The sequence below is a fragment of the Paenibacillus cookii genome (genome assembly GCF_018333375.1).
GTDB lineage: Bacteria > Bacillota > Bacilli > Paenibacillales > Paenibacillaceae > Paenibacillus_AQ > Paenibacillus_AQ cookii.
In genome coordinates this window covers 1-57,671 of the sequence record NZ_BORW01000031.1, presented here as the reverse complement: position 1 = coordinate 57,671, position 57,671 = coordinate 1, and the positions used below count along the sequence as shown (strand labels likewise).

Annotated in this window: 47 protein-coding genes, 13 tRNA genes, 1 rRNA gene and 1 riboswitch (1 of these 62 running past the window's edge); of the genes, 16 read left to right on the top strand and 45 right to left on the bottom strand. The window is 55.5% G+C overall.

The window, feature by feature from the left end; genetic code table 11:
- The 5 genes from KI367_RS21245 to KI367_RS21225 form a co-directional block, all read right to left on the bottom strand.
- Positions 1-970, bottom strand: partial view of an ABC transporter substrate-binding protein gene (locus KI367_RS21245; protein ID WP_212952103.1) — the 5' portion only. The gene continues 869 nt to the left of window position 1, outside the view; 970 of the gene's 1,839 nt are visible here — the first part of the coding sequence; its start codon is at positions 968-970; its stop codon lies beyond the left edge, outside the window.
- Between the two features lie 668 nt (positions 971-1,638).
- Positions 1,639-2,595 carry a DMT family transporter gene (locus tag KI367_RS21240; protein WP_212952102.1) on the bottom strand — a complete coding sequence of 319 codons (957 nt, stop codon included), beginning with the start codon at positions 2,593-2,595 and terminating at the stop codon, positions 1,639-1,641.
- Between the two features lie 135 nt (positions 2,596-2,730).
- A riboswitch (FMN riboswitch) is annotated at positions 2,731-2,894 on the bottom strand.
- A gap of 168 nt (positions 2,895-3,062) precedes the next feature.
- Positions 3,063-4,091, bottom strand: coding sequence for an S-layer homology domain-containing protein (locus tag KI367_RS21235; RefSeq protein ID WP_212952101.1), 1,029 nt, complete (start codon positions 4,089-4,091; stop codon positions 3,063-3,065).
- An 87-nt stretch (positions 4,092-4,178) separates the two neighbouring features.
- Entirely contained in the window at positions 4,179-7,562 is a 3,384-nt protein-coding gene (locus tag KI367_RS21230) for a DUF6359 domain-containing protein (protein WP_212952100.1), read from the bottom strand.
- A 254-nt stretch (positions 7,563-7,816) separates the two neighbouring features.
- Complete coding sequence (locus KI367_RS21225; RefSeq protein WP_246537158.1) at positions 7,817-9,895, bottom strand: bifunctional 2',3'-cyclic-nucleotide 2'-phosphodiesterase/3'-nucleotidase; 2,079 nt, start codon at positions 9,893-9,895, stop codon at positions 7,817-7,819.
- A 279-nt stretch (positions 9,896-10,174) separates the two neighbouring features.
- Here KI367_RS21225 and KI367_RS21220 point away from each other — a divergent pair, with 279 nt between their 5' ends.
- From KI367_RS21220 to phnE (KI367_RS21205), 4 genes are all read left to right on the top strand, one after another.
- Positions 10,175-11,140 (top strand): phosphate/phosphite/phosphonate ABC transporter substrate-binding protein, encoded by a 966-nt coding sequence (locus KI367_RS21220; RefSeq protein ID WP_212952098.1) that lies wholly within the window; start codon positions 10,175-10,177, stop codon positions 11,138-11,140.
- A 132-nt stretch (positions 11,141-11,272) separates the two neighbouring features.
- Positions 11,273-12,040 carry a phosphonate ABC transporter ATP-binding protein gene (gene phnC / locus KI367_RS21215; protein WP_212952097.1) on the top strand — a complete coding sequence of 256 codons (768 nt, stop codon included), beginning with the start codon at positions 11,273-11,275 and terminating at the stop codon, positions 12,038-12,040.
- A complete protein-coding gene (gene phnE / locus KI367_RS21210) occupies positions 12,037-12,852 on the top strand; it encodes a phosphonate ABC transporter, permease protein PhnE (RefSeq protein WP_373316250.1) in 816 nt (271 codons plus the stop codon). The genes phnC and phnE (KI367_RS21210) overlap by 4 nt, the downstream gene beginning before the upstream one ends.
- Positions 12,849-13,667, top strand: coding sequence for a phosphonate ABC transporter, permease protein PhnE (gene phnE / locus KI367_RS21205; protein WP_052147120.1), 819 nt, complete (start codon positions 12,849-12,851; stop codon positions 13,665-13,667). The genes phnE (KI367_RS21210) and phnE (KI367_RS21205) overlap by 4 nt, the downstream gene beginning before the upstream one ends.
- A gap of 280 nt (positions 13,668-13,947) precedes the next feature.
- Here the strand turns inward: phnE (KI367_RS21205) and KI367_RS21200 are convergent, their stop codons facing one another.
- The 5 genes from KI367_RS21200 to KI367_RS21180 all read right to left on the bottom strand — a co-directional run bounded on the left by KI367_RS21200 (position 13,948) and on the right by KI367_RS21180 (position 18,918).
- The gene (locus KI367_RS21200) at positions 13,948-14,217 is read right to left on the bottom strand and encodes a hypothetical protein (RefSeq protein ID WP_212952095.1); all 270 of its coding nucleotides are present in this window, start codon (positions 14,215-14,217) and stop codon (positions 13,948-13,950) included.
- A gap of 22 nt (positions 14,218-14,239) precedes the next feature.
- Entirely contained in the window at positions 14,240-15,505 is a 1,266-nt protein-coding gene (locus tag KI367_RS21195; RefSeq protein ID WP_212952114.1) for a Tle-like phospholipase domain-containing protein, read from the bottom strand.
- 72 nt (positions 15,506-15,577) lie between these two features.
- A complete protein-coding gene (locus KI367_RS21190) occupies positions 15,578-15,874 on the bottom strand; it encodes a hypothetical protein (RefSeq protein WP_156124631.1) in 297 nt (98 codons plus the stop codon).
- A gap of 357 nt (positions 15,875-16,231) precedes the next feature.
- Positions 16,232-17,035 carry an adenosylmethionine decarboxylase gene (speD, locus tag KI367_RS21185; RefSeq protein WP_036712195.1) on the bottom strand — a complete coding sequence of 268 codons (804 nt, stop codon included), beginning with the start codon at positions 17,033-17,035 and terminating at the stop codon, positions 16,232-16,234.
- Between the two features lie 260 nt (positions 17,036-17,295).
- Positions 17,296-18,918 (bottom strand): amidase family protein, encoded by a 1,623-nt coding sequence (locus KI367_RS21180; protein ID WP_212952094.1) that lies wholly within the window; start codon positions 18,916-18,918, stop codon positions 17,296-17,298.
- A gap of 266 nt (positions 18,919-19,184) precedes the next feature.
- On the opposite strand from KI367_RS21180, the gene KI367_RS21175 reads away from it, so the two are divergent.
- Complete coding sequence (locus KI367_RS21175) at positions 19,185-21,266, top strand: methyl-accepting chemotaxis protein (protein WP_212952093.1); 2,082 nt, start codon at positions 19,185-19,187, stop codon at positions 21,264-21,266.
- A 69-nt stretch (positions 21,267-21,335) separates the two neighbouring features.
- Here the strand turns inward: KI367_RS21175 and hflX are convergent, their stop codons facing one another.
- The 3 genes from hflX to KI367_RS21160 form a co-directional block, all read right to left on the bottom strand.
- Entirely contained in the window at positions 21,336-22,625 is a 1,290-nt protein-coding gene (hflX, locus tag KI367_RS21170; protein WP_212952092.1) for a GTPase HflX, read from the bottom strand.
- 503 nt (positions 22,626-23,128) lie between these two features.
- On the bottom strand, positions 23,129-24,700 hold the full coding sequence (locus KI367_RS21165; RefSeq protein WP_212952091.1) for a sensor domain-containing diguanylate cyclase: 1,572 nt from the start codon (positions 24,698-24,700) through the stop codon (positions 23,129-23,131).
- A 109-nt stretch (positions 24,701-24,809) separates the two neighbouring features.
- Positions 24,810-25,604, bottom strand: a complete 795-nt coding sequence (locus KI367_RS21160; protein WP_212952090.1) for a TatD family hydrolase — start codon at positions 25,602-25,604, stop codon at positions 24,810-24,812.
- 262 nt (positions 25,605-25,866) lie between these two features.
- Between KI367_RS21160 and KI367_RS21155 the strand changes: the two genes are divergently transcribed.
- Positions 25,867-26,856, top strand: coding sequence for an SPL family radical SAM protein (locus KI367_RS21155; protein WP_212952089.1), 990 nt, complete (start codon positions 25,867-25,869; stop codon positions 26,854-26,856).
- A gap of 48 nt (positions 26,857-26,904) precedes the next feature.
- Here KI367_RS21155 and KI367_RS21150 read toward each other — a convergent pair whose 3' ends face one another.
- From KI367_RS21150 to KI367_RS21115, 8 genes are all read right to left on the bottom strand, one after another.
- Positions 26,905-29,199 carry an outer membrane protein assembly factor BamB family protein gene (locus KI367_RS21150; protein ID WP_212952088.1) on the bottom strand — a complete coding sequence of 765 codons (2,295 nt, stop codon included), beginning with the start codon at positions 29,197-29,199 and terminating at the stop codon, positions 26,905-26,907.
- 90 nt (positions 29,200-29,289) lie between these two features.
- Positions 29,290-29,808, bottom strand: coding sequence for a hypothetical protein (locus tag KI367_RS21145; protein ID WP_212952113.1), 519 nt, complete (start codon positions 29,806-29,808; stop codon positions 29,290-29,292).
- Entirely contained in the window at positions 29,808-30,803 is a 996-nt protein-coding gene (locus KI367_RS21140) for a Gfo/Idh/MocA family protein (protein ID WP_281422522.1), read from the bottom strand. Before KI367_RS21140 ends, KI367_RS21145 begins: the two co-directional genes overlap by 1 nt.
- Before the next feature lie 53 nt (positions 30,804-30,856).
- A complete protein-coding gene (locus KI367_RS21135) occupies positions 30,857-31,450 on the bottom strand; it encodes an SLOG family protein (RefSeq protein WP_212952087.1) in 594 nt (197 codons plus the stop codon).
- Positions 31,451-31,627: 177 nt separating this feature from the next.
- A complete protein-coding gene (locus tag KI367_RS21130) occupies positions 31,628-32,263 on the bottom strand; it encodes an HlyD family secretion protein (RefSeq protein WP_212952111.1) in 636 nt (211 codons plus the stop codon).
- Positions 32,264-32,287: 24 nt separating this feature from the next.
- A complete protein-coding gene (locus KI367_RS21125; RefSeq protein ID WP_212952086.1) occupies positions 32,288-33,940 on the bottom strand; it encodes an MFS transporter in 1,653 nt (550 codons plus the stop codon).
- A gap of 189 nt (positions 33,941-34,129) precedes the next feature.
- Positions 34,130-35,164 (bottom strand): nitronate monooxygenase, encoded by a 1,035-nt coding sequence (locus KI367_RS21120; protein ID WP_036712214.1) that lies wholly within the window; start codon positions 35,162-35,164, stop codon positions 34,130-34,132.
- Positions 35,165-35,209: 45 nt separating this feature from the next.
- Positions 35,210-35,635, bottom strand: a complete 426-nt coding sequence (locus KI367_RS21115; RefSeq protein ID WP_212952085.1) for a MarR family winged helix-turn-helix transcriptional regulator — start codon at positions 35,633-35,635, stop codon at positions 35,210-35,212.
- A gap of 358 nt (positions 35,636-35,993) precedes the next feature.
- Between KI367_RS21115 and greA the strand changes: the two genes are divergently transcribed.
- On the top strand, positions 35,994-36,476 hold the full coding sequence (greA, locus tag KI367_RS21110) for a transcription elongation factor GreA (RefSeq protein WP_036712221.1): 483 nt from the start codon (positions 35,994-35,996) through the stop codon (positions 36,474-36,476).
- A 111-nt stretch (positions 36,477-36,587) separates the two neighbouring features.
- On the opposite strand, the gene KI367_RS21105 is transcribed toward greA, so the two are convergent.
- Both KI367_RS21105 and KI367_RS21100 read right to left on the bottom strand, forming a co-directional pair.
- Positions 36,588-37,391 carry an aminoglycoside 6-adenylyltransferase gene (locus KI367_RS21105; RefSeq protein ID WP_212952084.1) on the bottom strand — a complete coding sequence of 268 codons (804 nt, stop codon included), beginning with the start codon at positions 37,389-37,391 and terminating at the stop codon, positions 36,588-36,590.
- Positions 37,392-37,441: 50 nt separating this feature from the next.
- Positions 37,442-38,917, bottom strand: a complete 1,476-nt coding sequence (locus KI367_RS21100; RefSeq protein WP_281422521.1) for an arylsulfatase — start codon at positions 38,915-38,917, stop codon at positions 37,442-37,444.
- Between the two features lie 232 nt (positions 38,918-39,149).
- Between KI367_RS21100 and KI367_RS21095 the strand changes: the two genes are divergently transcribed.
- The 4 genes from KI367_RS21095 to KI367_RS21080 all read left to right on the top strand — a co-directional run bounded on the left by KI367_RS21095 (position 39,150) and on the right by KI367_RS21080 (position 42,780).
- A complete protein-coding gene (locus tag KI367_RS21095) occupies positions 39,150-39,761 on the top strand; it encodes a chromate transporter (protein WP_212952083.1) in 612 nt (203 codons plus the stop codon).
- A gap of 137 nt (positions 39,762-39,898) precedes the next feature.
- Positions 39,899-40,435, top strand: coding sequence for a chromate transporter (locus KI367_RS21090; RefSeq protein ID WP_212952082.1), 537 nt, complete (start codon positions 39,899-39,901; stop codon positions 40,433-40,435).
- Positions 40,428-41,663, top strand: a complete 1,236-nt coding sequence (locus KI367_RS21085; RefSeq protein WP_373316249.1) for an ROK family protein — start codon at positions 40,428-40,430, stop codon at positions 41,661-41,663. Before KI367_RS21090 ends, KI367_RS21085 begins: the two co-directional genes overlap by 8 nt.
- A gap of 61 nt (positions 41,664-41,724) precedes the next feature.
- A complete protein-coding gene (locus KI367_RS21080; RefSeq protein WP_444544271.1) occupies positions 41,725-42,780 on the top strand; it encodes a formylglycine-generating enzyme family protein in 1,056 nt (351 codons plus the stop codon).
- A gap of 124 nt (positions 42,781-42,904) precedes the next feature.
- Here KI367_RS21080 and KI367_RS21075 read toward each other — a convergent pair whose 3' ends face one another.
- Together KI367_RS21075 and KI367_RS21070 are read right to left on the bottom strand one after the other, a co-directional pair.
- The gene (locus tag KI367_RS21075; RefSeq protein ID WP_212952081.1) at positions 42,905-43,831 is read right to left on the bottom strand and encodes an alpha/beta hydrolase; all 927 of its coding nucleotides are present in this window, start codon (positions 43,829-43,831) and stop codon (positions 42,905-42,907) included.
- Positions 43,832-44,136: 305 nt separating this feature from the next.
- Positions 44,137-45,006 carry a helix-turn-helix domain-containing protein gene (locus KI367_RS21070; RefSeq protein WP_212952080.1) on the bottom strand — a complete coding sequence of 290 codons (870 nt, stop codon included), beginning with the start codon at positions 45,004-45,006 and terminating at the stop codon, positions 44,137-44,139.
- A gap of 227 nt (positions 45,007-45,233) precedes the next feature.
- Here KI367_RS21070 and KI367_RS21065 point away from each other — a divergent pair, with 227 nt between their 5' ends.
- A complete protein-coding gene (locus KI367_RS21065) occupies positions 45,234-47,213 on the top strand; it encodes a beta-galactosidase trimerization domain-containing protein (RefSeq protein ID WP_212952079.1) in 1,980 nt (659 codons plus the stop codon).
- 205 nt (positions 47,214-47,418) lie between these two features.
- Here KI367_RS21065 and rnhA read toward each other — a convergent pair whose 3' ends face one another.
- From rnhA to KI367_RS21050, 3 genes are all read right to left on the bottom strand, one after another.
- Positions 47,419-48,078: a ribonuclease H gene (gene rnhA / locus KI367_RS21060; RefSeq protein WP_212952078.1), complete on the bottom strand. Its 660-nt coding sequence runs from the start codon at positions 48,076-48,078 to the stop codon at positions 47,419-47,421.
- 45 nt (positions 48,079-48,123) lie between these two features.
- Positions 48,124-48,591 (bottom strand): acyl-CoA thioesterase, encoded by a 468-nt coding sequence (locus tag KI367_RS21055; RefSeq protein WP_036712238.1) that lies wholly within the window; start codon positions 48,589-48,591, stop codon positions 48,124-48,126.
- A 101-nt stretch (positions 48,592-48,692) separates the two neighbouring features.
- Complete coding sequence (locus tag KI367_RS21050) at positions 48,693-49,475, bottom strand: AraC family transcriptional regulator (RefSeq protein ID WP_212952077.1); 783 nt, start codon at positions 49,473-49,475, stop codon at positions 48,693-48,695.
- A 227-nt stretch (positions 49,476-49,702) separates the two neighbouring features.
- Between KI367_RS21050 and KI367_RS21045 the strand changes: the two genes are divergently transcribed.
- Together KI367_RS21045 and KI367_RS21040 are read left to right on the top strand one after the other, a co-directional pair.
- Positions 49,703-50,479 carry an ABC transporter ATP-binding protein gene (locus KI367_RS21045; protein WP_036712242.1) on the top strand — a complete coding sequence of 259 codons (777 nt, stop codon included), beginning with the start codon at positions 49,703-49,705 and terminating at the stop codon, positions 50,477-50,479.
- A 106-nt stretch (positions 50,480-50,585) separates the two neighbouring features.
- Positions 50,586-51,725, top strand: coding sequence for a phosphodiester glycosidase family protein (locus KI367_RS21040; RefSeq protein ID WP_036712244.1), 1,140 nt, complete (start codon positions 50,586-50,588; stop codon positions 51,723-51,725).
- A gap of 122 nt (positions 51,726-51,847) precedes the next feature.
- On the opposite strand, the gene wrbA is transcribed toward KI367_RS21040, so the two are convergent.
- Complete coding sequence (gene wrbA, locus KI367_RS21035) at positions 51,848-52,465, bottom strand: NAD(P)H:quinone oxidoreductase (protein WP_036712246.1); 618 nt, start codon at positions 52,463-52,465, stop codon at positions 51,848-51,850.
- Between the two features lie 101 nt (positions 52,466-52,566).
- A complete protein-coding gene (locus tag KI367_RS21030) occupies positions 52,567-53,763 on the bottom strand; it encodes a Gfo/Idh/MocA family protein (RefSeq protein ID WP_036712248.1) in 1,197 nt (398 codons plus the stop codon).
- Positions 53,764-53,979: 216 nt separating this feature from the next.
- On the opposite strand from KI367_RS21030, the gene KI367_RS21025 reads away from it, so the two are divergent.
- Entirely contained in the window at positions 53,980-54,567 is a 588-nt protein-coding gene (locus tag KI367_RS21025; protein ID WP_212952076.1) for a hypothetical protein, read from the top strand.
- 112 nt (positions 54,568-54,679) lie between these two features.
- Here KI367_RS21025 and KI367_RS21020 read toward each other — a convergent pair whose 3' ends face one another.
- Positions 54,680-55,405 carry an N-acetylmuramoyl-L-alanine amidase gene (locus KI367_RS21020; protein WP_212952075.1) on the bottom strand — a complete coding sequence of 242 codons (726 nt, stop codon included), beginning with the start codon at positions 55,403-55,405 and terminating at the stop codon, positions 54,680-54,682.
- 18 nt (positions 55,406-55,423) lie between these two features.
- Between KI367_RS21020 and KI367_RS21015 the strand changes: the two genes are divergently transcribed.
- Positions 55,424-55,690, top strand: a complete 267-nt coding sequence (locus KI367_RS21015) for a hypothetical protein (RefSeq protein ID WP_212952074.1) — start codon at positions 55,424-55,426, stop codon at positions 55,688-55,690.
- 145 nt (positions 55,691-55,835) lie between these two features.
- Here KI367_RS21015 and KI367_RS21010 read toward each other — a convergent pair.
- The 14 genes from KI367_RS21010 to rrf form a co-directional block, all read right to left on the bottom strand.
- Positions 55,836-55,909 (bottom strand) — tRNA-Gly (locus KI367_RS21010).
- 18 nt (positions 55,910-55,927) lie between these two features.
- A tRNA-Pro gene (locus KI367_RS21005) sits at positions 55,928-56,001 on the bottom strand.
- A gap of 21 nt (positions 56,002-56,022) precedes the next feature.
- A tRNA-Gly gene (locus KI367_RS21000) sits at positions 56,023-56,097 on the bottom strand.
- Positions 56,098-56,104: 7 nt separating this feature from the next.
- A tRNA-Leu gene (locus tag KI367_RS20995) sits at positions 56,105-56,188 on the bottom strand.
- A gap of 11 nt (positions 56,189-56,199) precedes the next feature.
- Positions 56,200-56,275: transfer RNA gene (locus KI367_RS20990), tRNA-Lys, on the bottom strand.
- A 19-nt stretch (positions 56,276-56,294) separates the two neighbouring features.
- Positions 56,295-56,369, bottom strand: a tRNA-Gln gene (locus tag KI367_RS20985).
- A 14-nt stretch (positions 56,370-56,383) separates the two neighbouring features.
- A tRNA-His gene (locus tag KI367_RS20980) sits at positions 56,384-56,459 on the bottom strand.
- 12 nt (positions 56,460-56,471) lie between these two features.
- A tRNA-Thr gene (locus KI367_RS20975) sits at positions 56,472-56,547 on the bottom strand.
- Positions 56,548-56,583: 36 nt separating this feature from the next.
- Positions 56,584-56,660: transfer RNA gene (locus KI367_RS20970), tRNA-Asp, on the bottom strand.
- Between the two features lie 42 nt (positions 56,661-56,702).
- Positions 56,703-56,778 (bottom strand) — tRNA-Val (locus KI367_RS20965).
- 52 nt (positions 56,779-56,830) lie between these two features.
- Positions 56,831-56,905 (bottom strand) — tRNA-Glu (locus KI367_RS20960).
- Between the two features lie 23 nt (positions 56,906-56,928).
- Positions 56,929-57,020 (bottom strand) — tRNA-Ser (locus KI367_RS20955).
- Positions 57,021-57,078: 58 nt separating this feature from the next.
- Positions 57,079-57,151: transfer RNA gene (locus KI367_RS20950), tRNA-Asn, on the bottom strand.
- Positions 57,152-57,190: 39 nt separating this feature from the next.
- A 5S ribosomal RNA gene (rrf, locus tag KI367_RS20945) occupies positions 57,191-57,307 on the bottom strand.
- Positions 57,308-57,671: the final 364 nt, after the last annotated feature.

Here is a 57,671-nt window from a genome sequence, read left to right as displayed (position 1 = left end):
CCTCCAGGAACGTCTTGATCGGCGCTCCCTTTTCCCACATGTTCCAGACCTGCGGAATGAACTGCTGCGATACGTCCACTTGGCCGCTCTTGAACGCCAGGTCGCCGGCCGCGTTATCCTTGTAAATGACGTGCGTGATGTATTTCGGGGCCGGCAGTTTGCCGAACAGCGATTTGCCCCAATAATTGTCGTCGCGTTCGATCGTGATTTTCTGGTCGTTGTAGAAATACAGCTTGTATGGGCCCGTGCCGACCGGGTTATCGTTGACTTCTTTCCGGATGGCGGACAGGTCGTTGCCCGCTTTCTTTTCGATTTCCTCCCAAATATGCTTCGGAAGCATCGGGATCAGTTCAATGCTGTCCAGCACCCTCAGCCGGTTGGGATTATCCTTGTTCAGCTTGATGTTGACGGCATTCGCCCCGTCGGCCGTTACTTCGGAAATATTCGTCCAATAGCTGCTCCAGTTGATGTCGTATTTTTTGCCGAGCTCGTAAGTATAAACGACGTCCTCCGAAGTGAACGGCTTGCCGTCGTTCCATTTCGCGTCCTTGTTCAGCTCGACATGCAGCGTATCGTCCTTCCATTCGTATTTGGTTCCGAGCAGCGGCTCAAGCGCCCCGTCCAGCTGGTTGATCATGAACAACGTTTCGTACACCAGCTCCCGGGAATTGCCGTAATTGATCGGAAAAGCCGGATTGCCGCTCAGCAGGTTGAAGTTCGTCGGTGCTCCCCACTGCAGGCCGTTGACGTACAACGTTTCGTTTCGCGGCGTTTCCTTGGCGTCGCCTTTGGAGGTTCCGGTCGCGGGTTCTTTGGAAGGCTCCGTCTGATTGCCCGAAGGCGGTTTGTTTCCTTCCTGCGTTTTCGGCGTTTCCGAAGCGGACGGCGGCTGCACGGTTTGGCAGCCTGCGATGAGAACTCCCGCCATCAAAAGCGCCATCAGCGGTTTCGAAGCGAATTTCAGCCTCATGAACATTCCCCCATTCATCACATTGACACGTTGGATCTTGAATCTTAAATTGCACCGACCGTTTCTAAAACGTATTCTGCAAGCGCTTTCTAAAGCCTATGATCGAAGGGATCAGGTTCATTCCATCTTATTATCAAAATTCTCAGGAAGTTTTGACCTTCGAGAATGTACGATTGTTTTTTAGATGAGGATTTTGCAAAAATCCAATACATCCCCTGGAACTTATACCGACTGGTATAGGATAAATACGGTTATTTATGTAACAATTGACAGTTAATGAAGTTTTATTTATGGTTGTAATACGGGTGGTGGAATATGGGGAAAAAGATAGGAAGCAAATTGTACATTCCTTGCTTTATCTTATTTTTATCAATGATGTCACTGTTTATAGGAATAATGAATAAATTCGATCTAGCAAACAAAATAATTACACCCAGTATAGTGTTTTTAGCCGTCTTAATCAGTCTAGTCATATTGAGAGTTACGCTTCCTTACTTATAAAATTGTTAAACAATCATAAAAAGGAACGGGGAATCGGTAGATTATTCAAACGTTTTCCAAACATCCTTTATTGCCGAAGATGGATCGCAAAAAGGCTGCTTTGCAGTAAAGAATCTCTTTACCGCAGAGCAGCCTGTATTTATCTTCAGGAGAACATTGTAAATAGATTACGCCTCGCTTCGGCGCGATATGATGAACAGGACGGCCCAGATCAGGACAAACCCGCAAATTTGGTGGAATTTCACGACCTCCTGGAACGCGATCCAGTTGATGAGTACACCCACCATCGGGAAGCTCAGCTCCGCGAGGGTCGCCACCGACGCTTTGGTCGTTGTCAGGCCCTTATAATACACCATGAGGCTGAACAAGCCGGGCAGCAGCGCTTGGCCAAGCAGGTTGATCGATACGGCCGTAATCGTGCCTGCGCCAGTAGGGACGTGCCAAGGATCCCCTTGATTGATCGTAATGGCGATCAGGAGCGGCAGCGCCAAAATGAAACGAAGCGAAGTGACGGTTTCGTACTCCATTTTGCCGACCATCAAACGTCCCATAACGGTCGAGCCGCCCCACAAAGCCGCCGCGCCGAGGGAAAGCAGGCTTCCTACTTTGACGAAGTCGTTGACATGGCCGAATGGGAACGTAAACCCGAAGGTGAGCAGATACGTGCCTGCCAGCGCCATGATCATCAGCCAGCCGAACTTCTTCGGCAGCTTTTCCTTCAGCAGCACACGCGCCATAAGGATGGCGAAAATCGGCTGCAGCTTCTGCAGCAGCAATACCGCGTTCAAATTGCCGTGGGTCAGCCCCAGCGTAAACAAAATGGTCGCGATTGCCGAGCCGCCCCAGGACAGGAACAGCAGCGCGCCGATATGGCGCAGCTCGAGCCCTTTTAATTCGGAGCGGTGCTTCCAAAGCATCGGCCCCACGAACAGCGCGATGATGATATGTTCGAGCAAAACGATCTGCGTCGGCGTGATCTGCTCGCGCAGCAAAATGATCCGGAAGAGCGGATCCGCTCCCCACAATGCCGCCCCGAGCACGACCAGCCAAAAGCCGGTTTTCGGACGGACCGCCTGCTTGCGCATGGCGGGATTCAGCTTATACTTGTTGCTTACGTTTTCCATATTCCTAATCCCCTTGCCTGAATACGGAGTCAACATTGGAAAACCCCCGTATATCGACCGAAATCGACAAAACGGGGGCTGATCAAATAAGCCTGCGGAAATGTTACGAAAAAACAATTCCGGCAAACCTGCTCTATTGATCTTCTCCCATCCGGACTTTACCGTCGGCCCTGGAATCCCACCAGGTCAGTCGCTGCCTTTCAATCGCTTGAAAAGCAGGAGTCGCGGGCTTGACGTCGCTTTGGCGTTCAAGGACGTTCACCGCCGGTCAGGAATTTCACCTTACCCCGAAGATCCATATTCATATTTTTAGTATTGGTTTAAGTTCGTTCATACCATGATACTGCGTCATCGTATGAAAAAGCAACCCGAATGGTTACTTACATAAGTATAGCACATATCTTCGATTTAGCGGAAGCTTCTTTCGATAAAGAATTTTTTCCATGCTATCGATATTTTCAATAGCATTATTTCTGCTGCAGCAATGCCGAAATGACGACCACCGCCTCGGCGCGGGTCGCATGGGCGTTCGGCGCAAATAAGCCGCCGCTTCGCCCGCTCATGATGCCCCGCTGTGCCGCCGTCTCGGCGTAAGGCTTGGCCCAGGCGGGGATTTGCGCGCCGTCGGCAAAAGCAGGCTTGACGCCGCCCGCCGGCGCTTCGCTCGAAGGCAGCGAACGGACGGCCATAGTCGCCATTTCCGCCCGCGTCATCTTCCTCGCCGGCCCGAACGATCCATCGGCGTAACCGTTCATAATCCCCCGGACTACCGCCTCTTCCACGAAAGGCAATCCCCATGCCGGAATGTTCTTCGCATCCTTAAATTGGACAGGCTGGCGGGCAGCGTCGTCCGCCCCCAAGGCCCGGATCAGCATGGCGGCCCATTCGATCCGCGTCACTTCCTTGCCCGGTTGGAACGTCCCGTTCGCGTAACCCGTCACCCAGCCTTGCTGCACGGCCTGCTCGATGGCGTCCTTGGCCCAGTGCCCGCCGATATCTTTCAGGGCAGCCGGTGCGGGGACGCTTCCTTCCTTGATCGAAATGGACGCGGCAACGACCTGGCTTGCGGCAGTATTCAGCCTGGAGTCCACCAGTTTGACGTCATGCAGCGAAACGGCGGCGCTTCCCTTCTGCAGCCTCGCGAAATGAACGGCGGCCAATTGAACGGTGCCGTTGTCGCCGGCCGTTTTGCCTACCTTGGTATGCGCGATCCGGACCGTCCCGTTGCGGACGATCGGATCGACGGAAAAACCGTTCGGGCCTGCTGATGCGCTTTGATAGGAAAGCTTCTGCGCGTCGTATTTCAGCGTGAAATCGTAAGCGTACAGATCTTTAAGATGTTCCCCCGTCACGACGACCGTGATCTGATTCCCGCTGGACGTTGATTGCAGAGAGACGAAGGGGGTGGCGGCGTCATCCGCCGACGCCTGCGTTTGTGCGGCAAACCACCCGAATACGAGCACGAGTCCGAGAATAGAGGCTAACTTTTTCAGCAATGGGCTTCATCCTTTCGAACATGCCAATCGCAGAAAACGGCATACGGCCGCCTCCTGCGACGGGTGTTGGATTCATCCTTCGTTGGTTTATTTGCCGTACCAATCGCCGATAATCATTTGGGCGACGCCGGCCAGCGCGCGGATCGTGATTTCCCCTTCATTGAAAAGATCGGCGGAGGCCACGCGGCTCCAGTTGCCGTCGGCCGATGTGATGCCGAAATATTTGGCCATGATCGACAGGTCCTGCACCGTAATGTTGCCCGTTCCCGGCACCAGCGTGATCAGCTTCGTTTTGAAGACCGCCACGGCATTGCCGAGCGCCGTTGTCGCTGCGTCAACCTGTGCCTGGGAAACCCCGGAGCTGTTTTTCACCGAAACGGCGGACTGGATCGCGGTTAGAAGCGCCGACTTGGCCGAAGCCGGATACTGTCCGATCTTTTCGCCTGCGGCGGCGCGGTCGTATACGTTCTGAGCCGAAGCGATGGCCGCGTTTAAGGCCGATTTATCCGCAGGAACGGACGGCACCGGAATGACAGCGTTTTTGAAAGCATTGACGGCGCTCGTCAAAGCGGCCAATGCCGCATTGATTTGCGTTTGGGTAGCGGATGCATCGTTGTAAACCGCGGTCGCCGCTTGAATGGCCGCAAGCAGGTCGGACTTGGCCGCAGGCGGATATTGCCCCGGTTCGGTGCCCGTTACGGCTTGGTCCGCAAGTTTTTGCGCATCCTGGATGGCTGCATGAAGCGCGCTGCGGTCAGCCGTTGCCACTTGGATCTGAACGGCTGCGCCGCCCGTGTCGATGTCCTGCGAAGCGCCGTCCGAGGATACCGTAAATGCCGTCACCGACAATTCCGCGCTGCCGGCCGCATCCTCCCTCAGCTTGCCATGCAGTTGAAACAATTCGCCGCTTTCTTTGACCGCATTCGCCTCCCCGGTGCTTGCCAGCAGCAGCCGGATTTGTCCCGCTTCCGGCTTGATGCCCGCCGCCAGCAAATTCAAGCCTTCCCTGGAAGAAGCGACCGCCCCCTCGGCGAGAACGGGACGGCCTTCCTGATCGGTTTGCGTTTCAAACGCCATCTTGGACGGATCGTATTGGATCGTGACGTCCATTGCGGTAAAGGAATACGTCAACGCGCTGACGCCAACCGCCACGTCGACGGGAGCCCCCGCATAAGCGGAAGCCGGCCCCGTCATCGTTGCCGCATTGCTTTTCTCCGGGCCCGCTCCCGCCGGCCGGATATCTTCCAGTTTCAGCAGCTTCAGCTGGTAATTGTTTTTGAAGATGGACGAAATGCCGGTGATGTCGACCTTCGTTCCTTCCGGAAACGACTGCTTCAGCCTATCCGCTTGAACCCCCGTGCGGCTGTCCACGCGCACACGGTTGGTCACGCTTCCGTTGACCAGGTCGAATTCCAGAGAACCGGTAACGGTCTGGTAATTCCGTACAGTCATATTTTTCAGGGTAATCAGCTGCCCTTGATTGCTGTCGTTCACCGTATCTTGAACGATGGGGGCCGGCGCCGGAATGCCCGCCGAATCGTCCAGCTTGGCAACCTGAACTTCGTTCATCAGCTCGGCCTCGGAGTTGAAGACCGTTTTCTGGGCGGTTATTTTGATTTTGTCGCCTGCGTGGAATCCCGTTGCCGCGCTTGGATAGACATAGATGCCGGCGGTTCCGTCCTGCAGGTAAAATCCCGATCCGCCGAATACGCCCGGTTCGGACGTGATGACGCCTTGTACCGTCACGTAGCTGTTGTCCGCAGCGGACCTGGCGTTTCGGATCGTGGTCAGCTCCGGAATCGTCACCACCGGACCGCTACCGCCGGAACCGTAAGAGCCTGCTTTATAGGTTGTAGGATCGTACCATTTATAGCCTGCCGCCGGTGTCGTCCAGGGCTCCGTGCCGGGGATTTCGGCCGAGGTCGCCGGTTCCTCGAGCGCTCCGAGCAGCGGCGTCGGCTCGTCCAGCGTAATGCCCCGGTTTTCAAACGTCTCGTAATCCTCGTGAACGGCCAGCCATTTTACGGTTTGCACGAGGAAGACGCCGTCCTGGGCTTCGCCTTTGAATCCGTCATAGGTTTTTTTCTTGCTGCCGTTGTCTTCGCGGACGTATTTCGGGCTCGCGTCCTCCACCGGCGAAGAGTCGCCGATGAACGCGGCTTTGCCTTTTCCCAGCTTGGCGATGGCCGCATACGGTCCTTCGGCTTTGCCGCCGTTTTTGTATACGCCCCCGGTAGGGAAATTTTTCTTGTCGCTGTTTTCGACCGCGTTGTTCCAGCCGGGCACGTTTTGCGGCAGGTATACGATCCCTTTGACCCGCTTCGGATCGAGGATGACCAGCGTCGAGCCGCTGTGCATTTCTACGTCGTTGACGCCTGCCGTGATGCCGAAGGATTGGTCGTATTTGACCGCATCCGTTTTGGTCACGTCGCCGACCGAATTATAGCGGAAACGGACCCCGAAGTTTTGCCCCAGCCAATCCGTGCTGGTTACGTCCCTCATCGCTCCCGACGCGGCTTCGGCGGCAGCCATGCCTTTGGTCGGGTCGCCGAAAGCTCCGCGGCGGTATCCGTTCATCACTTCGGAGGAATCCCAACGGTTCAGGTTCCGGTCGGAATTGTAATGGTCAGAGATGAAGAAAATGCTGCCGCCTTCCTTGACGTATTGCAGCATCGCGGCTTGCTCCGAAGCTTTAAAAGGAATGTTGGCTTCGCCGATGATAAACACGTCGTACGGCTTCAATTTGTTCAACGTAACGGTCGGTTCATCGTAGGCTTGGGCGCTCATCGGGAGCGTCCGTTCCAGCGCATCCACCTGAAAGTTCGCTTCCCTTAAGCCGTCCGCAAAATCGGAAAAGGCTCCGTCGATCACCCAATCGGCGGCGCCGGCCGTCTGCCCGTGGCTTTGGTCAAACAGCACCTTTTTGCCGGTTCCGTCGGGAAGCGTCGTAGGCACGCCGATATTTTCGCTGCCGGGATCGGACGGATTTGGCGTTCCGCCCCCGCTTCCGGGATCCCCGCCGCCGGACTCGCCCGATAACGTGATGGCCGTCGGGCTTTTGACGCCGAACATGCCGCTGTATGCCGTCAGCGTTCCGGTGACCTGAATCTTTTTGCCGAGATTGCCGGGATTGGTTTTGAGGCCGATCTGCGGGCGGTAGCTCGCCGTCACCTGGACGTCGATCAGCTTGTCCTTGCCCGTTTCGCCGGGGGAATCCGCGATCAGCACGTTTAAGTCGTCCTGAAAACCCGAAAAAAGGAGCTTCGAATTGTAGACCTCGCCGACGATATACCCTTCGACCGTGGCGGTTTCGCCGCTGTTGTTTTTGGCGATGGCCTCGGCCACGGTAAGAACGGATGATGCCGCCTGCGCAGGCAGACCGCCAAAAAGGGCGGACAACATCAGTATCAATGCAAAAAACGCACCGGCAAGCTGCCTGCTCCGGAATTGGAACGGAATGGCCGTTTTCATTTGCCTTACCTCCCCATGTTTTCTTGTCAAAATCGTTTTCCCCTTAAACGTAGCACCCCTGTATTATTGCAATTTGCTGAAACTGTAAAATTTTACACCTCATTCATAACATCGCCCCCAACCGATTGGTAGTTGGATTTTATATTAAAAATGAACGCCGCATAAGCGCCTTAATCCTTATCTTTGCAAAAAAAATACAGAGGTCTCGGGACATCCGAAACCTCTGCATGTCGATGAAATCTGGGAGGGGATCACTATGGCAAATATGAAAAGCGGCGCAATCCCTCGGATTTCGTATGTTGTTGGCGAACCGGCTTTGGCCCGGTATGCATGGATGTTTCCGCCGGATCCGCGGCCAAATCGATGCGGTATATGCCGTACCCGCGAGCGTCTGTCCGCCCCGTATACGCGATCCCCGGGAAGTCCTTCACGTATCGGGCCGCCTCGGGCGAACCTGCGAAGATGACGTTGACCGGTTTCCCGATAGGGCTGAAACTCCAGTTTTCCTCCGGTTCCGCGACGAGACTGCCTTGCTCCGCAATATAATCGATCAGCGCCTGACGGTTTTCGTCCGCCGAGTCCAGCAGCAGTTCCGCTTCGCGCAGGCCCGGCACGATGCCGCTGGACACGCGGTAATTGCTTGTGACCACGATCAACGGCTGCCCCGGTTCCACCGGAACCCCTTCATGCCGCAAGTCTTCGATCCGGCTCGCGCCCGGATTCAGCAGCGTGCCGTCGGGGCCGTATTTTGCCGGCCGGGCGACGTTTACGCGATACGTAACGCCGCCGATCACGTCAAAGTTGAAGGCGGGAAACGCCGGGTTCAAAAGAGGCTGCTCCGCGGTTTCGTCCGGGTCGATGCGATTGTAGATCCCCGCCGAGAACTCAAGCCATTCTTTCAGGGCGGCTCCGCTCAATTTGACGGCTTTGACGGTATTTTCGAACAAATACAGCTCCGAAGCGCTGCGGATGGCAACCGGTCCGGGCGGAATCTCCGCATAATCGTTCGGGCCGTTCCGTCCGGCTTTGAACGGCGACGAGGCCGCAAGCACGGGGAGATGCCGCAGATCCGGCGCAAACGAAGCGATCCACCGGCGGGCGTAATCCCTTTGGGCATGATTCAGCAGTTGCACGGAAGCATCCGCATGCACCAAGGAAAAATACGTATGCAGGGGAACCTCGGTCCGGCCGATGGGGGCGTTGGCATAAGCAACCGTTTGTTGATGCGCCTGCTGCAGCAGCGCGGCAATTTCGGCATCGGGTTCCGCGAACTCGCTGCCCTCCTTCCCGTCGCTGATCTCCCGTACCATCGCTTTTCCATGCACCGCCTGCCATTTTCCGTCCAGCCGCCGGAGCATCAAATCGATGATTCCGAGCATCGCCCCGCTATAGCCGGCCTGCACCGCCGGCAATCCGTTGATGGTCCCCTCCTGCCAGTCGACCGCCGGCAGCGGCGTTCCGTCCGCATGTTTAAAGGAAGCGTCCAAGGAAGCGAAATCCCTTGCCGGGAACGTCCGGTGCGTATGGGAAAACGCGATGGCGTCAATCCCCGGCACCAGGCTGAGGGGCAGCACCGCGTTTTCGGCATCGTGATCCTTCAAGGATACGCCGGCGTCAAAGCCGGTATGCGCCAGCGCAACAATGACGTCCGCTCCCTCCTCTTTCATGGCCGGAACCCATTCAAGCGCGGACAGGACCATGTCTTTGACCTGCACTTTTCCGGCCAAGTGGCCCTGGTCCCAGTCCAGAATTTGCGTCGGCGCGAATCCGATGAAGCCGATCCGGATCTCATGCGGCCGCCCCATCCCGTCGACGCAGGTTTTCGTCAAAATGACGTACGGCCGGTAGCGGTTGACGGCAAATTTCCTTCCCGCTTCCGCTTCATGCACGTATATATTGGCGTTGACGTAAGGAAAGGAAGCTCCCGCGACCACTTGATCCAAATATTCCAACCCGTAATTGAATTCATGGTTGCCGAACGTGGCCGCATCATATCCCATCGCGTTCATGGCGCGAATCGCCGGGTGAATCCAGTCCCCCGCCTTGAGCCGGTCCGGATCGACCCGTGCGGCAAACGTGCCGAGCGGCGTGCCTTGAATCAAATCCCCGTTGTCTGCCAGCAGCGCGTTTGCTGCTTCCGCCCTGGCCCGCTTCACCAAGGTCGCCGTCCGGACCAATCCGACCGCTGCATCCTTCCGGTCCCGGTAATAATCGTAATCCATCAAACAAGCATGCACGTCCGTCGTGGACATAATCCGCAGCTCGATGGACGGCTCGGCGTTTCTCCCTAAGCCGTCCGCCTGCGCATTCGGAATGCCATTCACGTTCACCACTCCTTTTCGCCTCTCCATTTGATCCTGGCTACGCCCATTATACCGTCCGCATATTAAACGGGGGTAAAATCGCCGCTTCCGGTTTTCTACCATATATAGGGACAGATTCGCAACCGCCCCGAGACCGGAAATGCGGCGGATCGGACGGATATTTTACGGCCAATCAACAAAAGTCGCCCTTTCCGTTAACCCTTGTTTCCCGCGCCTATGTTACGCTCATTCCTGTCGGACGGCATGCTCCGGCCGAAAAACCATAGAAAAATTCTGGAGGGGACCATCATGTTTAAAAAAGTACTTTCGATCGGCATGACGCTGGCGCTTGCAGCCAGCCTTGCCGCATGCGGCTCCAAAAGCGCCGGCAACGGCAGCGGAGACGCGGCTTCCGGCACCGCGGAAGCGGCCTCTTCCGGCTACGTGCCGAAAGAGCTGAACGTTCAGTTCGTGCCGTCCCAAAATGCCGATACGCTTGAAGCCAAAACCAAACCGCTCGAGAAACTGCTCGGGGACAAGCTGGGCATTCCGGTTCACGTTACCGTATCGCCGGATTACAACACCATCGTCGAAGCGATGGCTTCCAAGCAGGTCGACGTCGGCTTCCTGCCGCCGAACGCTTACGTGCTGGCCCATGACAACAAAAAAGCGGCCGACCTTCTGCTGCAAGCGCAGCGCTACGGCATCAAGGACGAAACCGGCGAGGACACGACCGAAAAAGTCGATTTCTACAAAGCGATGATCGTCGTGAAAAAAGATTCCCCGATCCAAAGCCTGAAAGACCTGAAAGGCAAAAAAATCGGCTGGCAGAACGTCACTTCCTCCGCAGGTTACGTCTTCCCGGCGGCCGAGCTGAAAAAAGAAGGCATCGACCCGGACAAGGACGTGCAGGGCGTAACGATCAAAGGGCATGACGCAGCCATCATGGCGCTTTTGAACGGTCAGGTAGACGCCGTCGCCGTCTTCCAGGATGCCCGCAATACGGTGAAAAAGGACGTTCCCGACGTATTCGAGAAAACCCGCGTCCTCCATTACACCGCCAAAATCCCGAACGATACCGTCAGCGTCCGCAGCGACATGGACCAAAGCTGGAGGGATAAAATCAGCCAGGCATTTATCGATATTACGAACGATGCAGAAGGCGCCAAAATCATCAAGGACATCTATACGCATGTAGGTTACGCCCCGGGCGACGACAAAAACTTCGAACCGGTCCGCGAATACGCCGAGGTCGTAGGCCAGGAAATCAAGTAACGCCGACTGTTCCGGCATATCCATACCTTTCTATCGGGCAGCACCGTCCATGAAGTCGATGGCGGTGTTGTTTCCCATTGCAGACGCCGGAACGCATTTCCATTCAAACCCATTACAGAAAGTTGGTTCGCCATGATCGAATTCGATAACGTAACGAAGGTTTATGCCAACGGAACGGTTGGACTCCGCAATATCAACCTCACCATCCGCGAAGGAGAACTTGTCGTCATCGTCGGCCTGTCCGGCGCGGGCAAATCCACCTTTTTGCGGAGCATCAACCGTCTGACGGATATTACCTCGGGAGACATCCGGGTGAACGGCCAATCGGTGACCCGCGCCTCCGGCAGCCAGCTCCGCCGCATCCGGCGCGACATCGGCATGATTTTCCAAAGCTTCAATCTGGTCAAACGGTCGACCGTCATCCGGAACGTCTTGTCCGGCCGGGTCGGTTACCATTCCACGCTCCGCACCCTGCTCGGCTGGTTCCCGAAACAAGACGTGGAGTTGTCCCTCGACGCGCTGCAGCGGGTCAATATCCGGGAAAAAGCATACGTGCGCTCCGATCAGCTGTCGGGCGGGCAGCAGCAGCGCGTCTCGATCGCGCGGGCGCTTGCGCAGGAAGCCCGGGTCATTTTGGCGGACGAACCCGTCGCTTCGCTAGACCCGCTCACCACGCGCCAGGTCATGGAAGACTTGAAGCGGATCAACCGGGACATGAACATCACCACGGTCATCAATTTGCATTTCATCGACCTCGCCCGGGAATACGCGACGCGGATCATCGGCCTTCGCGCGGGGGAAGTAGTGTTCGACGGCACGCCGGAAGAAGCGACCGACGAAGCCTTTGCCGAAATTTACGGCCGTCCCGTGCAGCAGGACGAGCTGCTGGGAGGAGCATGATGAAAACGACCGTTTCTCCCGCTTCGCTGAATCCGGCCGCTTCCGGCATGGAGCCGCCGCGCAAATACAAGCAAATTGCCGGATGGATCATTCTCGTCGCCGTCATCGTCGCCTGTTCGGTGCGGACGGAAGCGACCCCGTATCAGCTGATCGTCGGCTTGCCCCAAATGGGGAGCCTCCTGCAGGAAATGTTTCCGCCGGACTGGAGCTACCTGCCCACGATCTGGGGACCGATGATGGAAACCTTGCAGATCGCCATTCTGGGCACGACGCTTGGCGCTTTGCTCGCCGTTCCGGTTGCCCTGCTCTGCGCTTCCAATTTGGGCGTCAGCCGCTGGGTTTCCCTGCCGACGCGGATGGTGCTCAACTTGGTCCGTACCATTCCCGATTTGCTGTTTGCCGCCATATTCGTTGCGGTATTTGGCATCGGGCCGTTTGCAGGCATGCTGGCGCTCGTGTTTTTCTCGTTCGGAATCATCGCCAAGCTGACCTTCGAGGCGATCGAAGCCATCGATCCCGGCCCGCTTGAAGCGATGACCGCCGTGGGCGCCAACCGGCTGCAGATCATCATGTACGGCGTCGTGCCCCAGGCTCTGCCTTATTTCATGTCCTACCTGCTTTATACCTTTGAAGTCAACGTGCGGGCGGCAGCCGTTCTCGGACTTGTCGGGGCCGGAGGCATCGGCCTGCTGCTCGACCGTTCGCTCGGCTTGTTCCGTTATGACCGGGCCGCGATCATTATTTTGCTGACGCTTGCGATCGTGCTCGTCATCGATTACGGAAGTACGATGATCCGGAGGAAACTGCTATGAAATCAAACACGACGCCCGTGACCGGAAAAGCTTCCGGCTCCGCGTTCCGTGCGCGGATTCGTTTCGCGCTGACCGCCTTGATCGTCATCGCGGTTTATTACTGGTCGATTCAAGGAATTCGTTTTGAAGGTATTCAGGGTACGGCGGGGACCGTGTCCAAGTCCATCCTGCAGGGTTTCCTGCACCCGGACTGGTCCTTCGTCTATATCCCGGAGGGAGAGGATTTGCTTCGGGGGCTGCTGGATACGCTGGTCATTTCCATTCTCGGGACGGTGGTCGCCGCCGTCGTTTGCATTCCGTTCGCCTTTTGGGCGTCCACCAACATGAGCAGGCGGCTTGCCGTCTCCGGCAGCGGCAAAATCGCGCTGAGCGTCATCCGCGTGTTTCCGGAGATCATCGTCGCGATTTTGTTCATCAAAGCGGTCGGCCCCGGCTCCTTTGCCGGCGTCCTCGCGCTGGGCATCCACTCGGTGGGCATGCTCGGCAAGCTGTATTCGGAAACGATCGAAAACATCGACCGCGGGCCGCAGGAAGCGTTGATCGCCTCGGGCGCCAACCGCCTTCAGGTCCTTCGTTACGCGGTGCTGCCGCAGGTGATCCCGCAGTTTCTTTCTTATTCGCTGTACCGGTTCGAAATCAACATCCGCTCGGCCACGACGCTTGGCCTGGTCGGCGCGGGCGGCATCGGGACGCCGCTGATCTTTGCGCTCCAGGTTCGGAACTGGAACCGGGTCGGCATCATATTGCTCGGTATTATCGCGCTTGTCGTACTGACGGATCTGGTATCGGGCTGGCTCCGAAAACGGATTACGTGAGCCCGCATCCGCACGTTTTTTGCAATCATAGGGCAATCCCCGAAATCCCGGCCCTAAAAAGGACTGTTCCAAGGAAAATCTCCGGAGCAGTCCTTTTTCGCGTCTCGTAACCTATTCCGAACGTCATTTATTGTCCTGCGCAGTAAGGCTTCGGGAATGTTCCCGTGCGCAATTCGGATGGAATAAGGGATATATACCGCGGGGACTTTTACAATTTTATCCACCCGAATAAAAAAACGAACGCCGCACTCCCAATGGAATACGACGTCCCCTCTTCCCGTTACCTCATTTGATCCGTTTGCTTCATGACCTGCATGTACCGGATCAGCTCCGCTTTTTGCTGCTCGATCGCCCGCACCCGTGTGGCCAAACCGGTAAAAAAGGCTTCCACGTATTCGCGCGTCACGTTCGCCGATTGCCCGTTCCAATCGCTTAGCCTGGCGTACAGGCTCCGGGCTTCCTGCTCGTCGGCCTGAATACGGGCAAGCAGCCAGCTCAGTTCCCGCTCCGCCTGCTCCAGATCGCCCAGCTCTACAAGGATTTCGCTCATGTTATCCCTCCGCTTCGAAAGCTTATTGCATCAATTGCGGGCCGGAAGCATCGGCCTGGTGGAATTGCTCGGCCTTCGATTTGATGAACGTGAGAAACTGCGTCGTCTGCTCGACATGCCATTTCGTCAGCCCGCTGACCGAAGCGTCCAGCTGCGCCACGATCGGCTGCAGCCTGCGGCTGTGGCTGGACTGGGTATATTTCATCAGCTTTGCCCTGACCGCCTGCATGTCGGAGCTGATCTGCTGGGCGTTTTGGCTCCATTTTTCGGCGACGCTTTTCAGCTCCTCCGGCGTCACGCGGATCATGCCTTTGCCCGCGCTCATGGCCGCCGCGAGTCCCGTTTGCATCGCAAGCCCGATCGGCGCCATAAAGGCGCTTGGAATCCCGAGCGCCTCGGCCAAAGACAGCGGCGCCCGCGGCGACCCTCCGACATATTCTCCGGTTTCTCCGTCATACAGCTTGTTTTCGATATATCCGTTCTCGTCGAATTTGTAGCGTTTCAGGCCATGGTAATAAGGACCGCCCAGCGTGTTTTTGATCTTGTCGATGACGCCGACCCCCTCGTTGGCATCCTCGTAGTTGGAGTCGATGTAATACGTCGAGCCGACGTGCCGGTCGTAACCTCCCAAGGTGCCGCTGGCGATGATATCGCCGGGATGGGCGTAATTGATGATTTGCGAATCGAATTCCCCGTTTTCCGCTTTGCGTCTGGCGCTGCTGGTCAAGCTCCCCATGACGGAAGGCGCGCTGAACGTAACCGCCGATAATCCGGTATAAGCTGCGGCGTACTGCGCATTGGCGCCTCCAAGCGAATGTCCCGTCAACGAAAAATTCAAGTCTTTGTATTTGCTTTTCATTTCATTGGCGTAATCTTCGGCCTGATACAGCTGCTTGTCGCCGTCAAAAAATTTGTCCACGGCTTTGCCGGCGTCGCCCAACCAATCTTTGGCCTTGGTAATGCCCAGATTATCTTCGATTTGCTGCACCTTGTCGTCCCACGGCATTTTCACCTCGAAGCTTTTGTCCAATTTCCGATCCAGCTCCCGCAGGCCGATGCCCCCGTCGGTCACGTAGTCAGGCAACGCATCCTTTAACGGTTTGCCGCCTTCCGTTCCGCGGTAAGCGATGACTGCCTGCTTCGTTTCCGGGTTGTAAAACGTGACCGCGTCAAAACCCGAAGAATCGTCGTTGGCCGCATCCTCCAGCACTTCCCAGCCCGGCAGCTCCTGCGGCTTGCTCCCTTTTTTCAAATCGGAGTAGGCGAGATCCGACATGGTTTTATACATTTCGTCCGTGATTTCAGATCCTTTGCTCAAACGTGCTCCTCCCCCCTCGGTTCATCCGAACGTGCCCGCGTCCTAGTTGGACGCATCCTTTTTCGCGAAGGGATCGATCCCTTTGGCGCGAATGGCCTTTTCAAGCTCCGGGCTCATGACGAAGTTGGTCGTTTTTTTGTCCTCGTAATCGACCGCGATGTTGAAGCTTTCCTCCGGCTTGCCTTTGACGTGGCCTTTCATCGTAATTTTTGGCGTTATGTATTCGTCCAATTTTTCCTGATCCGTGATTTCCACGTCCAGTCCGTATTCATCCTTGAAATACTGGATGGCGAGATTTTTGGCCTCCTGCATTTGGCCGTCGTTTTCCGATTTGTTCACGCTTTGACAACCTCCCAATAAAACGATCGTAAACAGCATAAGAGCGATAGACCGGAATAAGCGAGAAATAACCATCAGTCCCCTCTAACCCTTTTTCTAAAAATTAAACATGATTCCCTACCATTAATCCAGTTTCTTGAAAAAATCAGGAAATTATGACCACTCGCAACCGAAAAACATGACCTAAAGTCCATATTAAAATCGGCCTAATTTCCATAATATGAACCTATGGGCGGCCGGATGACATTTCGTAAAACCCCTTGCGCAAGGCCCAAAGCCGCCGATCGGGCAAACCGTAAAGCAGGTTTTGCTTGCAGCGCTCCCGCTTCCGCACAAAAAAGCCGAGGAAACGATTCCTCAGCTCATGTTTTTTCCGTAATAGATTTCATCCATCTCCTGCGTGATCCGTTCCGTGATTTCCTTCTGCTCCCGTTCGCTTAATGCGCCTTTGGTATATCCGAACAAATAGTTGTCCAGGTCGAACTTTTTCAGCTTGCATTTGGTATGAAATATATGCTCCGGGTAGACGTTGACGTCGATCATGTGGTAGAGGTCTTTGACGTTGTCCGGGATGTAATTCTGGATCGAATTGATGTCGTGGTCGATAAACAGCTTATGCCCCGTAATATCCCTCGTAAACCCCCGCACCCGGTAATCGATCGTCATGATGTCGGTGTCGAAGGAATGGATCAAATAATTCAGCGCCTTCAGCGGGGAAATTTCCCCGCAGGTGGATACGTCGATATCGGCACGGAACGTGCTGATCCCGTCATCCGGATGATATTCGGGGTACGTGTGGACCGTAATATGGCTTTTGTCGAGCGACATGACGACCGATTCGGGCAGCGGCCCCGGCGATTCCGCATACGACTCCTTCGGCACCTCCACCACGGGCCCCTCCGATACGAGAATCGTGACGCTCGCGCCTTGAGGGACGTAATCCTGTTTGGCGATGTTCAGCACATGGGCGCCGATAATGTCCGAAACCTGTTTTAAAATGGCCGTCAAACGTTCCGCGTTATACTGCTCGTCGATATATTCGAGGTACGCTTCCCGCTCATCCTTGGTCCGGGTATAGCAGATATCGTACATGTTGAAGGCCAACGACTTCGTCAGATTGTTGAATCCATGCAGCTTGACGTGCTGCTCCGGTGCTGCCATGCATCATTCACCTCGCTGTTTCTTTTCAATGCCTAATATTCCCTGATCCAGCCCGGATATCCGTGATGGATGGTCCTTCTATTACATTTCATTACCCGAATTCCTCCGTTTCAACCCTTCCGGCCGTCTCGTCCAACGCCAAAAACCGCCCCGCAGTTCGCGGGACGGCTTCGATGGCGCCGTATTACGGGGCAGGTGCATTGCATCCGCCTGCTTCATCGACGGGAGAGAAGGACGGAATGCAAGGGCTGCTCTTTTCGTTACGGCAGTTTCGGCGTGTTTTTCGGAACCGTTCTTGCTTTCGTTGCTTGTTCGAAGGCATAAGCCAGGTTCAGCAGCTTTTGCTCGCTGTATGCCGGTCCGAAGAATGAAATGCCTACCGGCACGCCCGCTTCCACGGTACCCGCAGGGACGGTGACTTCAGGGAATCCGGTTGCCGACGCGACGTAACTTGCAGCGTAGGTGTCGTACGCCGTACATACGTAGGTCGGGTCTTCTTTGTCGAACCGGTTGGATGCCGGGCAGGACATCGTCGGGAATACGATCGCATCCAGCTTGTTCTTTTTCATGATGTCCATGATTTCTTTGCGCGTTTTGGGAATTTCTTGGTGCACGATTTTTTTGTATTCTTTCGAATTCAGCGTGTCGGCTTTGGCAAGCGCCGTTTTGAGGCCTTCAAGACGTGCCGGGTTGACCGGCGTCGCCGAATTCATCACTTCGGGCGACTCGCTGATGGCGATGACTTCCTGCAGCGTTTTCGGCCCGCCGGCAGGCAGCATGCCCAAATATTTTTCGAATTGGGTTTTGAATTCCGCATCGCCTACAGGCCCGAGAATCGGCGTCCACAAAAATTTCGTCTGGGCGGAATACGATACCGGCACGGCGACGGCTCCCATGCTTTGCATTTTGGCGATCGCCTGTTTCGTGATGGAATCGACCTCGGCATTGTCGCCGAAGAAATCGGTGGCTACGCCGATGCGCGCATGCTTCAGCGAGGAAGCATCCAGGGACTTCGCGTAATCCTGCACGGCACGATGGGCGGTTTGGGTTGCTTTGTCGTTTTTGTCCGTTCCCGCCATGACGCTCAGCACGATGCCGGCGTCCTTCACGCTTCGCGCCAGCGGTCCCGTCACGTCAAGCGACAGGGCGGACGGCACGACGCCGCTGCGGCTGGTCAGCCCAAGCGTCGGACGAATGCCCACAAGACCGGTAACGTTGGCCGGGCCGCGAACCGAACCGGACGTATCGGTTCCCAGACCGAAAACAGCAAAGTTGGCCGCGACCGCCGCGGCGCTGCCGCTGCTGGAACCGGAAGCGTCGCGGTTCAGGTTATACGGGTTGAGCGTCAAGCCTCCCATCGAGCTGTATCCCAATCGGCCGTAGGAAGCGGCAAGCTCGGACATGTTCGTTTTGGCGATGACGATCGCCCCTGCGTCGATCAATTTTTGCACGGTAAACGCGTTTTTGGACGGGTAGTCGTTTTTCAGCGCTACCGATCCGGCCGTCGTCGGCATGCCGACCACGTCGAAATTGTCTTTGACGACGAACGGAATGCCGTGAAGCTGGCTTCTCGGCCCTTTCGTTTTGCGCTCCGCATCCAGCTTTTTGGCGGTCTCCAAGGCTTTGTCGTTGACCGTAATGATGGAGTTGATGGCGGGACCTTGCTTGTCGAAGGCCTCGATGCGTTTCAGATAGTATTCGACTAGCTCCTCGGAAGTGATTTGGTTCGTATCCAAAGCGTTTGCGATTTCGTCGATGCTTTTTTCGAACGGATCAAACGCCGGTTTTTCTGAAGCTTCCGCATGTGCTTGGTTCCATGGCAGCAGGGCCGCTACGAGCAAAATGGCCAGCAGCGCTTTGAAATGAAAATGCTTTTTTCTCACGTTGTCATACCTCCTGATGTCTTTTGTCATTGGCCGTAGTTCTTACAGCATGATTTCTCTCCCAACCTATTTATCGTTATTTACCTACGTTTATTGAATAGCAATAGACAAAAGTCCCGATTATCCGATGCGATTTCGACAAAATTTAACAAAACTTCGATGCCTGCCGATATATATCCCAGAGAGAAAAATATTTATGCTTAAAACACAGGGATGTTGCAAGATTCGAAATTTGCGGCTTCCTGCACATGGAGGAGAGAAACAACTTGAGAAAGAAATTGCAGTGGAATTTAAAGATGCAGTTCCTGGTCACGATGGTGGCGCTTGTCCTGCTGTCCACGTTGTCGCTGGGTTTTGCCATCAACCAGAAAGTCACGGGGGACATGGAGAAGAATTTCTACGACGCGACCCGGAAGGAAATCATGCAGGTCAGCGGGGCCATGAACCTCTATTTCAGCACCGTCAACGAATCGGTCGAATATTTCGCCAAGAACCCGCTCGTACAGCAAATCGACGGTTCGATCACTTCATACGTCAACGCCGTAGGCAAAGACGGAACGATCCAGATGACGCCTTCGCAAAAGCCCGGGATCGAATCGGAAATATACAATCTGTATGTGAACTACGCCAAGACGCATCCGAGCATCTCCTACATTTATCTGGGCACGAAGGAGGGCGGATACATCCAATGGCCGGAGGGAACCTCCAAAGACAAATACGATCCGAGAACGAGAGCATGGTATACGCAGGCGATCGAAAATCCGGATAAGGTCAAACGTACGGGCGCATACGCTTCGTTCACAGGCAACGTGCCGATCGTGAGCTCTTCGGTGACCATTAAAGACAAAGCGGGCAACGTCGTGGGCGTTCAAGGCGTGGACGTCAGCCTGGAGGCGCTCACCCAAACGATCAACAACATTAAAATCGGGGAAACCGGCTACGTCATTCTAACGGATGAAACCGGAACGATTCTGGCGAATCCTAAAAACCCGGAGACCAATTTCAAAACGCTGAAGGATTTGAACGTCAAAGCGTTCGCCGATATCGACAAGATGACGGACAAGCATTTCGAAGTCTCGTTGAATGGCAAAAGCTACACCGTCAACGTCTACGTTTCGCCGGAAACGCACTGGAAATACATCGCGATGATGGACAAAAGCGAGATCGCCGAGTCCACGAAGGAGATCCAGCGCATCATTTATCTGGTCATGCTCATCATCGTGGTCATCGTCATTGCGATTTCGCTGTTTATTTCGAGGGCGATCGCTAAACCGCTGAATGCGTCGGTGCATTATTTGCAGCAAATCGGCAGCGGCAACCTGGCGACCGAAATTCCGGAGTCGATGCTGAAAAAAGGCAACGAAACGGGGGCCATGCTCAGGGCAATCAATGCGATGAAAACGGACATTCAAGAGATGATCGGCAAAATTTCAGGTTCGGCGCACATCGTTTCTCAATCGGCGCTCAACCTGAAGGACAGCATGGACCAGACGCAAAAAGCCTCTGCGCAAATTACCGAATCGATCATCCAGCTCTCTTCCGCGGCAAGCGACGAGGCGAATACGGTAATGATGGGATCCGAAAAAGTCGAAGAGCTCGGGGGTGCCATCGATCGGGTCACCGCCTCGACTCAAGAGATTCTCGAATTATCCCGCCGGACCGGAGAACTGAATCAGCGCGGCATCGTTATTGTTCAGGAGCTTGTCGGCAAATTCAACAGCACGCTCCAGTCTTCGGAGGAAACGGCCCAAGCCATTTCCCAGGTCAGCGGCAGCGCCGGCGAAATCAGCACGATCCTCGACACGATCCTGGAAATCTCGGCGCAAACGAATCTGCTGGCGCTGAACGCGGCCATCGAAGCTTCAAGAGCCGGCGAACACGGCCGGGGTTTTTCGGTGGTCGCCGCGGAAATCCGCAAGCTTGCGGAGCAGTCCGCCGCAGCCGTCAAAAATATAAGCCATATCATTTCGAGCGTAAACGGTCAAATCTCGAATGCGGTGGAAGCCATCGGCACCTCGCGCGAGCTGTTTTCCGACCAAGAGCAGGCCGTAAGGGAAACCGAATCGATCTTTCATGAAATCATGGTTTCGGTCAACAGCCAGATGAATAAAACGACGGAAGTGGACGAACATATCCAGGTCATGGTGGAAAAACGTCACGAATTGACCGACGTCTTCACCAATATTTCGGCCATTACCGAAGAAAACGCGGCCATTACGCAGGACGTATCCGCCGCGGCCGAAGAGCAGCTTGCCACGATCGAGGATGTCGCCGGCTATCTGACCCAGCTTAAGGGCCTGTCCCGCGACCTTGAAGAAAATATTAGAAAATTTACGATCAACAAATAAGGGATTTTCGCTTCGTTTTCCATAAAAAAGGCCCGGTTCGAGCAACGCTCGATCCGGGCCTTCATATTTTTAGCCGATCACGTATTCGCGGTAGCGATCATAATCCTTTTGTCTGCATTCAAGCGTGAGGCGGGTCCCCTCGTTTTCATATTCGGTCGCTTGAATGTCCGCGTGCTCGTTTAGATAAGACACCACTTGGCCTTGGTCGTAAGGAATCAGCATTTCGCACCGGACGTAATCCTTGAAAATGAAGCTTTTGATAAGATCGACCAGCTCGTCGATGCCGATTCGCGGTTTGGCCGCCAGATATATCCCGTTTTCCTGCACCTCCGGAATGTCCCGGCCTGCCAAATCGCATTTGTTGTAGGCAAAAACGGTCGGAATATCCGTAACGCCGATGTCCTTCAGCGTATTTTCCGTGATCTCGATCAGCTGCTCGTATTTTTCGTTGGCATAATCCACGACATGGATCAGCAAATCCGCCTCGGCGACCTCCTCGAGCGTCGAACGGAAAGCTTTGACGAGATGATGCGGCAGCTTGCTGACAAAACCGACGGTGTCGGTGAGCAGAAAGCTTTTGTTGTCCTCAAACTGAATGTTCCGCACGGAGGTTTCGAGCGTGGCGAACAGCATATCCTTTTCGAACACGCTTTTTTCTTCGGCGCTTCCCGCCGCCCCGAACCGCTCGATCATGGCGTTCATGATCGTCGATTTGCCCGCGTTGGTGTAACCGACAAGCGAGACGACCGGCAGCTCGTTTTTCTTGCGCTTTTTGCGCTGCGTCTGGCGCTGGAACACCAAAGACTCGAGTTCTTTGTTCAGCGCCGTTATTTTTTCCTCGATCCGGCGGCGGTCCAGCTCCAGCTTCGTTTCCCCCGCACCTCTGTTTTTCAGGCCGACGCCGCCGCTCTGCCGCCCCAGCGATTCGCGCAGACCCACAAGCCGCGGCAGCATGTACTGCAGCTGGGCCACCTCGACCTGAAGCTGAGCTTCGCGCGTTTTGGCGCGTTTTTCGAATATGTCCAGAATGAGGATCGTCCGGTCGATGACCTTGCATTCCAGGTCGGCTTCGAGGTTGCGCAACTGGGAAGGGGAAAGTTCGTCGTTAAAAATGATCAGGTTGGCTTCGAGCCCTTTATACAAACCCGCGAGCTCCTCCACTTTGCCCGTGCCGATGTAATGGGATTTGTTGACCCGCTCCATGTTTTGCGTCAGTTGGCCCACGACCTCAACGCCGCAGGCTTCGGCCAGGTTGCCGAGCTCTTCCATCGAATAGTCGAAATCCCGCTGGTTGTTCAAATTGACGCCGACGAGCACGGCGCGTTGATCGATCGTTTCAAGCAGTTCAGGTTGTTTCATATAGGAATCCCTCCAAGTGATTATTATTGGCGAAAAAACGCAAAAAACCGCAGGCTGCTGCCTGTGGTTTGGGACGAACGGAGAAACAAGCGGCTGCCCGGCGGTCTGCCGCATGCCTAAAAAAGCCTAAAAGGCCTTGGATTCGCATCGATCCGTTAAGTTCAGGAAAACAGCCGCGAATGCAGCCGTAAAGCGTACCTGAAAACAGCAAAGGAGGGGCTTTCGAAGCCTCTCCTTTGCAACCCTTGCGCGCCTCAGCCTGAAACAGCCTAGACGGCACGCGTATAAAGATATTGGGTTCATCCGAAGATATGCATACCAATCCCGTTCGCCCTGCACAGCGCAGAGCCTTTGAGCACTATTCAATTAGCGGCACAAAGAGAAAAAACGGAATTTAATATTAATCATAACTTCGCGAACCCTCCGATCATTGTAATTGTTTCCATCTTAACACATGATGGCCGTTTTCACAATCACAAAGTTTTGCGGCAGGTGAGCCGGGCCTACGCCCCCCGGCTCACCGTGGTCCGGTCCCTGCCGTTTTCTTTGGAATGGTACAGCGCCTCATCCGCCCGCATCACAAGCTGTTCGGCCGAATGGCCATGGGCCGGAGATGCCGAAATGCCGGCGGATATCGTAATCGGTTGTCCGGTCGGGCTTTTCGTCATGGCCAGCTGCTCCCGCAGCCGGTCCGCCAAATCTTTGGCCCGGACCAGGCCGCAATGCCTGATCAGGATGCCGAACTCCTCGCCGCCGTAGCGGAAGCAAACGTCTTCTTCGGAGGCGACCAGCTGCATCAGGCGCGCCAAATAGCGGAGCACTTCATCCCCTATGACATGTCCGTATGTATCGTTCACCTGCTTGAAATGGTCGATATCGATCAAAATGAGCGCAAACGGCACGTTGCTCTTCAGCCAGCCGGCCATCACGCTATCAAATCCCCTGCGGTTGACAAGACCGGTCAGTTCATCGATGTTGACCTCATGCCGCAAATGCGTCAAATCCTGGTTCATGTTTTGCAGCGCAATCTTGACGCTTTGCGATAACAACCTGACCTCGTAATAAGATGAATCTATATCGGGAATGTCTTCGGCAGGCACCGGCTTCAAGGTCGCCTCATCCGAAAATTTCGCCAGCGTATGAAGCGGCTTGGCAATCCGGCTAGCGACCCACCAAGCGAGGACCAGAATCAAAATCAGGAAAGGCAGCGAAAACAGCAGCATTCGGTTGACCAAATGACGCAGCGGCTTGTCGATGACTTCATACGGCGTTTGCGAAATGATCCCCCAGGAGCTGCTTGGCTCGTGTGCATACCCTGCCAGAAAAACCCGGCCCAAGGTATTCGTGACCTTTTGGGAGCCGCTCTCGCCCGACACCACTTTCCGCACGACTTCATTTTGAAGGACCTGCTGCCCGACGCGCCTTTGTTCCGGATGGAAAATCAAATCCCCGTTTTCCTCCACGACGTACACGTAAGTACCGTCGCCGAAAAAATGCTCCTTGAGCATCGTGCTCAGCACGTTTTTTTCCTCCAGGTAGATGGTTCCTCCCACGAATCCTTTATAGTTCCCGTTCTTATCAGTGATCGGGGCCGATATGAGAATGATCAGCCGCCCCGTCGTTGCGCGGTAAGGTTCGGAAACGAAAGTTTTTTTCATGGTCACGGCCTTCATGCTCTGTTCGGAGGTAAGCTTATCCCCCACGATGACTCCCGTCGTGTGCGGACTGATGGCCCGGACCACCCGGTTGTGGTCGGCAATGAGGATCGAGTTGAAATATTGGGTGTTTTCCTGGAACAGATCATCGAACATCTGGGGAGTGATGCTGCCATCGCGGCCGGAAATGTCGGCAATCGCCCGGATGTTTTCCTGCATCGTATTCAGCAGCTCGCTCGTATTGGACGCAAGCTTCTTCGAATACGCTTCGTTTTTGCTCAAATAATTGTCGATCAAGGAAGTACGGTTAACCTGCACGGCAGACGTAATGCTTGTCAGCATCGTAAGCAGAATCGCCGTGATGACCAGCAGCGAAATGGTAAACCGAAGTGTGATTCCTTTTTTGATAACATGCCTCAAAGTGTCTCATCCCGCCTGCTTCTTAAATGTGGAAGATCCGGTCTTCCGTGTCCTAAAGCACATTATACAACAGAGCGGCGGCGCGAATATATAAGAATCGGAAATTGCTTTACGGGATACGGAAAAAAGCTTTGGTCGTCTGGAGCGTGCCGCTGGCGACCTCTTCCACGTCCTTTCCCATGCAGGAGGCGATCACCTGGGCAATATGGGCAAGAAAAGCGGGTTCGTTCCTTCCGTCCTTCGGCTTCGGTCTGAGGTCCCGCGGCGTAAGATAAGGCGCATCGGTTTCGATCATGAGGCGATTCAGCGGAATTCGCTGCACAAGGTCGCGCAGATGCCGGCCGCGCCGCTCGTCGCAAATCCAGCCGGTAATCCCGATATGGAAGCCCATATCAAGATAAGCCTCAAGCTCTTCCCCCGAGCCGGTAAAACAGTGCACCACCGATTTGGCGATCATGTCCGGATAATCCCGCATGATGGCGGCAAAATCGGCATGCGCATCCCGTTCATGCAAAAACAGCGGCATTCCCAGCTCTTCCGCCAGTTCGACCTGCTTTCGGAACCACTCGCGCTGCACGTCCCGCGGCGAAAAATCCCGGTTGTAATCCAAGCCGCATTCGCCGATGGCCACCACTTGGGGCAGCGCCGCCAGCTCGCGCAGCCGGTCCAGCGTGCCGCTTCCGCATTCCTTCACGTCGTGGGGATGGACGCCCGCCGTCGCATACAGCTTCCCGGGACGAAGTCCCGCATACCGCGCGGCTTCCTCGCTGCTTCTGACGCTGGTTCCGGTGATGATAAGCGGGAAAACCCCCGCCTCCTCCGCCCGTGCGACGACTTCCTCGCGATCCTTATGGAACGAGCGGTTCGTCAAATTGACTCCGATATCTATCATTTGCGGATGCATGTTTGATCACTGCCTTTTGTCGATGTATTTTCATTGCCGTCCCCCCGTGAAAACGGGGCTTCAGCCGTTGCGTACCGCCGCGCTCCCGCTTCAAGGCGCCGGCCGCTCTTCGGTTACAGAATACCACCGGGCGCAGGCTTTCACAAACCCCGGGCGCCGATGGCCCGGTTCCTCCATTTTCCATAACATTTTCAAAACCGGTTGAGGTATAGTATATTATATAAAACAAGAACAAACGTTCGCAATCGGGAAGTGGATATCCTTGGCCAAAAAAATATACGAAACCCAAACCGTCAAACAAACGCTGAACAAGGTGCAGGCAAAAAGCATGCCCTTCGACTGGTCCATCAATCCTTATCGCGGCTACGCCCACGGCTGCAGCTTTTGCTACGCCAGAGCTTTCCAGTCCTTTATCGGACGGGAAGCGGACGATGATTTCCAAAACCGGATCATGTTAAAAACCAACGCGGCCGAAGCTCTGGATGCCCAGCTGTCCAAACTGGCCCAACGTTTCAGCTACGATATCGGCCAGCTGCAAAACCATGTCGGCCTCGTCGTGTTGGGGACGGCGACGGACCCATATCAGCCGGTGGAAATCAAGGCGAAAATTACGCGTGCTTGCCTCGAGGTCCTGGCCAAATACCGGATCCGCACCAGCATCACCACGCGTTCGCCGCTCATTTTGCGCGATCTTGACCTGCTCAGCCGAATGAATATCGATTCGGTCAACATCAGCTTGAATTCGCTGGACCCGGCGGTCATCCGGATGATGGAACCCGGAGCCCCGCTGCCCTATAAAAGGCTGGAAGCGATGCAAAAGCTGTCCGCCGCCGGCGTGCGCGCCGGGCTGTTTATCGCCCCCATCCTTCCCTTCCTGACGGATTCCCGGGAAAGCCTCGAGCAATTGATGACGGCGGCCAAGGATCACCGCGCCTCGTTTGCGATGACCTCGCTTCTTCGGTTGTCCCCGGACGTGAAAGGCTGGTTTCTGCACATGCTGCAAAAACATGAACCGGAGCTGGTCCCCCGCTACAAAAGCTTGTTTCAAGGCGCCTATCCCGATCCCCGCTATGCGGATAAGATCAAGCTGCTCGCAAGGGAGCTCAAGCAAAAACTTCAGCTGTACGACGATGAGCCTGAGAAGCGGGGCGCGTCTTCCCCTGCGGCCGAAGCGGCCGTCCCGGCTTCTTCACGGATGCCAGGCTCGCCGCTGCCCGGGCCTGAAGTGGAACAGCTCAGCTTCCCGTTCTGAATGCACGAAAGGCCCCGTGCAGCGCACAGGGCCTTTCTTTCGTCCCATCTAAGGTCTCTGGCCGGAATCGATCCGTTCCAATTGTCGCTCCAGCTCGGCCTGCTCGTATCGTGACAATCCCCCATTGGAGGAACCGATATAGAGCTCGCCCCCGGCGCTTTGATTGACAAGTCCTTCGATTCCGTTCCGGTAGCGGGCTTCGGCGAAATCGACGCGCTGGTTCGGCAGCCGGCCCAGCACGCCGCCATCCTCTTTGCGCAGCACGAGCACATCGGAGCCGTAACCAAGCAGGAGATGCTCCGAAAGCACGGCAAAGCGGGTTTTGGCCATCTCATCCATCGCGTAGGGGCTTGAGGATTCGCGGGAGGTGACGGGCATCTGCCACAAAAGCGTCCCTTTCTCCCGGTCGACGGCCGCAGGCCTTCCGTCCAGCACGACGTACAGCCGGTTCCCGTCGATCATGCCGTTTGCCGCCTTGCCGGGCAACGTCCATAAGCTGCGCCGCAGGACAGCGTCATAAAAAACGGTTTCCTTGACTTTGGAATGGTCGAAATCCCCCGTGCCCTCCGAACGCTGCACCAAAAGATATCTTGAGTCACTGGTTGCTTCGAAGCGCTCCTGCGGTTTCCACGGATATTTGCCGAGCACCTTCCCGTTTTCGGTATTCAGCAGCATCCACTCGCTGCCGATCAGGAACCAGCGGCTCGCGTCATGCCGCAGCGGCTGCCGGAGATTTCCGTAACCGAAGTACGGATTCCCCTGAGGATCCTGCTGCACGGCTCCGGCTCCCTGCACGCTCCACTTTTCTTTTCCGCTCAGCGGATCCAGCGCCTTCAGTTTCGAACCGTCCTGCAGCAAAATGTAGGGATCTTCCGCACTGGTTTCAAGGACTTGCCGTTTGCCCGTCAGCGTTCGGTTCCATCGCTGTTTGCCCGTCGCGCGATCAAGCACGCTGAGCACCTCGGAAGCTCCGTTCGAAGCTGTCTGCTGCAACAGAATGGCGCCTTTGACTGCATGCATCCGAATCTGGCGTTCCTTCGGCAGGCTTTTCTCCCATACGACCTTCCCATCCCGCAAACGGAATTCACGGATGCGGCCTTCATACTTTTCCCGTCCGGGGTCGTATTCGGTATACACCGCAGCCGTGCCGCGGGAGGCGTCAAGCGATGCTCCAAACATCCCGAATCCCGCATCCGCTTGCCACAGCTTCTCCCCCGTGTCCCGGTCAACGGCATAAATGGACGATGCATAATGCATGCCGCTGAATCCGCCGTCGTCGCCGTTGACAAGCAGCACGTCGCCGGTTCCGCCGATCAGATAGGCATAATTCAAATTCCCTTGGTTGCGCCATGTCGGCTTGACGTCCATCGTCGACGGAATCGGCATCGTCAGGAAATCGTATGTAAACCGGTAGTCGCTGCCCGCCGTCCTGTTGAGCTCCAGCCTCCCGTTTGCCGGGAGCATCCACTTCCAAGCCGCAAGCTTGCCCTCGGGAGAGAAGGTGACCGTGAACCTGGCCTGCGGAAGCTCGTAGCGCCAGGTCGTTCCCAGCCGCATCGGTTCGTGCGTTTCCGCGAGATTGGCCGAACGCTCCCTCACGTCGGGTGTCCCCAGCAGCTGCTGAACTTTGGAGGCGTCATCGCCTTCTTTCAGCAGCATTTCGGTCAAATTCCTTGCAAGGTCAACCGGCACGGCGGACCCCCGGCTTAAAACCCCTTTCGGGATCGCGCTTTTGGAAGCAACCGCTTTCGCGTTCACCCATAGAAGCACGGGTCTGTACATCTGATCTTCCCCATGCCATGCCCGGGGACTGGCCATCACGGCCGTCCAATCCTTCCACCCGGCCAGCGCAATGAACCGCGCGCCTTGTCCGGGAGGCGCCCATTTCAGGCTGCTCCCCGGGGCGAGCGACAGCTTGGCATCGGGATGCAGGGTGACGTAAGCCGGCTCCGTTTCCACGATGGACTTGGCCGCGTCGGTCGTATACCAGCGGGGAATCCAGCGGCTGTTCTCGGAATCCGTGGCTGCCGCAACCAGATCCCCGCCAAGGGAGTCGGCCGGTTGGCCGTCGCGGCTTTCCGCGGATTCGGCGTATACCCATTCTCCGGCGAGCCCGTAATCGGCCGCTTTCAGATCCTCCCACCGGGAAGCAGAGGTCGGCTTCGCGTCAAAATAAGGCGTTTTATACCGAAAAAACAGCTTGACGGCAGGCTGATCCTGCGTTGCCGCATAGGCTTGAGACGATGCCCACCAACCCGCACGGCCCGGCACGCCCGGCAGCAGCGCGGAGGATACGGCCAGCACCGCAACGCCGGCCAACAGCTTCAAAGGCTTAAATCGCATCATCGGAACCACCCTTTTCCATAGATTCCCATTGCCATTGAGACAGCTAGCGAATGACGCATGACGAAAAAAACGCTCCCTCGTGACGATTCAGGACGAACGTTCGCAAAGTTCCGCCAAAGACCGGAGCACGTATTGGATCAGCTCAGGCAGATCTCCCATCTGCTCCTCGTCGATTTTCCGCTGGAACCTCAATTCCGCCTTATTTTCATAGCCGCGGTCAGCATCCCCGTAAACGCGGGTCAAGGTTTGCACGAGCGGAATATCCGGCCAGATCGTTTTCAAAATCCGTTCGATCTCCCCGCATTCCGTCTCCGCTTCCGTGACGTTCATCCCGAAGCCGATCTTTAGCCGGCATCCCGGCCGGGCCTCTTCGATCTCCAAAATTTCGGCGGACAAATCGGCAAGGGAAGCTTCCAGGCGGATCTCCGCACAAACCTCCGGCCTTCCCGCCAATTCGAACCTGATGGCAAACTCCCGGGACATGACGGACATTTCAAGCCGGTCGTCGCGGCCGATGATCCGGATCAGGCCGTCGATGTTATCGAGATCGTACAGCTGGTTTTCAAGGGCCACCTTAAGATTCTCGAAAATCGTCGGGTCGAACATTACCATTGGTCGGCCGCGTATTTCAGTCCAATCTGCTTACGCGCTTCCTCCATCACCTCGGCGACCGCAAGCGACGTTTCGTGGGAATTGATTTTGCTGCTGCGCTTGCCGCGGCAAATTATGCGGATGAACTCCTCCAGCTCGTAATACATCGATTCATGGATTTGCTGCTGGGTCAGGTTCTCCACGCTGCCGTCCCGGTACTGGATTTTGACGTCGTACGGCTGGTTGATCCGGTCGATCACCATCGTTCCGTTTTCCCCTTGAATTTCCGCAGGCAGGAACGAGTCCGAAATTTTCGAATACATGACGACCGCATCCATTTCCGGATAACGCATAATGACGCTGCCTTCCCCGTCCGCGCCGGAAGAAAGCATGACGCCGAACGCTTTAACTTCTTCCGGTTTGCCGAACAAGGACACCAGCGGATAAATGCAGTAAATGCCCAAATCCATCAACGCGCCGTTCGAAAATTCCGGATTAAACGCGTTCAGCACCGTTCCCTGCTTAAACGCGTCGTAACGCGAAGAGTATTGGCAGTAGCTGGCAAAATAACGGCGCACTTGGCCGATTTTGTACAGATTGTCTTTCATGATTCTGAAATTCGGCATGAGCGTGGATTTCATCGCTTCCATCAGCACCACGTTATTGGCCTCGGCCGCCGCAATCATCCGCCGTACCTCGTCGCTGTTCGAGGCAAGCGGTTTTTCGCACAGCACATGTTTGCCGTGGTTCATGAATAAAATCGCCTGCTCCGCATGCAACGAATTCGGGCTGGCGATATAAACCGCGTCGATGCAATCGCTTGTCGCCATGGCCTTCAAATCGGTATACACCTTCGGTTCGCCGAACTGGGCCGCAAACTCGCGCCCCTTTTCCTCCGTGCGGGAATATACCGCCGTCAATTCGAAATCGTCGTTCTCCGCCGCCGCATGAAGAAAACGTTCCGTAATCCAGTTGGTGCCAATCGTTCCGAATCGGATCAATCCAATCATTCCTTTCCCCAAAATATATCAGGATACTGCATGAATCATTCCCTTTAGCAGCCTTAGGTAAAGCCTCCGCCGATCTCCGGACCCCCCGCATCGTCCCAGCCGGACGTTTCCTCGTCCGCCAGGCTTTGAATATCTTCGGTGCTGATGCTCAGGAAACCGTATCCTTCCTCCTGCTGCAGCTTTAAAGCGCGTTCCTTGTAAAACCTGGCGCTGCTGCCTTCCCCCGTCTCCTCGTCATAGACCAGAAGGATGCCGTCGGTTTTGCGGAACAGCAGGTCGTCCCTGGCCCTGAACTGCCATGGCCCGCTGTAAGGCTGGCGGCTGACCGCCCCATAGTAATCGATTCCCTGCAAAATCCGGTTGTAGTATTCCTTTTTGTCTTCCTTCCAGTTCTCTTCGGGATGTTCAAAAGCCGTTATGATGGCCACTTTCAGGTCGGGGTAGTCCCGCTTCAAGCCAATCGCCGCTTCGCAGGCCCATAAATCGACGCCGTATTGCCCGGGCGAAATGACCCATTCCACCCCTTCCTCGGCCAGCTGGACGAGCTTGGCGGTTACGGCTTTTTGGATATACGCGATTCCCGGGTGCTTTTGCCCGAAAATGTTCAGCTCATGCGCGCGATATCCCGTAACCAGCACATTTTTCATCATAAACCCCTTAATTTCCGCGTAAATTCTGCCTTGCTGCGGGATTTCTGCAAAATCCTCTATGATTGCTTTCCTCCTATCATACCCTGATTCTTTTGGTGATTTCCACTGGTATATCGGAGAATGAAGCAAAAAGAGCCCTGCATTTCCCTATGGAAACGCAAGGTTCTTGAAAGATCAGATCGAGATTTTCACTTCGGCGTTCATGCCCGGCAGCACTTTGGACGAAACTTGATTGATCGAGATTTTGACGGGAATCTTCTGCGTCACTTTCATATAGCTGCCCGTCGAGCCCTGCTGCGGAAGGACCGAAAACACCGAATTGGTCGCATATCCGATCGTTTTGACCACGCCTTCGAATTTGGCGCCCGGGTCGCCGTCGACCGTAACGTCCACGCTTTGGCCGATTTTAATGTCCTTCAGCCGGGTTTCTTTAATGTTGGCGATGATATACAGATGATCCATGTCCGCTTCCTGCGCAAGCACCTGGCCGGCTTGCACCGGCTGTCCCGCGCGCGCGTCGTTTTTGATGATTTTGCCCTTCATCCGCGAGCTGACGGGGATCGTCTTCGTGCCGTCGGAAACGCCGCCGACGATGCTTTTGTCGCTTACGTCGACCCCCTCCTGTATGTTCCAGCTGGCCAGCACCCCCGGGGCGGGAGCAACGACGGGCATCATGTCGGCAGCCACGACGGCATCCTCCGTATTGATGAAATTGCTTTTTTCGTAATAGAAGTAGGCGCCTGCCGCAATAAAAAAGCAGATGACGAGCACCCCTGCAATATTTGCGATGATTAATCGGCTACGGCTAATCATATCCATCGTTCTCCTTATTTCTTATTTCGTAAAACGTGCGGCGCTCGGCGCCAGATCCGTTTGTTCCGGCTTCGGCATCATGAGCCGCTTTTCTTTCTGGACCAGCGATCTTCCTTTGCCGGTGACGATTTTCCCTGCCGAAGCCAGCAGCATGATCGCGCCGACGCAGGCCATGATCGTAAACAGGTTATGGTACGCGCCCAAAATGGCCGCCTTTTTCGTTTGCACGATCAGCTCATACGAGGCCATGCTCTGAGCTTTGGCGGCCGGAAGCCCTTCATTCATGAAGCTGCGGGTCCATCCGGCGATTTCCGCCCTGGCCTCCCCGCCGAACAAGCCGAGACGGCCGCGGATTTCTTCATAATTGACGGCGTTTTGCCGCGTCAAATACCATCCGAGCAGCGGCGTGGCGATTGCCCCCGCAAAATTGCGGATCGAATGCAAGGTAACCGATCGCATCGAAGCCTGGTGGATATCGCCCGCAAGCGCCGTCCCCAGCGCCCCGCCGACAAGCACCATGCTGACGCCGGCGCCGAGCAGCGCGATTTGGAAATACAGCGTCTGCAAGGAAACGTCCGGACCTATCGCGCGCCACTGCAGGCTGACGTAAATGACGGCAAGCGAGCCGGCAAAACCGAGAATCCCCGCCCCCAAACGGTCAAACAGCCACGTTTTCAGCATGGCGGTCACGACGATGCCGACGAAAAACCAAACGTAAAAATGAACGAGATACCGGTACGGCAGGTTCAGGTTGTTCCGCAAAAAGCCGTTGATTCCCGCGATGGCCAATATGAGGCAGACATGCGAGGCGATCGCCATGACCGTTCCCGAGACCGGTTTTGGCGCCTTCAGCGTTCGGAACGGAACAAGCGGCGCCGGAGATTTGAGATCCATGATGATAAACAGAACCAGAAGTATGCCTGCGACGGCCAAAAACGGCCAAACGTACAGCGAGGCAAAGCCTTTGTCCACCAAATTGCACAGCGGCACCGTCAGCGAAAGCATCAGCGCCACGAGCAGGAACAGGTTGACCCTGCTTCCCGGCCGCGCCTCGCCGGCGGCCTCTTTGCCGTGCGGCAAGCCGATAAAGCCGACGAGCAGGCACAAGGCCGCGGAAACGATGTTCAGCAAGAACAGCCAGCGCCATGCGCCCACGCTCAGCGATACGGAGCCGAAGATGGCCCCGACGGCGCTTGCCCCGAACAAACCGGTGATGACCATCAGCAGGAAATAGTTGCGGATTTTATTGGGAAACGATTTTAAGCTGACGGGCAAAATGGTCAGAAACAAACATCCCGCGCTTAACCCCTGAATGGTTCTCCCGATCGTTAAGGAAACCGAATCCCCCGCGAACGCGTTGATCACGGAACCGACGAAAAATATCGCGACGAACAGGAGATAATTGCTCCGCAGCCCCCATTTCCGGGTGAATGCCGGGCCCAAAGGGACGCCTAAGGCAAAGGCGATGTTGGACAGAGTGGAGGGAAGCAACAGATCGTTCGAACCCAGATCGAGCCCGTTCTGAATGATGGCCTGGTTCATAATGTAAGACAAATTGATAAAATACTGCGGACCGATCGCAAAGATCGTCAAAATCGAAATGATCAAATACGGCGGCAGCGGTATGTTGACCGATTCCGAGATGGCCGCTAGACGGCCCGACGTCGTTTTCATCGGACTCCTCCTTTCTTGTTGGGATCCGCGGGAAATGATCCGCTGTCTCAGCGATTTCTTTCGGAAATGAATACATATTGCAAACAGCAAGTTGTATTATACAATATGTAATTTTGAACATGCAATAGCCAATTTTTGTTTGGAAAAGGAAAAACCGCCCGAAGGCGGCATATCTCGTTTGTTGATGAGCTATAAGTTCTGTTTCCCGTGAAATTCCGTCATGAGTTCATGGATCAATTGCGCTGCCGGAATCGCCCGGGCCATCCGGTACCCCTGACCGGCCCACAGCGACATGTAGTCGGCTTGACCGCGCGCGGCGGCTTCTTTTCGGAGGCGCTGCGTCAGATGATGCACTTGGGGATATGCGGCCGGGGCCTCCGCGTCATAGGTTTCCATGAACCTGTTCACGAGCCCCCTCGCCCTTCTGCCCGTAAATGCACGCGTGATGCGGGTAGCGGTAAATTCGGGATCGGTTAACGCTTTCCGGTAAGCGGCGTTCGTTCCGCTTTCGGGGCACAACAAAAACGCCGTCCCCAATTGGGCCGCGTCCGCGCCGGCAGCAAGCGCCGCCCTTACGCCCGCTCCGTCCATGATGCCTCCGGCCGCGATGACCGGTTTGTCCGTCAACGTTCGGACGAGCCGGATCAAAACCAGCAGCCCAATATCCTCCCGCAGGTCCGGATCGTTCGAAAAAGTCCCCCGATGGCCCCCGGCTTCGGCCCCTTGGAGGCATAACACATCCGCTCCGGCATCAAGAGCCAACGCCGCTTCCGCCGGATTCGTAACGGTGACTGCCACCTCGATGCCCTTCTCCTGAAGCGTTTGCACAGTTTCTTTGGCAGGGCACCCGAACGTAAAGCTGACGACCGGCACCCGTTCGGCTTGCACCAAGGCGATTTTGCGGGCGTAATCATCGTCGTCGAAGTCCGGGGCTCCAAGGGATACGTTCAGCGTTTCCGCTTCTTTCAGAAGCTTTGCCCGATACGCTTCCAGGGCTTGGGGATCCGCGGTATCCGGACCGGGCACGAACAGGTTGACGCCGAAGCCCGCCGCGGTTCGCCCGCGAAGCTCCCTGATTTCTTTTTCAAGCTCTTCGCTCGTCTTGTAACCTCCGGCCAAAAAACCGAGTCCGCCGGCTTCCGACACCGCCGCAGCCAATGCGGGGGTCGACACGCCGCCTGCCATCGGAGCTTGTACGATCGGATATTTTAGCGCTTTCAACATATCTTCCGCCTCCTTTAGCCAAATACCGCCATATTCATATGGCCCTTATTTGTTCCATGCTTTGAAATCCCGGTTCAGCCGGGTCAAATGATCCCGCAGCTGCTCAAGCTCGGCCGGAGACCAGCCGGAAAGCATGTCGGCATAGGCCGCGTAACGCGCTTGTTGAACCTTGCGGAGAATGTCCCATCCTTCGGGCGTGATTTCCACCAAACTGATCCTGCCGTTGTTCGAATCCGGATAACGCCGGATATAACCTTTCCCCTCAAGCGCAGCCACCTGGCGGCTCGCCGTGGACAAATTCAGCAGCAGCTGGTCGGCCAGCGCGTTAATGGCCAGCGGGCTGAATTTTTCCAGCTCGCTAAGCAAAAGATATTCTGAGCGGTCAAGACTTCCAAGCTTGGGGCTGTGTGCCGTCGTAAGCCTCACCAGCAAAGCGATTTCGTATTCGATCAAATGAATCGGAGCATCCATTTTCCGTCATCCGCCTCCTTATACTGCCCGGTTTCCATGCCAAAAAGCGTCAGAACCAGTATAACATACAGGCGGACGGGTGCCGAAATCAGCCGGCGGTCCCGGGAGCCGGGCCGCCTCCGATCAGATGGGCCGACACGGGTTTTCTTCCGAATTCCCGCGACCATACCGACGGCTGGCCGACAAGCCGGCCAGGACAGCCTGCATTCTTCCTTAGATGCGGGGATACTCGGGATAACATCCCCCTATCGGCAGGATCAGCGTTCATCCCCCAGGAGTTTGATGATACCGATTGTTTCCGGATATTTCGTTTTAGCCGGCATTTCGTGTACAATTTAAGAGAGAGAGGTGTTGCGATATGTCCAATGAAAATGAAGAAATCATTTTGACTCCCGAAGGGCTGGAAGAACTAAAGGCCGAGCTGGAGGAATTAAAAACCGTAAAACGCAAAGAGCTTGCGGAACGTCTGAAGGTAGCGATCAGTTACGGCGACCTGAAGGAAAACAGCGAATACCATTCCGCTAAAAACGACCAGTCGTTCATGGAAACCCGGATCATCATGCTGGAGAAAATGCTGACCAAAGCCCGGGTCGTCAAAAGCACCGATGCTTCGATCGTCAGCGTGGGCGCCTACGTCAAGCTGAACGACCGGGAATTCAACGAAGTCGTGGAATACCGGATCGTCAGTCCGGCGGAAGCCGACGTGCAAAGCAACAAAATCTCCTACGAAAGCCCGCTCGGCAAAGAGCTGATCGGCAAGTCCGTCGGCGACGTCATCAGCGTGACGGCGCCGATGGGAGTCATCCAGTACGAAGTCCTGGATATCCGCGCCAAATCATAACGGCATCGGTAACGGGATGCCTGAAACCGTGAAACGAACGCCAAGAACCCTGTTGCTTCCAGCTGAAGGAAACAGGGTTCTTTTTTGCGCTTCAGGGCCGGATTCCGGGTGTCACGCGTTCGTTCGCGGGTCGGCCGATCCTATTTTTTTCATCGCGTCCCATAATGGCTTGATCTTCAAAGGGAAGGGCACATGGGCAAAGATCCAGGCTTCTTCCCGCAGCATCAAATCAACCATGAACCTGCAAGCTTGTTTATGATGTTCCGGCGTCATGTGGGCATAGATCCGTTTGACCGCGGCCAACGGTTCTTCGGGCAAGGAGCGTTCCATATCCTTCATGCCAAGCTGCGCCCGCTCCGGCTTGTATTTATGCAATAACGCTTTGGAGAGATTCGTCATCGCGTTGTGAAGCGTTTGAATGCTCCACAGATCGTTTCCTCTGCGGGAGGCGGCGTGATATTGATACAAAAACCATACCGCGTCGTCGACGGCATCCTGAAACTCCGCCGGCTCCAAAGCCAGGTTTTGCTTGGCGGCCAATGGAGCCAGCCTTCCGTCCGGGTCATGCAGCACCTTGATAAAATCTTTGGCGACGTAGTTTTCTTCCGTCACGGTGAACAGGTCGAGATGAACCAGGTTTTCGTATACGGCCAATATTTGCGGCGCAACGATAAAGATTTCGTCATAAAACAGCAGTTCTTTGTACGCCCTTATATGCCGCATGCGGTTCGGAAGAAACAAATCCAGATCCTCCGCATTCACAAGACAATACAAATCGATATCGGAAAATTCGTCATGTTCGTTTCTGCCCATCGAACCTTTTAAAAATATCGCCTGCACGTATTCGTCTTTCGTCAAACTGGAGACGACCGTATCGACGGCTTCTTCGAGGATCACCGAATCCCCCTCCTTCATTGGATCGACCTGCCGGTCGCCGGATGCTGCCGTTAAGGCAGCCTTTGCGGTCATCCGCGGACGTGCGAAAGCACGGCGGCCGGAGTTCGCCCGACGATCAGCCGTTCGCCGTCCGAGTATCCCTCTTCGCGATCCTTCAGCTCCTGAACCAACACCGATCGCCAGTGCCGGATCCGTTCCCGGCAGGACTCGTCGCGGATGGCGTTATGCAGCTCCTGCGGATCTTCGCCGAGCAGGAAAAACTGTTCCTCGCCGGTTTGGGAGAACCAGACATATTTTTCCTTGCCGTCCGTAACCCAATGATTGGACTGGCTGCCTTGCGAATGTTCTCCGTGCAGGTAGGAACGCCAAGCAACGCCTTGACGTTCGGCAGCCCGTGAAGCCAGCTGTAGCACGCTGCCCCCCTCCACCGAATCGGGGATCGGCACGCCTGCGGCATCCAGCAACGTCGGCATAATGTCCCGCATTTCCACGACCTCCTCCACCACTTTGCCCCTTTGAAGGCCCAGGCGGTTTCCCGGATCATTGACGATAAACGGCACCCGCGCGCTTCCTTCATAAGGCAGCGACTTGCGGAACAGGTGATGGTCGCCCATCAGTTCCCCATGATCCGAGGTAAACAAAATGACCGTGTCGTTCATCTCGCCGTATTCCGCCAGCGCCTGCATAAAGCGGCCGATTTGATGATCGATATGCGTGATGAGCGCGTAATAGGCGGCCGTCGCTTTTTTGAGCCGGCGTTTCGGGACGATGCCTCGGCTTGTCGTCGGATTGTACCCTTCCAAACCGGGATCGGACGTCATCACCCAATCGCCGACCGGCGGATCGGGGATTTCCGCGTCTTCGTACAAATCGAGATACGCCTGCGGCGGATCCAGCGGCGAATGGGGCCGGACGAAAGACATCCACAAGAAAAACGGCTTGCCCGGGTCGCGGCGGCGCAGGAAATCGATCGATTCGGTGACGACCCAATTCGTCGGGTGGAACTTTTCCGGAAGATGCCACGGGCGGGCCACCGCCGAAGCGTTGCAGTCCAATCCGGAATCGATCAGGTCCGCGCCGGGTTCCTGCCGGCGCAGCCAATGCAAGTAATCGTCCACTTCGTCGTAATGTTCGGAGACCGGGATGCTGTACTTATTCCGGTTATGATGCAGATACCCGTCGTGCAGCACGACATGGTGAAAACCCATCAGGTTTCTGGCCGGGTATACGTGCATTTTGCCGACGCATTGCGTGTGGTATCCGGCCTTCGCAAATTCCTCCGGCATCGTGCGGTCGTAACGCCACGGCACGCGGTCTTGATACCCGACGCGCCCGTGGCCCGTCTGGGACTTCCCGGTAAAAATCGCCGCCCGCGCCGGGATGCAGGACGGCGTCGCGGAGTAGGCGCGGTCGAAACGCACGCCGGTGCGGGCCAGCTCATCCAAATTCGGCGTCTCCACCACGGGATGGCCTGCGATGCTCAGGCAATCGTAACGCATTTGGTCCACGGTAATCAGCAAAACATTCGGTTTGTTCCGATTCAAGGACGTTCCCCTCCCCAGGAGATGAATTCAAAAACATGGATTCGAAATTATTTCCATTTAACCTCCATTTTGATCGAAAGTAAATGGATTTTCCTTCGTTATCTTGATTTCGATCCCGGTTTGTTCCTCTTTTCCAGCAAATAAGGGCCTTTCTTTATTCCAAAAAGAAATAAAGTACGATATACTGGAAGCGAACACCTCAGGAAGTCAAGGAAAGAAGGAAGCAAAAATCATGGAAGCCAACCGAGAACGCAAGCTTCGCTTATGCGGAAAGCTTTTTGTTTCTTTTTTGAAAATCGGACCCACCACCTTTGGCGGCGGCTACGCCATCCTTCCCGTCATCGATAAGGAAGTCACGGAACGCCGCGGATGGCTGGGCTCCAAGGAAATGAGCGAGATGACCGCGCTTTCCGGCGCGGCTCCCGGGGGCATCGGAGTCAACGTCGCCGCGCTGGTCGGCTACCGCGTGGCCGGCATTCCCGGCCTCCTTGCCGCCGTTGCCGGCATTTCCCTGCCGACGATCCTTATCATGCTCGTCTTATGCGCAGCTGCGGCGGGCTTCAGCCATAACCGTTACGTGCAGGCCGCGCTGCACGGCATCAAACCCACCGTCGTCGCCTTGATCATCTACGCGGCGGTCCGGATGCGCAAACAGGCGCTGAACCATCCTTTGGCATGGGGCGTCGCCGCCGCCTGCCTCGTCCTGCTGCTCTTTTTTCCGATTCCGCCCCTTTTCGTCCTGGCGGTCGGCGTCGTGATCGGCATCGTTGCCAAGGCAGCGTCCCCCGTGGGGGATCCGCAAAAAGCCTCCCCCGAGAACAAGGGCGACCATCCTCCCATGTAAATTCCGTGAGGATCGCGTCGGGCCGGGCCCATATGGACCATGAATATTCAATTTTTATATTTCGGATTAAACGGCAGCTTCCGGAACGTCCGGAAGTCCGAGAATAGATACCCGCTTGGGGAGAAGAGGAAGAAATCATGCTGCTGGAGTTATTATGGACTTTTTTCAAAATTGGATTTATGTCTTTCGGCGGAGGGTACGCCATGCTTCCGGTCATCGAACACGCCGCGCTGAAGGAAGGCTGGATGACGGCGGAGCAATATACGGAAGCGATCGCCATTGCCGGCATGGCGCCGGGGCCGGTGGCCATGAACAGCGCCGTCTATGTCGGTTATGCCGCGGGCGGATGGATCGGCAGCCTGGTCGCTTCGCTGGGCATCGTGCTGCCTTCCGCCATCGTCATGTTCCTGGTTGCTACCGTTTTTTACCGTGTGTATGATAATCAGTGGATACAGGCGGCGCTGAACGGCATGAAGCCGGCCGTGATCGCCTTGATTGCATACGCCGCTTACACGATGACGATCCACTCCGGTTTTATTACCGGATTTTCCTTCAGCACGTTTGCCAGCATCGCCATTTTTATCGCTGCCCTGACCGCCATGATTCGTTTCCGCGTGCATCCGCTGGCCATGATTATCGTTTCAGGGATTGTGGGGATTGTGATTTATGCCTAGTATGCCTAATGAAAAGAACCAACGAATCGATGCGCAAAGCCGCATCCCGTCGCCCAAGGCGAAGGAGCTGTTCCAGGACATCCGCCGGATGCAGGAGATCGCCAAAAACGATTTGCTCGCCGCAAGCGGGCTTACGGTCAGCACCTTAACGCGCGTACTGGATGAGCTCGTCTCCATCGGGGTCATCACCGAAAGCGGTCTTGGAGCCTCCACCGGCGGACGGCGGCCGATTCTTTATCGGGTGAACGCCAGCTACGGTTATGCCTTCGGGCTCGACATATCCCGGGTGTCCTCCCGGCTTGTGCTGCTTGATCTAGCAGGCAACAAAATCGATGCCATAGAATGGCGCATGACCGAAGAAACCACGCCCTTGGCCCTTCTGCAGCAGGTGGCCGGGCAAGCCGGCGAATGGATGGACAAACACCGGATCGCCCGGGACCGGATCATCGGGATGGGCATCGGCGCCGTCGGGCCGCTGAGCAGGGAGGACGGCATCATCGAAGAACCCGAATGGTTTGCCGCTCCCGGCTGGAACCATGTGCCGATCGTGAAGCTGCTGGAGGAACGGCTCGGCTGTCCCGTCATGCTGGATAACGGCGCCAATACGGCGCTCATCGCGGAATCCTGGGCGAACCGCACCAAAAATTTCCGTCACATGTTATACGTCCATGCCGGCACGGGCCTTCGCCTCGGCATGATGACGGACAACAAGCTCATCCACGGCGCCGTCGATATGGAGGGTTCCTTCGGCCAAATGATCATCCAGGCGGACGGCCACCCCTACCGCACGCCGCAAGGCAATTACGGGGCGCTTGATTCGTATGCGTCGGTCTATGCCATTGAACGCGAAGTGAACTCAAGGCTGCGCCTCGGCCGCGGCAGCGTTTTGCGGCAATGGCTGCCGCCGGGGGAGCCGGCCAAATATCCGGACATTATGGAGGCGCTGAAGCAAATGGACCCGATGGTGACCGAAATCGTGACGCAAGCGGCGGCGTATTTCGGCGTCGGCCTTGCGAATCTGCTGAACATTTTGAATCCGGAAAAGGTTATTTTGGGCGGCCCGCTCATGACCGAATCGAATCTGTTTTTTTATACGGCCACCCAAACGGCCATCCGCAAAACCTACCATTATCCGAAATACCAGGTGATTTTCAGCAGAGGCACGTACGGCGACGAAGCCATCGCCATCGGAGCCGCGTTAATGATGCTGAGCCAGTTGACCGTCTAATCGGTTTGAACCTTCCACCCAGAGAGGAGTTTTCGCCATGTCAGCCGCATCCACGTTTGGAATGCCCGACAAACCTGACCACGAACCGCATCAAGACCGCAACGTTTCTCCCTGCTGCGCGGCAAAAAGGAAGGCCGTCGCCGGATCGGCCGGCTGCGGCACCCCTGCCATGGAGTCGGCACGAATACCAGCCGAAGCCCAAACCGCCGCGGCAGCGGCTCCCGCAAGCGAATCGCAGGCACCCGGAGCTTTGCGCCCGGATCCCTCTTCATGGCCCGTCATTCCGGAGGGCGAATATTGGCTTGGCACCGATGATCAGGAAGGGTTCCCTTCCGATGCCGAAGGGCCGGCCAGACGGGTGCGCGTCCAATCGTTCCGCATGTCGCCCTACGCCGTAACGAATGCCGATTTTGCGGCGTTCGTCGACAGCACGGGGTATGTGACGGAAGCGGAACAATTCGGCTGGTCGTACGTGTTTCACCTGCTGCTGCCCGAACCCGGGAAGGTCGCCATCGTCGGGTCGCCTCAGCAAACGCCGTGGTGGCACGGGGTTGAAGGCGCCTGCTGGAGAGCGCCCGAAGGGCCGGGAAGCAGCATTGCCGATCGGCTGAACCATCCGGTCGTGCACGTCTCATGGAACGACGCCCAGGCCTACTGCCGATGGGCCGGCGTACGCCTGCCGACCGAAGTCGAATGGGAGGCGGCGGCCCGCGGAGGGCTCGAAGGCAAACGTTACCCGTGGGGCGACGTCCTCCGTCCCAACGGGGAGCACCGGTGCAACATTTGGCAGGGCGTATTTCCGACGAAAAACCATGCCAGCGACGGATATTTCGGCACCGCCCCGGTTGACGCTTATGAACCGAACGGGTACGGCCTCTATAACGTTTCGGGCAGCGTCTGGGAATGGTGCGCCGACTGGTTTACGCGCGATCCCGGGCAGCGCGGCTCGACGGAGCGCCCGGCAGGACCCGCCGAGGGCGAGGCGCGCGTGCTTAAGGGCGGCTCTTACCTTTGCCATCATTCCTACTGCAACCGTTACCGCGTGGCGGCCCGAAGCGGTAATACCCCGGACAGCTCGACGGGCAATACCGGTTTTCGCGTCGCGGCGGATCTTTAGGTTTTTAACGTGATGTCGATGTCGGCTAGCCTGAGAACTTATACATTCGAACCTCTTCAAAAAACCCCGTCCTCCCCGGAATGGCATGAACGATTCGGGAGTGCGGGGCTTTTTCGAGTTTATTTTAATGAAATACCTTTTTAACAAAATCAATCAGTTTGGACTTTAGTGCGTCACCCTGCTCTCCCCTATGAAACATATCGGTTCCGTGATAACCGCTCGGATCCACGATGAGCTCTTTATCCGTTGCTCCGGATGCTTGATATAATTTGCGCACTTCTTTTTCAATCGATCCTCCATAATCACCGGGTGAAAAAACAAACAGGGATGGCGCTTTCATCTTTTTGACGCTTGGAATCGCATCATGCGGGCCACATTGTGCAGGAGAAGACAGAATAATGAGTCCCTCGACAGGCAGCTCTTGGCGAACGCCTGCAATGATTGCTGTCGTACCGCCGCATGATGCCCCTGCCAAAAACACTTTTTGTGAACCCAATCGTTTGAGTTCGCTTAAGGCTGCATCTGCATCACGATCTATATTCTGATTATCCTCCGGGAAATTCTGTGAGGCGCCGTGATTGCGATATTCAGGGATAACAACCAAATATCCGCTATCCGCCAGTTCAGTACCTATGTCAAGAAAAGAGCAGATGTTATAGCCTTGCTCGTGTGCCAGCAGGACTCCTTTGCTTCCGCTCCCAAGCACAAGTGCCGACAGATACACCCCGTCGCTGGTTGTCCAAGTAGTCGCTTGATCGCGCAGCTTCTCTGGCACGCAACTATTCACAAGATGCCCGCTCGAAGAGCGTACCGTTCGGTCCGGCCAGGCAGGATCATACTCAACCGGCGGGTTTGATGGCATGTTCGTCACTTCGGCAAGCGGTGTTTCATTCCCGGTCTCGGTTGTGGTGGACGTATTTTGAGGCAGATCCGTTGAAGAATGATCTTCGTTTGGAGATACGGGCATTTTGGCGGAGCATCCCGTAATGGTTATTATGAACAAAAGAAGCAAGACGAGTGCCATTTTTATGTCTTTAAAAGATACGATCATCAGTTTTCTATTCCTCCGAATGTTCACTGAATGTACAACAGAGCTCTATTATCACTTTGAATTAGGTGAGGTTGTTGTACTTTGGTTGAAGAACTCAAATGGATCTGAAACTCATTTCTCCTAGAGCGAACGCGCTTGAAAGCGCCGGGAACATGTTCTTGTCCTTTACAGCGATTTTCGGGGAGGCCTGTTTGCTGATTTGTGTTTCGTCGTTTGCTGCTTCGCCCTTCGGATGGCCCGCTGCTCCAGGCTGGAACGAGGCGGCGCTGAAAATCGAGGCCCCTTTCAGACGCCCTCTTGTTGCCTTATAATTGGCGCTGCCGTTGAAGACGGTATTGTCCGGGCGTGATTCCCATACGCTCGCGGAACAGCCTGCCGAAAAAGCTGGCGTTCGGGATGCCGACCCTTTCGGCGATTTCCTGCACGGACAAGGTGGTCTGCGCCAGCAGCGTGACCGCATGGGAAATCCGAAGATGGTGCACGTATTGAAGCGGCGTCATGCCCGTATATTTTTTCATGCAGCGCGTAATATAGTCGAATTGAAAATGGAGCGCGTCCTCCATGCTTTTGGAATGGAACGGCTCGCTCCAATGGTTTTGCAAATACAGGACCGCTTCCTTCGCCAGCTCGGACGAACGCGGGGCGGGCCTCGCTTTCGCTTCCGTTTGCAGCGTGCCCAGCAGCTCGCCGAACAACGTCTGCAGCTGCAGCGCCTCCTCCACGGACAGCTGCGCATTCAGCTTGACCATGCGGTTTAAGGCCGGCAGCAGTTTGGCGAAGGGCACGTCGCCATGCTTCGGAAGGTACATTGTCTGATCGGATGGCTTCGTATCGCTGTCGCGCCCCTGCGGAAGGACGGCAGACCACGGAATGTCCTTTGCGTCCAGCCTTCTGAGCGCCGCGGCATGCTTGAAATGCACCCAGTAGACCTCCGTTTCTTCCGTGCACGGGGCGCTGCCCGCATGGGTTTTCCCCGGTTCCAGCACCAGCAATTGCCCGCCCCGGATTACGTATTCCTCCCGATCCTCCCGCATATACATGGCGCCGCTTTTGACGAAGATGACGTCATACACGTCAAATGACCTTTCAAAATGGCAGTTCCCCGGCAACCACATCGCATGTCCGACGGTCACCAGCGACGGCAGCGGCGGGATCGCAAGCTCCAGGCATTTCAACGGGCTCCCCTCCCTTGTTCAAATCGATATCGTTTTAAACCCAATAAAACCGGTACTTCTGAAAACGGATCCATTATGTTCTATATTAACATCCCCCATCACTCCGGTCATGGTGCGAAGGTCGATATCGTGCGATATGAAGTCGCTATTTTGCGTAGTTCGCCGGCTGCGTTTCCGTTACCTTTAGGAAAAGAAATCCCTTTCCAAACCAAAGGAGGACATTCACGATGCGTTTTCGCCAGGTACACCTCGATTTTCATACGTCGGAAGCGATCGACCGTATTGGCAGCAGGTTCGAAAAAGAACAGTTCCAACAGATGCTGAAGCTTGGGCATGTAGATTCCATCACCGTCTTTTCCAAATGCCATCACGGATGGGCCTATCACCCGTCCGAAGCCAACCGCATCCATCCGGGGCTTACTTTTGACCTTCTCGGGGCAATGATCGAGGCGGCCCATGACATCGACGTTAAAACGCCCGTCTACTTATCCGCCGGATTCGACGAGAGGCTGGCCGTCAGCCATCCCGAGTGGTGGGTGCGCCCGCGTTACGGCGGCAGCGAGGATTTGTTCAGGCCCGGATATCACCTGCTGTGCCTGAATACCCCGTATCTCGACATTCTGCTGTCGCAAATCGCCGAGGTCGTCCGAAACTACGAGGCCGACGGCATCTTTTTGGACATCGTCGGCGTGAGGGAATGCTATTGCGCGAGCTGCGTCGCCGAAGCAAGGGCCGAGGGGCTCGACCCGCGCGACGCGGAAGGCATGAAACCGTTATGGGAGCGAACCTACGCCAACTACACCCGGCGCGTCCGGGAAACGGTGGATGCCCACAACCCCGGCCTGCCGGTGTTCCACAACGGCGGCCATATCCGGCGCGGCCGCCGCGATCTGGCCGGGATGAACACGCACCTGGAGCTGGAGTCGCTCCCTACCGGCGGCTGGGGCTACGACCATTTTCCGCTGTCGGCGCGTTACGTGCAGCCGCTCGGGACGCCTTTCCTCGGCATGACCGGAAAGTTCCACACCACCTGGGGGGAATTCGGGGGGTACAAACATCCGAACGCGCTCCGCTACGAGACGGCGCTCAGCCTTGCCCATGGGGCGGCCTGCTCGATCGGCGACCAGCTTCATCCCCTGGGACGGATGGACGAAGCGACCTACCGGCTTATCGGCAGCGCTTACGCGGAGGTAGAGGCGAAAGAAGAATGGTGCCGCGATGCGGCGAATGTCGCCGACGTGGCCCTGCTTTCCGTCGAAGCCGCCGGCTCGCATGCATCGGACGGCGGGCATGACAGCTTTACCGGCCAAGCCGATGCAGGGGCTGTCCGCATGCTGACCGAAGGCCATATCCTGTTTGACGTGGTGGACCTTGAAAGCGATTTTGACGCCTATCAAGTGGTCATTTTGCCCGACCGGATCCGCATCGACGAACCTCTGCATGCCAAGCTGTCGGCCTATCTCGCCCAGGGCGGACGCCTGCTGGCGACGGGAGAATCGGGACTGTGGGCGGACCGGGACGGTTTTGCGCTGGATTTGGGCGTCCGGCATGCCGGAGCGAATCCCTACCGTCCGGATTATTACCGCCCGCTCCACCCGCTCGCAAGCCTGGGCGGAGCGGCGTTTGTCTTCTATTCGGAAGGCCAGCGCGTCGAGCTGACTGAAACCGGCACGGAGCTCGGGCGGAGGGAAGACCCGTATTTCAACCGGGACGCGTTCGCCTTCTGCTCCCATCAGCATACGCCAAGCAGCGGCACGGACGGCGGTCCGGGCATGGTCGAAAGCCGCAATGGCATCTATATCGCCTGGAACGTCTTCGAAGATTATGCCGTGAAAGGGAGCCTTGTGCTGAAAGAAACGGTGTTGTACGCGCTGAGCCGCCTGCTGCCGGAGCCTACGCTGCGCACTACCTTGAAGGCCCAAGGCACCGTCACCCTGCAGAAGCAGGCGTCGAAATCCCGCTACGTGCAGCATGCGCTGTACGCCTCGCCGGTAAGGCGGGGGAAAGGCGTCGAAGTGATCGAGGACATCCTGCCGGTCTATCACGTATCCATGGAGCTCCGCATTCCCGAAGCCGTCAACGCCGTATACCTGGCTCCGCAAAGAAAGCCGCTCGATTTTAAGCAAGACGGTGAGAAATTAACGTACGTCATCCCTGAGCTGGAATGCCACCAGATGGTCGTGCTGGAATACGGGAAACCGGAGTAACGGCGGCACGGACCGTCCATGTTTGCCTCTGTTCGCTGCAAGGATCGGACCGTCCAAAAACAAAAAAGCCGTCCCTGCCGGTCATGTCGGCCTTGGGACGGCTATCCTGTTATCGATCGGGTTCGCGGGGGCGAGAAACGTCCTTCGCTTTCAGCGATACGATCGTATCGCTGTTTTGCTGTCCATGCTTATGCATGCCCCGCGCTTACTTCCGCCCGAAATCCGCCTTGATTTCGCCCCATTTCTCCGTGTTCCACTTTAAAATTTTGTTTTCGTAGGTGTTGTTTTCAAGCCACTGCACCGCACGGTCGGTGAGCTCCCAAATTTTGCGCGTGGACTCGTTCCTGGCGAGCGTCGTTGCGGGCTTTTTCTTGCGAACCCAGGCCAAAGCGGTTTGGGAATCGGTGTACACCGTTTTGCTGCTGCCCAGCTTCTTCAGGTAAGCCAATGCATGCACGATGGCGATAAACTCCCCCAAATTGTTCGTGCCGTTTTCGATCGGCCCGACGTAGAACAAAATTTCCCCCGTTCTCGTATCGACGCCTTTGTATTCGACCGGGCCGGGATTGCCGCGGGTGCCCACGTCCACCGAAATGCTGTCGTACACAATCTCCTCTTCGCCTGCAGGCGAAGGTTTACCGGCTCCGGCTTTCCCGCCTCCGGCCGTTTTGGAGGACGTGGACTTGCCTTGCCCCCAATTGCCTTTCCATCCGCCTTTGAATGCGGCCTCCGCTTCCGCGCGGGATTCGTACGATTTATATTTGGCGTCCGGATAGCCGTTTACCTGGGCCTGACACTCCGCCCAAGTGGCGTAAACCCCCGGCTTTTTCCCTTCCCAAACGACGTAAAACTTCGATTTCGCCATATGCGTAAAAACTCCTTAAGTAAAAAATAAGCTGCAGCCCAAACCTTAAACCCCGCTCAAGCCTTCTTGCTCAAAAGCGGCAATCGCCCCGCGGACAACATCCGGAATCGGCGTGCTTTTGCCGCTCCCCGTATCGATCAGCACGATCGCTCCGCGTCCCGCCGCCTTGAGCCGGTCGTTCGCTACTACCGCATACTCCACGTCCAGGGACGATCTTCCCATCGAAGCAACCCGCACATGAAGCTGAACCTTGTCGCTCCGGTACATTTGCTCCAGGTATTGGCATTCGAGATCGGCGACGACGGCAACCTTTTCCGTGCCGAACATCGAATCGAACAAGCCCAAATTTTCGAAATATTCGATGCGCCCCTGCTCGAAATACATAAAATAGCTTACATTGTTGACATGTCCCAGCATGTCGGTTTCGCAGTAGCGCACTTTGATCGGAATCGAAAAACGAAACTTTTGAAGCCAGCCGGCCGGATCGGGTTTGATAAAGCTTTCTTTGCGCATCGTTTATCCCCTCTCTTCTTCAAAAAAGAACAGTTTGAACAAAAAACGAGCCGCGGCCCGTTTTCAAGCACTTTCATCTCCGCCGTTTTTCCTTCCCAGTTTCAGCTTTGCCTGAACTCGCCCGGCGTCATGCCGGCGAATTTCCGGAATGCCCTGTGGAACTGGCTCGTGCAGGAAAAGCCGAGGCTGCAGCTGATGTCCGCCACCGAATCGCCGGAGCTTTTGAGCAGCTGCTTGGCTTTGTCCACCCTCAGCATCAGCAGATACTGGTACGGGGTAACGCCCGTGCATTCGCGAAAATTCCGGATGAAATGAAACCGGCTTTGCTTGGCGACGGCGGCCAGGTCATCGACCGAAACAGCCTCCGCATAATAAGCGTGCATATATTCGAGCACCTGATGGATATGCACATCGCGAACCTTGCTTTCAAGCCCGCGTTCCGGGATGGAGCCGTTCAGCGTTGCCCGCAAATAATGGAGCACCCGGATTTCCGTCTCCTGCGCCGCAAGCGGGTCCGGCGCATCGCCGAACATCAGCTCCGACGTCCAATGCCGGAACAGGCGGGACAGCTCCCCCGGATCCATCCGCTGACGGACCGCAAATTCCGGCAGACTGCCGGAAGCCTGCTCGAGCCCCAGCGCATCCTCGCGGATTTTGATGATGATCACGCTGGAATCCGCATCAAGCCGCAAAAAATGCTCCGTTCCCGGATGCTGGATCAATCCCTCGCCCCCGTTCAGCCGGTAAGGCTTATTTTCCATCATAACATGGCATACGCCTTGAACCGGAACGGTCACCTGATACCAATGCCCGTGGCGGTGGGACCGGTTCGAAAACCGGTCGGCGCCCTTAAAAAGCTCCATCCGTTCTGTTCGAATACTCATCTCCATCATCGCTTCACCTGTTGACATTATAGCAAAAAAAGCTTTCAAGGCCAGCAATTATCGCGGCGACAACGCCTCCATAACCCGGGTAAGATGAAGGGAAATCCGTTAATGCCGGCCGCTTCCCGCCTTTGCCGGGCCGGGCGGCGGTATTGACAGCGCGCGGATTTGTTTTAACATGTGGAGAACGACATTTCTAATCAGGACTGGAGAGAGGAGATACGAACATGATCATCGATATTCAAAACATTACTTGGAGAAGCGGGCAGCATACGCTCATGAAGGATGTCAGCTGGCAGGTCAAACCGGGGGAGCATTGGGCGCTGCTTGGCCTGAACGGTTCGGGAAAAACGACGCTGCTTAATATCGTCAACGGCTATATCTGGCCTTCGGAGGGCTCGGTGCGCGTCCTTGGCCATCTGTTCGGCGAAGTCGACCTGCGCGAATTGCGCAAATCGATCGGCTGGGTCAGCAATTCGTTCCAAGAGCGGCTGTACGCTTCGGACCGCACGCAGCATATCGTGATCAGCGGCAAACACGCCACGATCGGCCTGTACGATAAAACGAGCGACGAAGATTTCGAGCGGGCCCGCGAACTGATGGAGACGCTTAGCTGCGGGCATTTGTGGGACCGCGAATACCGGACCTGCTCCCAGGGCGAAAAGCAGAAGCTGCTCATCGCCCGCGCGCTGATGGCGGACCCCCGCATTTTGATTTTGGATGAGCCTTGCAACGGGCTGGATATTTTTTCGCGGGAGCGCCTGCTCGAAAGCATTGCGGAGCTCGTGCGCCAGCCGAACGCCCCGACCTTGATTTATGTCACGCATCATACGGAGGAGATTTTGCCTGCCTTCAGCCATGTGCTGCTCATGAGACGCGGGGAAGCGGTCGGCAGCGGCAAAACGGAAGACATTTTGACGGCGGAAAACCTGAGCGGATTTTTCGAATCGCCCGTCGTCGTGGACAGGCATGGAGAACGCTTTTACGTACGGGTAGCGGAATAACCTCCGGCTAATATAAACAAAGTCCTATCCCCTATTCAACAAAAGCATGATTATTCCGATATTACACATGCAGGAATAGATCATACAAAAGGGGATTACAGCACATATGTTCAAAAGATCAATCGCGTTTTTGCTGCTCGCATTCGTCTGCATGATGCCTGCCGCGCTGGCATCGGCGCCGCCGCGGAACGTCGTCGTCATGGATGCGAAAACCAGCCATTCTTTTTTGCCCGTCCGTTTCCTTAACGGTTTTGACGGGAATCAGATCCTGTGGAACGACGCCGCAAAACGGCTTGAAATCACGCACGGCTCCACGAAAATAGCGATGACCCTTGGTCAAAAAACAGCTGACGTCAATGGCCGCTCCGTCTCCCTTCAGGATGCGCCGTACAGGGACAACGGGGTCGTCTACGTGCCTGCCCAGCTCGTAAGCCAAGAGCTTGGCTACAAGCTTGCCTGGCTGAAAGACAGCAATGCCGTCACCATCGCCGCAAACGGCTCGTCGGAAGTTCTGCCCGTCGTCATCCGTAATAACGGCAAAGCCGAAGCCAAGCCGGTCGTAAGCGAAAAGAAGACTTTTAAAATCGGCTCCCGTTCCATCGCCGCGCAGACGGTTACCGTCGACCTGATGAATCCCAAAGTTCATTTGGACGTGGTGCTGGCGGGCAATACGCCCGGCAAGGTCGAAGCGCTCGGCAGCATCGCCAAACGCAGCGGCGCGGCCGTCGCGATCAACGGCACCTTTTTTGACGCTTACACGAATGGCGGCTACAAAGCCCCCTACGGCTACATTTTAAGCAAAGGCGCCATTAAGATGGCAAGCCCGGGCGACAAGCGGGTCATTTTTGCTTACGACAAAAACCAGCTTCCAAGCTTGATTTCCGGCTTGTCTTTCAAGACGGCGTACGACCAAGGGCGCATCGAGGGAGGACTTCAGGCCGGCCCGCGCCTGCTGCTTAACGGCAAAGTGTCGCTGAACGTGAAGCAGGAAGGGTTCAAAGATCCGAAGATACTGACGGGCGGCGGGGCACGCAGCGCACTCGGCATTACCAAGGACCATAAATTGATTTTGCTGACGACGGGCGGGGCGACGATTCCGCAGCTCGCGGAAATCATGCGCCAAGCGGGCGCTTACCAAGCGATGAATTTGGACGGCGGCGCATCCAGCGGCCTGTACTACAACGGCAAATATTTGACGGCTCCCGGACGCCTCATCAGCAATGCCCTCGTCGTAAAAGTGCAATAATGAGAGTCTCTTAACTGAGCTCCGATACTCGACAAAAAGGCTGGCCTTGAGATTTGCAATCCCAAGTTCCAGCCTTTTTTGCTGCGAATTTTCGGGGAAAACGAAGAATCCGGCGTTTAGGATTACGGTTTGCCCAAACCCGTTTTCACCCAATCGGCGACGGTTACGGTGCGTTTTGCCTGATGCAACACGGCTTCCTTGACGTCCTCGATCATTTTTCCGTCCTGGCCGACCGTAACCGATGTGCCGTAGGGGTTGCCGCCTGCCGCAAAAAGCGATGGATCGGTATATCCCGGCGCCGCGATGATCGCTCCCCAGTGGTACATGCTCGTGTACAAGGAAAGGATCGTTTCTTCCTGGCCGCCATGCGGGTTTTGCGCCGAAGCCATGGCGCTGACGACCTTGTTCATCAGCTTGCCGTGGAACCAGAGCCCGCCGGTCAGGTCCAGGAATTGTTTCATTTGCACCGGCATGTTGCCAAAACGGGTAGGGATGCTGAAAATGATCGCGTCCGCCCATTCCAGGTCGGCCAGGCTGGCTTCCGGAATATGCTGCGTCGCTTCCTGGTTGGCTTTCCAGGCCGGATTGGAATCGATCGCCGATTGCGGCGCCGTTTCGGCCACTTTCAGCACTTTGACCTCGGAACCCGCTTGTTTTGCGCCTTCGGCAGCCCATTGCGCCAGCTGGTAGTTGGTGCCGCCGGAGCTGTAATAAATTATGGCCGTGTTTACGTTTGCCATCGAATTTCCCCCTTTTTCGTGGAATATGGATAGGTTTTATTCTGCCAAAGAAGGAATTAAAGTATTCTCCGCCTAACGTTCACGGTTCATGTTGCCGGGGATTAACGATTCATCCATTTGCCGTTGGTGAAGTCCGGAATCGCCACCGGATGTCCTCCCAAAGCGATCGATTCTTCGGACAAAGCGGAGATGCACATCCAAGCGGCCATGTCGTATACGTCCAGCGGCGTTTCGGTCCCTTGTTTCACGCTTTCGAAAAAATCTTTGAACACAAGCCAGTCCATCCCGTCATGGCCGCCTTTGACGCCTTCTTCGATATATTTTTTCCATACCGGATGCTCGTATTGTTCCCTGAATTGCTCCACGTTGCCCCACTGGGGTTTCCATCCCATATGGAAGTCGTCATGCACGCCGTCCAAATAAATCGAATGGTTGTCCTCCATGTACATGCCTTTCGTACCGCGGACGGTGAATCCCCGGGAATAATAACGCGGCAGCGTCGTATCGAGCGTAATCGTGATCGTTTCGCCATGCGCGCATTTAATGACGGTCGTCACGATATCGCCCTGCAGGAATTCCGTTTGCATCAGCTCGGCATCATCGCTTTTTTCCTTGCGGACATACTCCTGCATGCCTTTTGCCTTGGAAGCCATCGATACCAGCGAAACCATGCGGTTCCCGTGGTTGATGTTCAGAATGCGGGCGATCGGCCCGATTTCATGCGTAGGATAGTTTTCGCAATTGCGATGGATGTAATTGTTCAAGCGGTAATGGCGGTTTTCTTTTCCAAAGGCAATTTCGCTTCGCAGATCGTGATGGTAGCCGCCGGCGCAATGTACGATGTCGCCCAGCACGCCCTGCTTCACCATGTTGAGCACCATCATTTCGTCCCGGCCGTAGCAGCAGTTTTCCATGATCATGCAGGGCACCCGGGTGCGTTCGTACGCTTCGACAAGCTTCCAGCATTCCTGGACGGAATAAGCCCCGCCTACCTCGCATGCCGCATAAATGCCGGCTTCCATCGCGGCCACCGCAATATCGATATGGTCGGCCCACGAAGCGCCGATGACGACCGCGTCGATATCGCCAAGCGCCATCACGTCCCGGTAATCCCGCGTCACGAAAGGACGTGCGCCGCCCTTTTCTGCAACCGCTTTCGCTGCGGCTTCGCCGCGGTCCTCGTATTTGTCGCAAACCGCCACGACCTCGACGTCGTCCATATGCAAAATAACGCCCGTCAATAATCCCATGCCGCGGGCACCGAGACCGATTACGCCGACTTTCACTTTGTTTTTCATCGCAGCCTCCCCAAAGGATATGAATCTATGTTTTGATTATGAATCTATGATTCTTTTCACTCTGATATTCCCCCGTTTCCTATGATCTGTCAATATTCATATTTTTACCCTGTGATCATTTGATGATATTTGGTAGATGAATGATGGATGGGTATGGTATAATTTGGGGCTGAGGTTCATGAACGACAACATCGTGAGAAGGATGGAGAAACACGGATGAAAAAGCTCTTATCAATTGTGTTGATATTTTGCCTGCTGCTGCCTGCTGCCAGCGTTTCGGCAAAATCGAACCCGCCTGCGGCCAAAACGTATCCCAAGCTTTATTTGGGCATGGACGCCTCCAAGCTTCCCATGAAGCTTTTGAACGGGCTCGTCGTTGACAAAGAAAACGTGGACGGCTTGGGATTCCTGCCGGTCATCAAGCTGAACGGAAAAAAAGTATGGCGCGAAGCCGACGAATCCTGGATCAACACGGGCGGCGCCGTTCAATTTACCGTTGCATCCGGCGGAGACACATTTTTGCTGTATCTGTCGGGCGCTACCGGCGGAAGCATGGTCCAGGTGGTCGGGGTGCACAAGAACGGAAAGGTTTTTCTTAGAAAATCGTTTGGCGGCGTAGGCGTCAATGCGACATTTCTTTCGGCCAACACCATCCAGGTGGAAATCGAGCGGGAAAATCTAAAATGGAACCCTGACCGGGATCCGAATGCGGCAAGACATACCGGGGTTTATGACGTCACGGTGTACCAGCTGTCCGCCAAAGGGATGGCCAAACAAAAGCAATTCGTGAAAAAAACGGGTTAGAACAAGGTTAATGTTTATAACAGGATAGCAGTGGGGCAGGATAGGTTCAGAAGCAAAAAAGGGCGCTTGGAAAGCGGCCCTTTTTTATATTCGAGGCATTAAACGTATGAATTTATTTCGTAATGGTAGCCGTTTTCGTCTGATTGTCCCATGTAAGGTTCGCCCCTAAGGCTTCGGCAATTGCACGCAGAGGCACCGTGACTACCCCATCCTCCAGCTTGGCGCCGCTCAGCGTTTTGCCATTGGCGATTACGGTTACTTCGGGGCCGTCCGGGGCGGGAGTCTCTTTCTTTTTCAGCCCCAAATATTTTGCGATTCCGAGGACATGCCCGCTTACGATCGCCTCCATCACGGCCGGCTGTTTAAGCTTGGCGGCATCGGACGCGACATCGATGAATAAGTTTTCCGTCAAAACGGCCGGCATCCGGCTCTCGCGGCACATGTGCAGGTTCCCGGTCTTTTGCCCTCGATCCGCGACGCCAAAAGGTTTCAACCCAGCCATGATTTCCGTATGGAGCAGGTTTTGGAGCTTCACCGTCGCTGCCGATGCCGACGTATAACGATAAGATTCAAAACCGCCCGAGCCGCCTCCCGCATTGCAATGAACGCTAATCAGAAGATCTGCGCCCGCGGCGTTAGCCTGGCCGGTCCGGTCCTTCAGTTCGACAAACACGTCCGTGCTTCGGGATAACAATGCCTGTACATCCTCATATTCCGAATCCAAACGCTTTTTAATGGCTAATGCTAGCGCAAGAACAACATCCTTTTCCTGCAAACCATTTCCGGTAGCCCCCGAATCTTTGCCGCCATGTCCGGCATCGATCCACACTTTTTTCATTCGGATGACCTCCTTTTCGTGCAAACCGCTTACTATCCTCAGAATTTCTCAGGCCAGGCCGTTCTGTTTTCGAAAATCATACCCTTCCTTTTATATGATTATTCCGGTCATCATTTTTTGAGGCGGCGGTTGCACCAGGAAATATCCAAAAACCGGGAGAACCTGAATGGATTGCTTTATAACAAAAAAACGCCCTTCGGCGTGTTTGTTTTAAATCTATATGGAGCGGGTGATGGGAATACTCAACATCTCGATTTAAAAGGCGAGCCTGCGGCTCGCACCTAGAGGTTGATGTTGACGCGCGTCCTGATCGGGACATTCTCAAAGAAGCTTTCACGGACGGTCGCACCCACGCTGCGTGGCTTCTTCTTCCCCACACGCCTCCATATAACAAAAAAACGCCCTTCGGCGTGTTTGTTTTAAATCTATATGGAGCGGGTGATGGGAATCGAACCCACGCTACCAGCTTGGAAGGCTGGAGTTCTACCATTGAACTACACCCGCGCGAAAAAAGGAAAGAGATCGGGATGACACGATTCGAACATGCGACCCCCTGGTCCCAAACCAGGTGCTCTACCAAGCTGAGCTACATCCCGAAAAGAAGGTAAACAGTTAAATGGAGCGGACGACGGGAATCGAACCCGCGACCCTCGCCTTGGCAAGGCGATGCTCTACCGCTGAGCCACGTCCGCATATTCATGGTGCGCGTGGAGGGACTTGAACCCCCACGTCAAAGACGCTAGATCCTAAGTCTAGTGCGTCTGCCAATTCCGCCACACGCGCAATTGAAAAACTGGTGAGCCATGAAGGACTCGAACCTTCGACACCCTGATTAAAAGTCAGGTGCTCTACCAACTGAGCTAATGGCTCGTAATTGCCTTGAGTAAAATGGCTGGGGATATAGGATTCGAACCTATGCATGACGGAGTCAAAGTCCGTTGCCTTACCGCTTGGCTAATCCCCAATAGTTAGGATAAATGGGGCGATCGATGGGACTTGAACCCACGAATGCCGGAGCCACAATCCGGTGCGTTAACCCCTTCGCCACGACCGCCATATGCAATTCTGGTGCCGGCGAGAGGACTTGAACCCCCAACCTACTGATTACAAGTCAGTTGCTCTACCAATTGAGCTACACCGGCGCAATGATTGAGTAAGATGATGCTAGAGAACAATAATGGCGGAACCGACGGGATTCGAACCCGCGATCTCCTGCGTGACAGGCAGGCATGTTAGGCCTCTACACCACGGTTCCAGGCCTTTATGAATCCTGAAAGCTTCCCGCTTTGAGGAATAATGGTGGAGACTGAGGGGATCGAACCCCCGACCCTCTGCTTGTAAGGCAGATGCTCTCCCAGCTGAGCTAAGTCTCCTTAAATTTTCTATGAACCCGACTGGATTCTCGTCCCAATCAAGGGAAAGTAATGGTGACCCGTAGGGGATTCGAACCCCTGTTACCTCCGTGAAAGGGAGGTGTCTTAACCCCTTGACCAACGGGCCTTAATATGTAAAGTTTGAAATGCTGGCGGAGAGAGAGGGATTCGAACCCTCGAGACGCTTGTGACGCCTACACGATTTCCAATCGTGCTCCTTCGGCCAGCTCGGACACCTCTCCGCGTCTTGTCCAAAAATGATGATTGCTTTCAGCATTCAAACATTTTATTGGAATTCAACTCCCCGAACAGGACTCGAACCTGTGACAACTCGATTAACAGTCGAGTGCTCTACCGACTGAGCTATCGGGGAACGTTTCGCAAAAAAATAACCACAAAGGATGTGGTTTCCGCTTGGCAGCGTCCTACTCTCCCAGGACCCTTCGGTCCAAGTACCATCGGCGCTGGAGGGCTTAACGGTCGTGTTCGGGATGGGTACGCGTGGAACCCCTCCGCCATCGCCACCAAACGGGATTTTTCGCTGCAACATCGCAGCTTCAAAATCGTTTGTGAAATTCGCTTCATCTTGATTGACGATTGAATTCCAATACGATATGTACAGGAATCGGCATCGCCAAATGCCGAAAGTCATACTTGCCCTTCGAAACCACTTGAGCTTCAAAAAGTTGTTTTGACTCCCTGAAAACTAGATACGAAACGTTTTGCGTTTTATTTTCCGTAGCATTTCCCGGTTTTTGTTCCGGGCCCCCGAAAAGTATTCGGATTGAACCGCGAAGCCTAAGCTTCACTTTTTGGGGTACTTTTTAGGATAAGCCCTCGACCGATTAGTATTGGTCAGCTCCATGCATTGCTGCACTTCCACCTCCAACCTA

Excerpts from the sequence above, each read along its gene's own strand:
- KI367_RS21240 (WP_212952102.1), bottom strand. The coding sequence starts at position 2,595 with ATGGAAAACGTAAGCAACAAGTATAAGCTGAATCCCGCCATGCGCAAG.
- KI367_RS21230 (WP_212952100.1), bottom strand. The coding sequence starts at position 7,562 with ATGAAAACGGCCATTCCGTTCCAATTCCGGAGCAGGCAGCTTGCCGGT.
- KI367_RS21220 (WP_212952098.1), top strand. The coding sequence starts at position 10,175 with ATGTTTAAAAAAGTACTTTCGATCGGCATGACGCTGGCGCTTGCAGCC.
- phnC (WP_212952097.1), top strand. The coding sequence starts at position 11,273 with ATGATCGAATTCGATAACGTAACGAAGGTTTATGCCAACGGAACGGTT.
- phnE (WP_373316250.1), top strand. The coding sequence starts at position 12,037 with ATGATGAAAACGACCGTTTCTCCCGCTTCGCTGAATCCGGCCGCTTCC.
- phnE (WP_052147120.1), top strand. The coding sequence starts at position 12,849 with ATGAAATCAAACACGACGCCCGTGACCGGAAAAGCTTCCGGCTCCGCG.
- KI367_RS21200 (WP_212952095.1), bottom strand. The coding sequence starts at position 14,217 with ATGAGCGAAATCCTTGTAGAGCTGGGCGATCTGGAGCAGGCGGAGCGG.
- KI367_RS21195 (WP_212952114.1), bottom strand. The coding sequence starts at position 15,505 with ATGTATAAAACCATGTCGGATCTCGCCTACTCCGATTTGAAAAAAGGG.
- speD (WP_036712195.1), bottom strand. The coding sequence starts at position 17,035 with ATGGCAGCACCGGAGCAGCACGTCAAGCTGCATGGATTCAACAATCTG.
- hflX (WP_212952092.1), bottom strand. The coding sequence starts at position 22,625 with ATGAAACAACCTGAACTGCTTGAAACGATCGATCAACGCGCCGTGCTC.
- KI367_RS21160 (WP_212952090.1), bottom strand. The coding sequence starts at position 25,604 with ATGCATCCGCAAATGATAGATATCGGAGTCAATTTGACGAACCGCTCG.
- KI367_RS21150 (WP_212952088.1), bottom strand. The coding sequence starts at position 29,199 with ATGCGATTTAAGCCTTTGAAGCTGTTGGCCGGCGTTGCGGTGCTGGCC.
- KI367_RS21145 (WP_212952113.1), bottom strand. The coding sequence starts at position 29,808 with ATGTTCGACCCGACGATTTTCGAGAATCTTAAGGTGGCCCTTGAAAAC.
- KI367_RS21140 (WP_281422522.1), bottom strand. The coding sequence starts at position 30,803 with ATGATTGGATTGATCCGATTCGGAACGATTGGCACCAACTGGATTACG.
- KI367_RS21135 (WP_212952087.1), bottom strand. The coding sequence starts at position 31,450 with ATGAAAAATGTGCTGGTTACGGGATATCGCGCGCATGAGCTGAACATT.
- KI367_RS21125 (WP_212952086.1), bottom strand. The coding sequence starts at position 33,940 with ATGAAAACGACGTCGGGCCGTCTAGCGGCCATCTCGGAATCGGTCAAC.
- KI367_RS21120 (WP_036712214.1), bottom strand. The coding sequence starts at position 35,164 with ATGTTGAAAGCGCTAAAATATCCGATCGTACAAGCTCCGATGGCAGGC.
- KI367_RS21115 (WP_212952085.1), bottom strand. The coding sequence starts at position 35,635 with ATGGATGCTCCGATTCATTTGATCGAATACGAAATCGCTTTGCTGGTG.
- greA (WP_036712221.1), top strand. The coding sequence starts at position 35,994 with ATGTCCAATGAAAATGAAGAAATCATTTTGACTCCCGAAGGGCTGGAA.
- KI367_RS21105 (WP_212952084.1), bottom strand. The coding sequence starts at position 37,391 with ATGAAGGAGGGGGATTCGGTGATCCTCGAAGAAGCCGTCGATACGGTC.
- KI367_RS21095 (WP_212952083.1), top strand. The coding sequence starts at position 39,150 with ATGGAAGCCAACCGAGAACGCAAGCTTCGCTTATGCGGAAAGCTTTTT.
- KI367_RS21090 (WP_212952082.1), top strand. The coding sequence starts at position 39,899 with ATGCTGCTGGAGTTATTATGGACTTTTTTCAAAATTGGATTTATGTCT.
- KI367_RS21085 (WP_373316249.1), top strand. The coding sequence starts at position 40,428 with ATGCCTAGTATGCCTAATGAAAAGAACCAACGAATCGATGCGCAAAGC.
- KI367_RS21080 (WP_444544271.1), top strand. The coding sequence starts at position 41,725 with ATGCCCGACAAACCTGACCACGAACCGCATCAAGACCGCAACGTTTCT.
- KI367_RS21075 (WP_212952081.1), bottom strand. The coding sequence starts at position 43,831 with ATGATCGTATCTTTTAAAGACATAAAAATGGCACTCGTCTTGCTTCTT.
- KI367_RS21065 (WP_212952079.1), top strand. The coding sequence starts at position 45,234 with ATGCGTTTTCGCCAGGTACACCTCGATTTTCATACGTCGGAAGCGATC.
- rnhA (WP_212952078.1), bottom strand. The coding sequence starts at position 48,078 with ATGGCGAAATCGAAGTTTTACGTCGTTTGGGAAGGGAAAAAGCCGGGG.
- KI367_RS21055 (WP_036712238.1), bottom strand. The coding sequence starts at position 48,591 with ATGCGCAAAGAAAGCTTTATCAAACCCGATCCGGCCGGCTGGCTTCAA.
- KI367_RS21050 (WP_212952077.1), bottom strand. The coding sequence starts at position 49,475 with ATGAGTATTCGAACAGAACGGATGGAGCTTTTTAAGGGCGCCGACCGG.
- KI367_RS21045 (WP_036712242.1), top strand. The coding sequence starts at position 49,703 with ATGATCATCGATATTCAAAACATTACTTGGAGAAGCGGGCAGCATACG.
- KI367_RS21040 (WP_036712244.1), top strand. The coding sequence starts at position 50,586 with ATGTTCAAAAGATCAATCGCGTTTTTGCTGCTCGCATTCGTCTGCATG.
- wrbA (WP_036712246.1), bottom strand. The coding sequence starts at position 52,465 with ATGGCAAACGTAAACACGGCCATAATTTATTACAGCTCCGGCGGCACC.
- KI367_RS21030 (WP_036712248.1), bottom strand. The coding sequence starts at position 53,763 with ATGAAAAACAAAGTGAAAGTCGGCGTAATCGGTCTCGGTGCCCGCGGC.
- KI367_RS21025 (WP_212952076.1), top strand. The coding sequence starts at position 53,980 with ATGAAAAAGCTCTTATCAATTGTGTTGATATTTTGCCTGCTGCTGCCT.
- KI367_RS21020 (WP_212952075.1), bottom strand. The coding sequence starts at position 55,405 with ATGAAAAAAGTGTGGATCGATGCCGGACATGGCGGCAAAGATTCGGGG.